55 protein-coding genes (2 of these 55 running past the window's edge) are annotated in these 57,671 nt (G+C 47.0%); 47 read left to right on the top strand and 8 right to left on the bottom strand.

Translation table 11 applies throughout. The features are described from left to right. A protein-coding gene (gene prmB, locus ACJJIQ_RS14000) for a 50S ribosomal protein L3 N(5)-glutamine methyltransferase (protein ID WP_445362230.1) crosses the window boundary here: on the top strand, positions 1-321 show its final stretch. The gene continues 603 nt to the left of window position 1, outside the view; only the last 321 of its 924 coding nucleotides appear in the window; the start codon falls outside the window, past its left edge; its stop codon occupies positions 319-321. A gap of 173 nt (positions 322-494) precedes the next feature. Then, positions 495-1,571: a chorismate synthase gene (gene aroC / locus ACJJIQ_RS13995; RefSeq protein WP_445362229.1), complete on the top strand. Its 1,077-nt coding sequence runs from the start codon at positions 495-497 to the stop codon at positions 1,569-1,571. Positions 1,572-1,629: 58 nt separating this feature from the next. Here the strand turns inward: aroC and ACJJIQ_RS13990 are convergent, their stop codons facing one another. Then, the gene (locus tag ACJJIQ_RS13990) at positions 1,630-2,709 is read right to left on the bottom strand and encodes an integron integrase (protein WP_445362228.1); all 1,080 of its coding nucleotides are present in this window, start codon (positions 2,707-2,709) and stop codon (positions 1,630-1,632) included. 340 nt (positions 2,710-3,049) lie between these two features. Between ACJJIQ_RS13990 and ACJJIQ_RS13985 the strand changes: the two genes are divergently transcribed. The 4 genes from ACJJIQ_RS13985 (at position 3,050) to ACJJIQ_RS13970 (ending at position 5,411) form a co-directional block, all read left to right on the top strand. Next, positions 3,050-3,538 (top strand): hypothetical protein, encoded by a 489-nt coding sequence (locus tag ACJJIQ_RS13985; RefSeq protein ID WP_445362227.1) that lies wholly within the window; start codon positions 3,050-3,052, stop codon positions 3,536-3,538. Between the two features lie 95 nt (positions 3,539-3,633). After that, complete coding sequence (locus tag ACJJIQ_RS13980; RefSeq protein WP_445362226.1) at positions 3,634-3,915, top strand: DUF7660 family protein; 282 nt, start codon at positions 3,634-3,636, stop codon at positions 3,913-3,915. Between the two features lie 82 nt (positions 3,916-3,997). Further along, positions 3,998-4,555: a DUF6891 domain-containing protein gene (locus ACJJIQ_RS13975; protein ID WP_445362225.1), complete on the top strand. Its 558-nt coding sequence runs from the start codon at positions 3,998-4,000 to the stop codon at positions 4,553-4,555. A gap of 460 nt (positions 4,556-5,015) precedes the next feature. Then, positions 5,016-5,411, top strand: a complete 396-nt coding sequence (locus ACJJIQ_RS13970; protein ID WP_445362224.1) for a hypothetical protein — start codon at positions 5,016-5,018, stop codon at positions 5,409-5,411. A 28-nt stretch (positions 5,412-5,439) separates the two neighbouring features. Here ACJJIQ_RS13970 and ACJJIQ_RS13965 read toward each other — a convergent pair whose 3' ends face one another. Further along, positions 5,440-6,369, bottom strand: coding sequence for an IS110 family RNA-guided transposase (locus ACJJIQ_RS13965; RefSeq protein WP_445362223.1), 930 nt, complete (start codon positions 6,367-6,369; stop codon positions 5,440-5,442). A 326-nt stretch (positions 6,370-6,695) separates the two neighbouring features. On the opposite strand from ACJJIQ_RS13965, the gene ACJJIQ_RS13960 reads away from it, so the two are divergent. From ACJJIQ_RS13960 to ACJJIQ_RS13875, 18 genes are all read left to right on the top strand, one after another. Continuing rightward, positions 6,696-7,241, top strand: coding sequence for a DUF4303 domain-containing protein (locus ACJJIQ_RS13960; protein ID WP_445362222.1), 546 nt, complete (start codon positions 6,696-6,698; stop codon positions 7,239-7,241). A gap of 133 nt (positions 7,242-7,374) precedes the next feature. Beyond that, on the top strand, positions 7,375-7,794 hold the full coding sequence (locus ACJJIQ_RS13955; protein WP_445362221.1) for a hypothetical protein: 420 nt from the start codon (positions 7,375-7,377) through the stop codon (positions 7,792-7,794). A 647-nt stretch (positions 7,795-8,441) separates the two neighbouring features. After that, positions 8,442-9,731 (top strand): group II intron reverse transcriptase/maturase, encoded by a 1,290-nt coding sequence (gene ltrA, locus ACJJIQ_RS13950; RefSeq protein WP_445362220.1) that lies wholly within the window; start codon positions 8,442-8,444, stop codon positions 9,729-9,731. Positions 9,732-10,224: 493 nt separating this feature from the next. Beyond that, the gene (locus ACJJIQ_RS13945; protein WP_444896860.1) at positions 10,225-10,644 is read left to right on the top strand and encodes a hypothetical protein; all 420 of its coding nucleotides are present in this window, start codon (positions 10,225-10,227) and stop codon (positions 10,642-10,644) included. A gap of 622 nt (positions 10,645-11,266) precedes the next feature. Then, a complete protein-coding gene (gene ltrA, locus ACJJIQ_RS13940; protein ID WP_445362219.1) occupies positions 11,267-12,559 on the top strand; it encodes a group II intron reverse transcriptase/maturase in 1,293 nt (430 codons plus the stop codon). 49 nt (positions 12,560-12,608) lie between these two features. Then, the gene (locus ACJJIQ_RS13935; protein ID WP_445362218.1) at positions 12,609-12,833 is read left to right on the top strand and encodes a hypothetical protein; all 225 of its coding nucleotides are present in this window, start codon (positions 12,609-12,611) and stop codon (positions 12,831-12,833) included. A gap of 667 nt (positions 12,834-13,500) precedes the next feature. Continuing rightward, positions 13,501-14,790 (top strand): group II intron reverse transcriptase/maturase, encoded by a 1,290-nt coding sequence (ltrA, locus tag ACJJIQ_RS13930; RefSeq protein WP_444925282.1) that lies wholly within the window; start codon positions 13,501-13,503, stop codon positions 14,788-14,790. A 548-nt stretch (positions 14,791-15,338) separates the two neighbouring features. Beyond that, positions 15,339-16,703: an IS4 family transposase gene (locus tag ACJJIQ_RS13925; protein ID WP_445362217.1), complete on the top strand. Its 1,365-nt coding sequence runs from the start codon at positions 15,339-15,341 to the stop codon at positions 16,701-16,703. A 45-nt stretch (positions 16,704-16,748) separates the two neighbouring features. After that, on the top strand, positions 16,749-17,264 hold the full coding sequence (locus ACJJIQ_RS13920; protein WP_445362216.1) for a hypothetical protein: 516 nt from the start codon (positions 16,749-16,751) through the stop codon (positions 17,262-17,264). Positions 17,265-17,282: 18 nt separating this feature from the next. After that, on the top strand, positions 17,283-17,768 hold the full coding sequence (locus tag ACJJIQ_RS13915; protein ID WP_445362215.1) for a DUF4274 domain-containing protein: 486 nt from the start codon (positions 17,283-17,285) through the stop codon (positions 17,766-17,768). A gap of 233 nt (positions 17,769-18,001) precedes the next feature. Beyond that, a complete protein-coding gene (locus ACJJIQ_RS13910) occupies positions 18,002-18,445 on the top strand; it encodes a hypothetical protein (RefSeq protein ID WP_445362214.1) in 444 nt (147 codons plus the stop codon). Between the two features lie 99 nt (positions 18,446-18,544). Next, a complete protein-coding gene (locus ACJJIQ_RS13905) occupies positions 18,545-18,952 on the top strand; it encodes a hypothetical protein (protein WP_444912480.1) in 408 nt (135 codons plus the stop codon). A 641-nt stretch (positions 18,953-19,593) separates the two neighbouring features. After that, positions 19,594-20,883 carry a group II intron reverse transcriptase/maturase gene (gene ltrA, locus ACJJIQ_RS13900; protein ID WP_444925282.1) on the top strand — a complete coding sequence of 430 codons (1,290 nt, stop codon included), beginning with the start codon at positions 19,594-19,596 and terminating at the stop codon, positions 20,881-20,883. 118 nt (positions 20,884-21,001) lie between these two features. Next, a complete protein-coding gene (locus ACJJIQ_RS13895; protein WP_445362213.1) occupies positions 21,002-21,331 on the top strand; it encodes a hypothetical protein in 330 nt (109 codons plus the stop codon). A 511-nt stretch (positions 21,332-21,842) separates the two neighbouring features. Further along, the gene (locus ACJJIQ_RS13890; RefSeq protein WP_445362212.1) at positions 21,843-23,207 is read left to right on the top strand and encodes an IS4 family transposase; all 1,365 of its coding nucleotides are present in this window, start codon (positions 21,843-21,845) and stop codon (positions 23,205-23,207) included. A gap of 55 nt (positions 23,208-23,262) precedes the next feature. Then, entirely contained in the window at positions 23,263-23,640 is a 378-nt protein-coding gene (locus ACJJIQ_RS13885; protein WP_445362211.1) for a hypothetical protein, read from the top strand. A gap of 491 nt (positions 23,641-24,131) precedes the next feature. Next, positions 24,132-24,389, top strand: a complete 258-nt coding sequence (locus ACJJIQ_RS13880; protein ID WP_444898103.1) for a hypothetical protein — start codon at positions 24,132-24,134, stop codon at positions 24,387-24,389. Positions 24,390-24,473: 84 nt separating this feature from the next. Beyond that, positions 24,474-24,893 carry a HEAT repeat domain-containing protein gene (locus tag ACJJIQ_RS13875; protein ID WP_445362210.1) on the top strand — a complete coding sequence of 140 codons (420 nt, stop codon included), beginning with the start codon at positions 24,474-24,476 and terminating at the stop codon, positions 24,891-24,893. A 49-nt stretch (positions 24,894-24,942) separates the two neighbouring features. Here the strand turns inward: ACJJIQ_RS13875 and ltrA (ACJJIQ_RS13870) are convergent, their stop codons facing one another. Then, positions 24,943-26,214: a group II intron reverse transcriptase/maturase gene (ltrA, locus tag ACJJIQ_RS13870; protein ID WP_445362209.1), complete on the bottom strand. Its 1,272-nt coding sequence runs from the start codon at positions 26,212-26,214 to the stop codon at positions 24,943-24,945. A gap of 1,145 nt (positions 26,215-27,359) precedes the next feature. Between ltrA (ACJJIQ_RS13870) and ltrA (ACJJIQ_RS13865) the strand changes: the two genes are divergently transcribed. From ltrA (ACJJIQ_RS13865) to ACJJIQ_RS13855, 3 genes are all read left to right on the top strand, one after another. Continuing rightward, complete coding sequence (ltrA, locus tag ACJJIQ_RS13865) at positions 27,360-28,652, top strand: group II intron reverse transcriptase/maturase (protein ID WP_445362208.1); 1,293 nt, start codon at positions 27,360-27,362, stop codon at positions 28,650-28,652. A gap of 216 nt (positions 28,653-28,868) precedes the next feature. Beyond that, complete coding sequence (locus ACJJIQ_RS13860; RefSeq protein WP_445362207.1) at positions 28,869-29,048, top strand: hypothetical protein; 180 nt, start codon at positions 28,869-28,871, stop codon at positions 29,046-29,048. Next, positions 29,041-29,286: a hypothetical protein gene (locus tag ACJJIQ_RS13855; RefSeq protein WP_445362206.1), complete on the top strand. Its 246-nt coding sequence runs from the start codon at positions 29,041-29,043 to the stop codon at positions 29,284-29,286. The genes ACJJIQ_RS13860 and ACJJIQ_RS13855 overlap by 8 nt, the downstream gene beginning before the upstream one ends. A 37-nt stretch (positions 29,287-29,323) precedes the next feature. Here ACJJIQ_RS13855 and ACJJIQ_RS13850 read toward each other — a convergent pair whose 3' ends face one another. Beyond that, entirely contained in the window at positions 29,324-30,265 is a 942-nt protein-coding gene (locus tag ACJJIQ_RS13850; protein ID WP_445362205.1) for an IS110 family RNA-guided transposase, read from the bottom strand. 843 nt (positions 30,266-31,108) lie between these two features. On the opposite strand from ACJJIQ_RS13850, the gene ltrA (ACJJIQ_RS13845) reads away from it, so the two are divergent. The 7 genes from ltrA (ACJJIQ_RS13845) to ACJJIQ_RS13815 all read left to right on the top strand — a co-directional run bounded on the left by ltrA (ACJJIQ_RS13845) (position 31,109) and on the right by ACJJIQ_RS13815 (position 37,898). Continuing rightward, entirely contained in the window at positions 31,109-32,401 is a 1,293-nt protein-coding gene (ltrA, locus tag ACJJIQ_RS13845) for a group II intron reverse transcriptase/maturase (protein ID WP_445362204.1), read from the top strand. Positions 32,402-32,450: 49 nt separating this feature from the next. Then, positions 32,451-32,927 (top strand): hypothetical protein, encoded by a 477-nt coding sequence (locus ACJJIQ_RS13840; protein ID WP_444928613.1) that lies wholly within the window; start codon positions 32,451-32,453, stop codon positions 32,925-32,927. Positions 32,928-33,046: 119 nt separating this feature from the next. Beyond that, positions 33,047-33,385: a hypothetical protein gene (locus ACJJIQ_RS13835; protein WP_445362203.1), complete on the top strand. Its 339-nt coding sequence runs from the start codon at positions 33,047-33,049 to the stop codon at positions 33,383-33,385. A gap of 150 nt (positions 33,386-33,535) precedes the next feature. Further along, positions 33,536-33,658 (top strand): transposase, encoded by a 123-nt coding sequence (locus ACJJIQ_RS13830; protein ID WP_445362202.1) that lies wholly within the window; start codon positions 33,536-33,538, stop codon positions 33,656-33,658. 662 nt (positions 33,659-34,320) lie between these two features. Further along, a complete protein-coding gene (locus tag ACJJIQ_RS13825) occupies positions 34,321-35,160 on the top strand; it encodes a GH12 family glycosyl hydrolase domain-containing protein (RefSeq protein ID WP_445362201.1) in 840 nt (279 codons plus the stop codon). A gap of 137 nt (positions 35,161-35,297) precedes the next feature. Beyond that, the gene (locus ACJJIQ_RS13820) at positions 35,298-35,822 is read left to right on the top strand and encodes a macro domain-containing protein (RefSeq protein ID WP_445364816.1); all 525 of its coding nucleotides are present in this window, start codon (positions 35,298-35,300) and stop codon (positions 35,820-35,822) included. A 135-nt stretch (positions 35,823-35,957) separates the two neighbouring features. Beyond that, positions 35,958-37,898, top strand: a complete 1,941-nt coding sequence (locus ACJJIQ_RS13815) for a hypothetical protein (RefSeq protein ID WP_445362200.1) — start codon at positions 35,958-35,960, stop codon at positions 37,896-37,898. 270 nt (positions 37,899-38,168) lie between these two features. Here the strand turns inward: ACJJIQ_RS13815 and ACJJIQ_RS13810 are convergent, their stop codons facing one another. Further along, complete coding sequence (locus ACJJIQ_RS13810) at positions 38,169-38,837, bottom strand: FecR family protein (RefSeq protein ID WP_444907585.1); 669 nt, start codon at positions 38,835-38,837, stop codon at positions 38,169-38,171. 555 nt (positions 38,838-39,392) lie between these two features. On the opposite strand from ACJJIQ_RS13810, the gene ACJJIQ_RS13805 reads away from it, so the two are divergent. Further along, positions 39,393-40,181, top strand: coding sequence for a TauD/TfdA family dioxygenase (locus ACJJIQ_RS13805; protein ID WP_282933761.1), 789 nt, complete (start codon positions 39,393-39,395; stop codon positions 40,179-40,181). 54 nt (positions 40,182-40,235) lie between these two features. After that, positions 40,236-40,955: a sulfite exporter TauE/SafE family protein gene (locus ACJJIQ_RS13800; RefSeq protein ID WP_445362199.1), complete on the top strand. Its 720-nt coding sequence runs from the start codon at positions 40,236-40,238 to the stop codon at positions 40,953-40,955. Between the two features lie 42 nt (positions 40,956-40,997). Here the strand turns inward: ACJJIQ_RS13800 and ACJJIQ_RS13795 are convergent, their stop codons facing one another. Continuing rightward, positions 40,998-41,603 (bottom strand): tRNA-uridine aminocarboxypropyltransferase, encoded by a 606-nt coding sequence (locus tag ACJJIQ_RS13795; protein WP_445362198.1) that lies wholly within the window; start codon positions 41,601-41,603, stop codon positions 40,998-41,000. 31 nt (positions 41,604-41,634) lie between these two features. On the opposite strand from ACJJIQ_RS13795, the gene ACJJIQ_RS13790 reads away from it, so the two are divergent. Then, the gene (locus ACJJIQ_RS13790; RefSeq protein ID WP_445362197.1) at positions 41,635-42,069 is read left to right on the top strand and encodes a GNAT family N-acetyltransferase; all 435 of its coding nucleotides are present in this window, start codon (positions 41,635-41,637) and stop codon (positions 42,067-42,069) included. Between the two features lie 161 nt (positions 42,070-42,230). On the opposite strand, the gene ACJJIQ_RS13785 is transcribed toward ACJJIQ_RS13790, so the two are convergent. Both ACJJIQ_RS13785 and ACJJIQ_RS13780 read right to left on the bottom strand, forming a co-directional pair. Then, positions 42,231-44,963: a discoidin domain-containing protein gene (locus ACJJIQ_RS13785; RefSeq protein WP_445362196.1), complete on the bottom strand. Its 2,733-nt coding sequence runs from the start codon at positions 44,961-44,963 to the stop codon at positions 42,231-42,233. 518 nt (positions 44,964-45,481) lie between these two features. After that, a complete protein-coding gene (locus ACJJIQ_RS13780) occupies positions 45,482-47,515 on the bottom strand; it encodes a glycoside hydrolase family 16 protein (RefSeq protein ID WP_445362195.1) in 2,034 nt (677 codons plus the stop codon). Between the two features lie 709 nt (positions 47,516-48,224). Here ACJJIQ_RS13780 and ACJJIQ_RS13775 point away from each other — a divergent pair. From ACJJIQ_RS13775 to ACJJIQ_RS13730, 10 genes are all read left to right on the top strand, one after another. Beyond that, on the top strand, positions 48,225-48,737 hold the full coding sequence (locus ACJJIQ_RS13775; protein WP_445361319.1) for a CinA family protein: 513 nt from the start codon (positions 48,225-48,227) through the stop codon (positions 48,735-48,737). A 174-nt stretch (positions 48,738-48,911) separates the two neighbouring features. After that, on the top strand, positions 48,912-49,946 hold the full coding sequence (gene recA / locus ACJJIQ_RS13770) for a recombinase RecA (RefSeq protein ID WP_108735301.1): 1,035 nt from the start codon (positions 48,912-48,914) through the stop codon (positions 49,944-49,946). Beyond that, positions 49,947-50,432: a regulatory protein RecX gene (locus ACJJIQ_RS13765; protein WP_413662886.1), complete on the top strand. Its 486-nt coding sequence runs from the start codon at positions 49,947-49,949 to the stop codon at positions 50,430-50,432. Positions 50,433-50,532: 100 nt separating this feature from the next. Then, positions 50,533-52,011 (top strand): glycerol kinase GlpK, encoded by a 1,479-nt coding sequence (glpK, locus tag ACJJIQ_RS13760; RefSeq protein ID WP_445362194.1) that lies wholly within the window; start codon positions 50,533-50,535, stop codon positions 52,009-52,011. A gap of 48 nt (positions 52,012-52,059) precedes the next feature. Further along, positions 52,060-53,070 carry a class I fructose-bisphosphate aldolase gene (locus tag ACJJIQ_RS13755; protein ID WP_445362193.1) on the top strand — a complete coding sequence of 337 codons (1,011 nt, stop codon included), beginning with the start codon at positions 52,060-52,062 and terminating at the stop codon, positions 53,068-53,070. A 39-nt stretch (positions 53,071-53,109) separates the two neighbouring features. Further along, positions 53,110-53,943, top strand: a complete 834-nt coding sequence (locus ACJJIQ_RS13750; RefSeq protein WP_445362192.1) for an alpha/beta hydrolase — start codon at positions 53,110-53,112, stop codon at positions 53,941-53,943. A 139-nt stretch (positions 53,944-54,082) separates the two neighbouring features. Then, positions 54,083-54,268 carry a Trm112 family protein gene (locus tag ACJJIQ_RS13745; RefSeq protein WP_108734085.1) on the top strand — a complete coding sequence of 62 codons (186 nt, stop codon included), beginning with the start codon at positions 54,083-54,085 and terminating at the stop codon, positions 54,266-54,268. A 4-nt stretch (positions 54,269-54,272) separates the two neighbouring features. Next, positions 54,273-54,620 carry a histidine triad nucleotide-binding protein gene (locus ACJJIQ_RS13740; RefSeq protein WP_413662882.1) on the top strand — a complete coding sequence of 116 codons (348 nt, stop codon included), beginning with the start codon at positions 54,273-54,275 and terminating at the stop codon, positions 54,618-54,620. A gap of 72 nt (positions 54,621-54,692) precedes the next feature. Beyond that, positions 54,693-57,302 (top strand): alanine--tRNA ligase, encoded by a 2,610-nt coding sequence (gene alaS / locus ACJJIQ_RS13735; protein WP_445362191.1) that lies wholly within the window; start codon positions 54,693-54,695, stop codon positions 57,300-57,302. 132 nt (positions 57,303-57,434) lie between these two features. Further along, positions 57,435-57,671, top strand: the 5' end (the start) of a protein-coding gene (locus ACJJIQ_RS13730) for an aspartate kinase (RefSeq protein ID WP_413662880.1). 996 nt of this gene lie beyond the right edge of the window; the window shows 237 of its 1,233 coding nt (coding positions 1-237); it begins with the start codon at positions 57,435-57,437; the stop codon falls past the right edge of the window.

Here is a 57,671-nt window from a genome sequence, read left to right as displayed (position 1 = left end):
TTGATCGTGTGCAACCCGCCCTATGTCGATGCCCGCGATCTGGCCGAAATGCCCAAGGAATACCACGCTGAGCCGGATATAGCCCTGGGCTCTGGCGATGACGGTCTCGATTTTACCCGCCGCTTGCTGCGCGAGGCTGCCAACCACTTACAGCCCGATGGCCTGTTGATCTGCGAAGTGGGCAATAGCTGGGAAGCCCTGGAAAAAGCCTTCCCGGAGGTGCCGTTTATGTGGCCCGAGTTTGAGGATGGTGGCCACGGTGTTTTTGCCATCAGCCGGGAAGAGCTACTCGCCTATCAACCCTACTTCGAAAAGGCATAATTCCTTTTGCCTCCCCGGCAATCTCGGTTGCCGGGTTATGGGTACAAGCCCGGTTCTGCGGACACTTGTGCTTTTTGCCCCAGTCTGCGCACTGGGGCGGGCAGATCATTTATAATGCGCGCCCCTATTGTGGGCCATCCTGTTTTACCACCTATTAGCTGGAAAAGTCGTCTATGTCGGGCAATACCTTTGGCAAGCTGTTTTGTGTCACCACCTTTGGCGAAAGTCACGGCCCCGCGCTCGGTTGTATCGTCGATGGATGCCCTCCGGGTCTGGAGATTAGTGAAGAAGAAATTCAGCGAGAGCTGGACCGCCGCAAGCCCGGCACTTCCCGCTATACCACCCAGCGCCGCGAACCCGACCAGGTAAAAATCCTTTCCGGTGTTTTCGAGGGAAAAACCACCGGCACGCCTATTGGTCTGTTGATTGAAAATACCGACCAGCGCTCCAAGGACTACAGCAATATCGCTGAACAGGTAAGGCCTGCCCACGCCGATTTCACCTATTGGCAAAAATACGGCATTCGCGACTACCGTGGGGGTGGCCGATCCTCCGCCCGTGAAACTGCCATGCGGGTTGCCGCTGGGGCCATCGCCAAAAAATGGCTGAAACAAAAGTACGGCATTGAAGTGCGCGGTTATCTCTCACAATTAGGCCCGATCAAAGTACAAAAACTGGATTGGGACCAGGTAGAACAAAACCCCTTCTTTAGCCCGGATGCCGATCGGGTCCCCGAAATGGAGACCTACATGCAGGAGCTGATCAAAGAGGGGAACTCCATCGGTGCGCGTATCTCAGTACACGCCAGCGGCGTCCCAGCCGGACTGGGTGAACCTATTTTTGATCGCCTGGATGCAGATCTGGCCCACGGCTTAATGAGTATTAACGCGGTAAAAGGCGTGGAAATTGGAGCTGGCTTTGACAGCGTGGAGCAGAAGGGCGCTGAGCACCGAGATGAAATCACTCCGGAAGAAGGGTTCCTGTCGAATAATGCCGGTGGTGTGTTGGGTGGTATTTCCAGTGGCCAGGATATCATTGCCCATATCGCCCTGAAGCCGACTTCAAGTCTGCGTATTCCCGGCCGCAGCGTTGACCGCTCCGGCAATCCCATTGAAGTCGTTACCAAAGGCCGCCACGACCCCTGTGTTGGTATTCGAGCAACGCCTATCGCTGAAGCCATGATGGCCCTGGTTCTGATCGATCACGCACTGCGCCACCGCGCGCAAAACGGCGATGTAACACCGGGATAATTCGATCGGCTTTTTTCTATTGGATACCGGCGAAAGCCGATATCCAATCTCTTCGCTACTAAGATGCAGCCAATAAGCCAAGCCCCTGGGCTTCCCCTGCCTTACTGCCAACAAAATAGTTAGCTCCAGCCTCCTCAATTTTATTAATGTTGCGCAGTCGATCTGAGGGGCTTAAAACGCCTTTATTTCCCCGATTTACGACATGGGTATAAATTTCAGTAGTACTAACATCCGAATGCCCTAGCAACTCCTGAATCGTACGCAAGTCATAACCCGCTTCGAGCAAGTGAGTCGCAAAGCTATGGCGAAATGCATGGCAACGCGCCGGTTTGTTGACTCCCGCTAGCTTGACAGCTATACGAACCTGGCGCGCTAAAGTTGTTGCGTGCATATGGTGCCTTCTGTTTTCACCGGAGCGAGGACATTGGCCGATGGTGCTGGAAGGGAAAAGGTATTGCCAAGCCAGTTGTCGGCTTGCACTTGGATACTTTCTTTCCAAAGCGTTAAGTAAATAAACCGAACCAAAACCAGCCAAAAGATCTTGTTGGTGTAATAGGGAAGCAGTCTCCACCTGCCTATGTAACTGCACAATTAACCCATTAGGTAATATCGTAGTGCGGTCCTTATCCCCCTTACCACCTCGAACAAAAATATTATTGCTGTCGAAGTCTATATCCTTTATGCGTAAAGAAAGCAGTTCGGCACTGCGAAGACCACTACCGTACATTAGTTCAACCTGTAATCTGTAGGTGCCTTCCAGACAACCCAAAATTGCTGATATTTCTCTACGGCTATAAACCACAGGCAAGTACTTCTGTTGTTTTGCCAGTTTAAAGTCCAGAGACTGAATATCCCTGCCTAAGAATCTCTTGTACAGATATATCAAAGCATTCAGGGCTATTCGCTGTGTATTTGCTGAGCAAAGACCTTGAACTGCAAGGTGAGAGAGAAATGTCTCAATCTCAACAGCTCCCATATCGTTAGGGTGCTTCTTTTTATTGAAATGAATGAAGCGTTTAATCCAATGGGTGTAAGTTTGCTCTGTTCGGTACGATAGTCCCTGCTTTCGAATATGAAATCGCAGATTGTCCATAAATCGTTCAGGCTTACCTGGGATTTTGTGGCGAATGTCGTCCATGATATTGCCCTTAGACTGTTTTTATATACAGTATTTGCTCTTTTGTCCTGCTGTCAATATCAGAATTCAAGAGAAGCTTCTCCTATTTCTGGAGGTGACGATCTATCTCTTTGATTTTTATAGGGTTGGTAATGTTATAAAGAGCAGAAAAAGCAGGTAGATATATAGCGCCTGCTATATATCTACCTGTTGAGAAATATGCCAAAGTTCTTAACTTTTTGATATTATTGGGTTTTTTAGGTTATCTTGAAAGAAGTGAGTAGAATTATATAGAAGGGTGATATAAAGACGCTTCTTTTGAATTAACTGTTAAATGCCTCAGAAACGGTAAGAGAGAGTCATGAAATGGAATGATCCACAATTTATTGAGGCTATCCGACTGATCCGTAAGTTTTTCCCTGAGTCGAAAGGTCATGTTTATCAGGGAAAGCCTTTAAGTATTGAGTCACTTGTCGCTTCAATGAGAATGGTAGATTATAAAATGGATTTCTCTGGAGACCCGTATGGCGTTCCGGAAGGCCCTGACCTCGGATTCAATAAATCTGGAGGTTTTGAGGGGGCTGACGACAAAATATACAGCAGGATACTAAGACACATTGAGCTGTCACCTACCGGTAGGGTAGTAATAGTTCCAGATGCAGTCGTTCAAAGTAAGGAGGATGCTCCACCTTTTGTTTGTCATTCAGATTCTGCTCCATCTAGGTTACGTGAAATTGATAACATCTTTAGTAATGGTAACGATAGCCTATTTATTTATGAATCAGGAGAGGCGTTTGCTGTTGATCACGACAATAGGTTGTTTTGGGCTAAGTCCAAAATCAACATTTAACAAACGCAGGCACGATCGCACACTTCGTGTGCTGGACCTCCGGTGCTTCGCACCTCCGGCCCGTGCTGCGGGGCGTTAAATGCCTAAAGGAAGATATGAGAGAACCCCACGAATTATTAGATGAAGTAAAAGATGAGAAGAGCTTTTTGCTTTTCGTAACATCACTGATTGCAGATCGTGAGCCTCATGAAGGAAAGCCAACTGATGAAGTCGGTTTCACAGAAGATTGGGCAAACAATTCTATAAGCGGGTTCTTAGAAGCAGCTGTGGCCTGGGCCGAAGATTCTGATTTTGGAATTAGCCAAGATTCGGAGTTAGAAACCAACAAATGGAAACAGTTTGCAGTGTTTTTGTATTGCGGGAAAGTTTATGAGTAAGAAGCAATTAACAAGTTGCTGCTGCGGATCGTCGCTTCGCTCCTCCCGCAGAGCAAAGCGTTAGGCCGCCAAGGAGAGTTTAGTGAACGAAGAAGAAAAATACATCCTAGATTCAATCAAAGGATGGGTATGGTCAGGCTTTTATAGCAAAGGCGATATTCGTGAAATGATATACGATATTCTCGAGGAAGGATGCGATGAAGAAATGTTGCTGGCTTCAATCGAGCCCGAGATTGAGAAAAAGCATTTAGCGGAAAAGGAATGGCCAGAGGTTACAGACTTCGATCGCCTTCATGGAGTATTCTATAAGCTACATGAAGAAGGAATTTGTGCTCTTCATAACGCGGGATACACAATGTCTGACGGATTTGAAGATGTTAGTGAGGCCGTTCATGAAGCTCCCAAAGGTCATTATCACAGCTTTTGCTTCTATCATGGACAAGATGTAGAAGGTGCAGTAAATGGTAGAGGTCTTATGATTGCATTTGGTGCTCTTGAAAATGACGATGGGAAAAGCATTCAAACCGGTAAAAGCGTAGCAGAGAGCTTAAGCAAAGCAGGCTTTAAGGTCGATTGGGACGGTACCATTAAAACGAGAATATTCTTGCCAGAGATACAATGGCAAAAGCGAGCAGCCTAACAAGGCGCTGCAACCGACCTCCGGCGGCTGAGCACGGCGTTAAGAGTCATAATCGAAAGATCGAGTTATGAGTGAGTTTATTAAAATAATGAATGTATTTCATGCTAAGAAATTTGCATGGCTTCCATTTACATTTCTCTGCCCAAGGCAAGGGAGTAGATTTGGTGTTGCGCGCTTTATTGGTACTGTCATTCTGAACACCTCGTTCTTTGCTTCACTTTTGGTATTTTTGTTGTATTCCAAATTTGGTAGTAGTGCTATAGATCACGTGGGGTTTACAATTATGTGGATATACGCCCTATTTGGTAGCTACTACTTATTTGTGTGCTTTTGTTGGAATCAGGAACATGGTGCCAATAACTCTTAACAATCACAGGCACGCTGCTTTGGCCCTTCGGGCCTCCGCGGGACAGCCTACGCTGCGCTTCGGCCGCCCGTGCTGTGGGCGTTAAGCGATCCCATGAAAGAAATTACGTTTGAAACTGATGTTTTCACTCTTACTGAAGAGAAGGATAACTTTATCAATCCTTGCTGCTTTGGCGAAGATGCTGCTGACTGGTTTAAACCTCAAATGGAATCAGCCGGCATTGAGGTTCTTGATACCTATCAGGAGGATTGGGGCTGGGAAATCAGCTGTTCTTTCAAAGGTAATAAATACTTTATAGGCCTTGGTGGCACACCAGAGACTGAGGGTAAGAATAATGGTGAGTGGCGTGTTATGGTCACAAAGCCTCGCTCTATTGTCCAGGTGCTTACGGGAAAAAATAAGCTTTCAGACGAAGAATCAATATTAGGTGTTTTGTCTGGAATCATTACAAAAGCGGGGTTTAGTAATGTGTCCACCTGTAGCGCTTAACAAGTGACTATGGTTGTTCGTCAAGTTATTAAGCCATACTTTCATCCCAGTAGGTGTTGTTTTTCACCATTGTATTCAGGATCGTAATCTGCTTTCTCATGCAGGCAACCAGAGCAACCTTTTTAGGTTTGCCAGCGTCGACTAATCGCTTATACATGGGCTTTAGTTTGGGATGATGTTGTATGGCCGACATGATGGAAACAAAAAGAACCGTGCGTACGCGATGCCTTCCACCTCGAATATATCGTTTGCCCTGGAAGTTGCCGCTATCACGGTTCATCGGGGCGATACCGACAAGTGCAGCGATTTCTTTACGGTTCAATTGTCCTAGCTCAGGAAGTTCACTCATTAACGTATAGGCCAATACATTTCCGACCCCTTTGGCACTCAACAATAGGTCACGCCTTTGCCGCCACTCAGACACACTGTTAACCAGTTTATCCAGTTGCTTGTCGATACCTTGTAGCTCTTTCTTGATGGTGTTTAGAATGGTCTGTATAGGTTTGTGTACTGATTTCGGCATTCTCTGAAGCCGATTCTTTTGCATTGTACTCATCTCTAAACACTGACTTCTTACCGCCAGTAAGTCACTGATCTCCCTAAGCTTTTCTGGTTTTAGCACCGACAGCCCTGGCTTCATGGCCTCACCAAAATGTGCAATATCCATTGCATCTAGCTTGTCAGTTTTGGCGAGGCGCCCTGCGGATTTAGCGAAGCTCCTTATCTGCGAAGGATTGCAAACAACAATAGGTAATCCGGCTTTGTCGGCGGCGCAAACAAACTCTAACTCGAGCCTTCCCGTAGACTCTATTAATACTCTTTGAGGTTTAAGAGGTTGTAGTTGTTTAATGGCATTTTTATCATTGGCAACACTAAAGAACTGGCCAGTAGGTCTCACATAAATATCGAGTTGTTTACTGCTGGTATCGATACCGACATTGATCTCTTGAGGTTCCATAAGATAAGCTATCTCCGCCTTGCTATTCGGGCTCGAGGCCCACATGACTATCCGAGTTATGCCTAGTGAGTGCTTATCACGTTCATACTTGTTATCGGTCTTTTACGAACCAGCCAAGCAGCGAACTGTGATAAACAAGGCCTTCGGTGGCCGCCGAAGGTGGGTCTCAATTTACCCGTTAACGAAAAGGATTTTCAACATCAGAATCGGGCAAGAACAACCATACAAGGGCCAGCACAATCGCCAAATGCGAAAAACGCATTTGGCTGGACTCGCGAAAAGCGTTCGCCTGTGTGGCCGGCGTTAGATTTGAAGAGATACGAAAGATGAATCCCGAAATTCGCAACTTGCTTCAAGGCCTATTGGATCTGTTAGAAGAATCAATAGTTACATCCATGGAGAGTATTGTTAAGGACAAGAATCCTTATGGATATGCTCTTTTGATTGGGGAGGATTTGGATTGTGCGAATGTGGTCGTAGTCACAAACAGTGAGGAAAATCTGAAAAAATATTCTGCTGAGGAGGATGTTGATGATTATCGATACATTCCTGACGAGTGGGATGATTGGCATTACGAAGATTTCAAGGATTTTAACGAGAAGCTAGATGAAGTCTATAGCCGCTTCGCTGAGACTCACATTGTGACAGACGATGAGTGTCTATATACGGAAGATGCTTTGGATTATATGAATGCTTTATATTCCCTATATATTCAAGCAATGGCAAATGTAAGGGAAAAAAATATTTTTCCGTCCATTTGGTATCGACTGGTTTGGATTTCGGATAGTGATCGAAATGTTATTGCAAATTCCTTCTATGAGTTAAATGATGGTAGGGCTTTGAAAGAAGCTTCATATTTATTTGAGCAATAGAAAATCTAACCAGGCGCTGCACCAGACCTATACTGCGGGTCTTTTTAATATGTATTCGCTTTGCTCATTGTTTCATATTAAAAAGTCCCACAGCATAGGCTGATGAGCTGGGCGTTAGCACCCTATACGTACTATGAGCATTACAGAAATAATCGAGAAAAGAGATTGTGGTGAGCTAAGAATCAATTTCTCACCAAATTGGAATTATCCTATTAAGTCAATTCTAAGTGGCTTTGGGCTTTTTCCGAATGAGGAGAACCTCATAGAGATATCAATTGATGTTGCCAGTGAGATCGTAGAAGCAATACTTTGGCGAGATCTCGCGTATAGTGGTGAAATCATGCCAAGAGAAGAGGCAAAGAAATATTCAGAGTATTTGGTTTATTCTATGGCACCGGCTGAATCTACTTTCTATACAAATGCAGAGTGGCATAAATACCATGGTGCAAGTTCCTTCGGTTTAAGCCCTTTCACTAGCTCTACATTTGATGGTGGCATTTTATGTGTAGGCAAGAATTCAGCAATGAGTATATGGGTTGAAGATGAGGACTAGTGCTAACAAATCAAAGCACGCGGACTTGGTAAAGCTGTCACCTTTTTTGTTCCAAAAAAGCCGCCAACTTCACCAAGCCGGTGTTTGAGGCGTTAGTGCGTCAAGCTAAGCTTGATGCTTCTTGCAGGGTGGAAGTCCCTGTCGGGTAAGGCCTAACCAGCCACCTGTATCGAGTGTTGCGCGTAGGGCGGAACAGAAGGGAAAGAAAATATAATTATCTTTTTTTTTTCAACTGTGAACAAACTATGTGAAGCGTACACAGAGAATTCTATAGGCCATAGGGATTATCGTGATCCTGAAGTGCTGGTATCGCTCCGATAATAAAGTGAGCTCCGATTGACGAGATGTGTAACGCCATCGAAGTCCAGGCAATGCAACCGTAATGGTAAGGTTGTTGCGGATCGGCGGGGTTATTAAGCCGTGGCATGTAGAAAGAGAAGTATTGAGAACTTGAGAGATCCGAGCAGGTTCCTGAAGGAGCAGGTAGAGACGTTAAGCCTAATGGCGAAACCAACGAAGACCACTCGGAAGTCGGATCAGCTCATAGTAGTCCGAGAGCGGGAAAGCCGCTTACATGGCGAAGGGGCTGACAGTAATATCGGTGTGCAACAGAAACATAGTCCAGACAAAGTAGGGCTGGAGACACTATGACAACCGCCTTGCACGCCATCGCATTTAAAGCACAGAGCCACCCCAGACACAGGTTTCAGAATTTATACGGACTGCTAAATTCCAACCTGCTGTATCAAAGCTGGGGCCAGCTCAATAAGCAGGCCCGCCCCGGTATCGACGGAGTAACTACCGAAGTTTACCGGCAAAGACTGCCGCAAAATATTCAATGCCTACATCAACGGCTGTGTGACAAACGCTACCGCACCCAGGCGATTAAGCGGGTATTGATTCCCAAAGGCAACGGCAAGCAGCGCCCACTGGGGCTGCCTACGGTGGAAGACAAACTGGTGCAGCAGAGCGTAGCGCAGCTACTGCAAAGTATCTGGGAGCAGGATTTTCTGCCCTTCAGCTACGGTTACCGTCCCAGGAAAAGCGCCCACCAAGCCGTACACAGTCTTGGCTTAAATCTGCAATTCAAAGGCTACGGCTACATCGTTGAAGCCGATATTAAAGGCTTCTTTGATCAGCTGGATCACGACTGGTTACTGCGGATGCTAGCCCTTCGTATCGACGACAAAGCCCTGCTGACACTGATTAAGCAGTGGCTGAAAGTACGCGTGCAAACTCCAGATGGTAAGTTCAGTAAAGCGGCAGCAGGCACCCCGCAAGGAGGTGTGGTCAGTCCGGTACTGGCGAACATCTATCTGCACTACGTCCTGGATTTGTGGTTCGAGAAGAAAGTTAAGCCGCGTATGCGTGGCAGAGCCATGCTAATCCGGTACGCCGATGATTATGTAGTGGCTTTCCAATTGAAAACGGATGTAGAGCGCTTTTACCGGGTACTACCGCAACGGCTGAACAAGTTTGGCCTGCAGTTAGCCCCCGAGAAAACGCACCTGAAGCGCTTTAGCCGCTTCCATCCGGGCCGAAAACGGCAGTTCCAGTTTCTGGGTTTTGAGTTCTACTGGAGCTTGGACGTCAACAAACGCCCCAGGCTCAGGCGCCGGACTGCCGCACAGAAACAGAAGGGCGCAATGGAAGCGCTCTACCACTGGATCAAAGCCAAGCGCAGTGAGCGTCTGAGAGAATGGCTGCCCACACTGAAGCGCAAGCTACAGGGGTTCCAGAACTACTTCGGTCTACCAGACAACAGTCGAAGCTTGTCCCGTTTGTACAGCTATGTTTTACACAGCATACACAAATGGCTCAACCGGCGGAGTCAGCGCAAGAGTTACAACTGGAATGGTCTAAAGGAAATGCTGGGATATTTTGGGCTAAAGCCACCGCGAGTATACAAACGCAGTATACTTGTGGACTGGTATTAGGGTTCGTGCTTTACACGAGCGAATATATTACTGAAGAGCCGGATGCGGTAGTTCCGCACGTCCGGATCTGCGTGGGGGCAGTTAGGGTAACCGGCTGTCCTACCACTACTTGTGGCTGTCATTTTTTAGGTAGTTTGAAGTTGCTGCAAGCACCAATCTCTTCCTGAGCACATTTCTCCAGAGAGTTTTCCTGCAGGTTGGCACCGCAGTTCCGTTCAAGTGTCTTCGTTTTAAGCCAACAAGTTCTGCAAGCTAGCAGCAGCATTGTGGAGTGCCAGTCAGTTAGTTAACTGGTGGGGAAAGTATGGTATTTTTCCCAGTAAATTTATTGGGCAGTGGCCAGCCAAAGGTGGCTGGCAAAGAGCAAGTAGGTTGTTCAGAGCGCGCCAGCTATAACCAGGCCAGGCAAGCTCGCCCAGCCGGAGGCTGGGCTGGACAGCCTACGCTCTGCTTCGGCTGCCCTTGCTGGCAACGTTAGCACCCTATACGTACTATGAGCATTACAGAAATAATCGAGAAAAGAGATTGTGGTGAGCTAAGAATCAATTTCTCACCAAATTGGAATTATCCTATTAAGTCAATTCTAAGTGGCTTTGGGCTTTTTCCGAATGAGGAGAACCTCATAGAGATATCAATTGATATTGCCAGTGAGATCGTAGAAGCAATACTTTGGCGAGATCTCGCGTATAGTGGTGAAATCATGCCAAGAGAAGAGGCAAAGAAATATTCAGAGTATTTGGTTTATTCTATGGCACCGGCTGAATCTACTTTCTATACAAATGCAGAGTGGCATAAATACCATGGTGCAAGTTCCTTCGGTTTAAGCCCTTTCACTAGCTCTACATTTGATGGTGGCATTTTATGTGTAGGCAAGAATTCAGCAATGAGTATATGGGTTGAAGATGAGGACTAGTGCTAACAAATCAAAGCACGCGGACTTGGTAAAGCTGTCACCTTTTTTGTTCCAAAAAAGCCGCCAACTTCACCAAGCCGGTGTTTGAGGCGTGTGTGCCAGGCATGGCATTTAACTAGAGAGGTGAAAGTCCTCTTACCAGGTATTCGTGGAGCCGAAGGTTAGCGAAAGGGCAAGGTTAATATCGCGAGGTATTGGCTGGAGGAAGCCCAACGCAAATTCACGGGGTGATGAACAAGAACTGGATATGAGGTGTGACGTAGGCGGAGCCAGTGGGCACGTGACCATAAAGCTCTCCATCCACAATTGGCTTACGTTTTATAAATCCAGCATCTACGTGAAGAAAGTTAAATGTCTTACCCTGGGAGGTCTATGGGTTGTTAATGGAGTAACTGAAAACTGAGAGATTGGTTTTGACCGATCCATAGAAGTCAGCAGAAGGCATAGTAGGTAGATTTCGTGCTACTGAAGGCCTGAACAATTCTGGACAGTATTATTAATGCAGAGCTTGATGACTGCATCTGACAAGTAACTTAGTTGCCAGAAAAAAAAACATTTTTTTTCTGGGTGAACATCAAACTGGAAACTTAATCATACATTGTCCAATTTCCCATCTCTTTTAATGCAGCGAATTCTAGATAGGAATAATCTGTTTCGAGCATTACAACAAGTTTCTCGTAACCAGGGTGCGCCAGGTCTCGATGGTATGACGGTAAAACAATTGCCGGAACATCTTAAGCAGACTTGGATTGCTACCCGACACAAGGTGTTAAGTAGTAGCTATCGTCCTCAACCGGTGAAACGCGTCTTTATACCAAAAGGCAATGGAGGCCTGCGTCCATTGGGTATACCCACTGTGCAAGATAGGTTGATCCAACAAGCTATCGCACAGATACTCAATGAGCAATGGGAGCCGAAGTTTCATGCTCTTAGTTTTGGTTTTAGACCAAATCGATCGGCACACCAGGCGATTAGACAGGTTCAAAACTTTGTCCGGCAAGGAAAGCGCTGGACGATCGATATGGACTTGAAATCCTTCTTTGATGAAGTGAATCATGACAAGCTCATGCTAACACTGAAGCAAAGTGGAATACCGGCTGATGTTCTGGGGTTGATAAACCGATACCTAAAAGCGCCAACGGTAGTCGATGGCAAGGTAATAGCTACAACAAAAGGCGTCCCGCAAGGTGGGCCGTTATCTCCGCTTCTAGCGAATATTGTGCTTAATGAACTGGACTGGGAGCTGCACAAGCGGCAACTCAGTTTTGTACGATATGCCGATGATTTTCAAATACTGGTGGGAAGTCGTCGGTCTGCAGAACGGATAAAAGCAAACCTTACGCACTTCATCAAATGTAAGCTGAAGCTCACAGTAAATACTGAGAAGAGTGCAGAGGATCATTTCTGGAAGCGGAGCTTTCTAGGATTTAGATTGCTGAAGAAAGATGCCCGGATAAAGGTATCAGAATCATCGATGAATAAATTGAAAGCCAAGATCAGAATGATCACCCGCCGAACACGAGGCCGCAAGTTTACTCAGATCATGGAAGAGTTAAATAAGTCCCTGCTTGGTTGGAAAGCGTACTTTGACATCAGTGAAGTACTGAGCCCTCTGAAAGATCTGGACAAGTGGATAAGGCGGAAGTTGCGATGTTATTTATGGAAACAATGGGGTCGAAGTGGTTACCGCCGATTAAGAAGGCTGGGAGTTGATCGCTTTTTAGCGTGGAACACGGCCAAATCAGCGCATGGTCCATGGAGGCTAAGCAAAAGCCCAGCCCTTTACAGAGCATTGCCAAATAGATACTTTAGGAACTTGGGGCTGCCGGAATTGGCAGATAGGAAGGGGAATAGAATTGAACCGCCATGGTACGTGACCCGTATGCCTGGTGGTGTGGGAGGAGAGGCATCGTGAGGTGCCTCCCTATCCCGATTAGGTGGCAATCTCTCATGAAGCGAGAATTATGAATAACGACAAAATTGAAGACGTACTTTCAGAGAATTTAGGTGAGGGCTACCATATCGTTCAAGATAATGGTCAGCTTTCACCATCAATAGAATGGGTCGATTGGGTTCAGCAATCGGATGATGAAAACGATATACGTGTTGAGGTTCACTTTTCAGATGATAGTGACCTTGTGTATGAAAAAGGTGTAAAGCTTCGTCAAATATGGCACGAGGACGTATGACTTTTAATTTGGAACCGAGCAAGCACCTAACAAGTTTAGGCAGCATCGCCCCTTCGGGGCTGGACCTCCGCTTCGGCGCTTCGCGCCTACACTGCGGCCGCTGCTAAAGGCGTTAGTGCGTCAAGCTAAGCTTGATGCTTCTTGCAGGGTGGAAGTCCCTGTCGGGTAAGGCCTAACCAGCCACCTGTATCGAGTGTTGCGCGTAGGGCGGAACAGAAGGGAAAGAAAATATAATTATCTTTTTTTTTTCAACTGTGAACAAACTATGTGAAGCGTACACAGAGAATTCTATAGGCCATAGGGATTATCGTGATCCTGAAGTGCTGGTATCGCTCCGATAATAAAGTGAGCTCCGATTGACGAGATGTGTAACGCCATCGAAGTCCAGGCAATGCAACCGTAATGGTAAGGTTGTTGCGGATCGGCGGGGTTATTAAGCCGTGGCATGTAGAAAGAGAAGTATTGAGAACTTGAGAGATCCGAGCAGGTTCCTGAAGGAGCAGGTAGAGACGTTAAGCCTAATGGCGAAACCAACGAAGACCACTCGGAAGTCGGATCAGCTCATAGTAGTCCGAGAGCGGGAAAGCCGCTTACATGGCGAAGGGGCTGACAGTAATATCGGTGTGCAACAGAAACATAGTCCGGACAAAGTAGGGCTGGAGACACTATGACAACCGCCTTGCACGCCATCGCATTTAAAGCACAGAGCCACCCCAGACACAGGTTTCAGAATTTATACGGACTGCTAAATTCCAACCTGCTGTATCAAAGCTGGGGCCAGCTCAATAAGCAGGCCCGCCCCGGTATCGACGGAGTAACTACCGAAGTTTACCGGCAAAGACTGCCGCAAAATATTCAATGCCTACATCAACGGCTGTGTGACAAACGCTACCGCACCCAGGCGATTAAGCGGGTATTGATTCCCAAAGGCAACGGCAAGCAGCGCCCACTGGGGCTGCCTACGGTGGAAGACAAACTGGTGCAGCAGAGCGTAGCGCAGCTACTGCAAAGTATCTGGGAGCAGGATTTTCTGCCCTTCAGCTACGGTTACCGTCCCAGGAAAAGCGCCCACCAAGCCGTACACAGTCTTGGCTTAAATCTGCAATTCAAAGGCTACGGCTACATCGTTGAAGCCGATATTAAAGGCTTCTTTGATCAGCTGGATCACGACTGGTTACTGCGGATGCTAGCCCTTCGTATCGACGACAAAGCCCTGCTGACACTGATTAAGCAGTGGCTGAAAGTACGCGTGCAAACTCCAGATGGTAAGTTCAGTAAAGCGGCAGCAGGCACCCCGCAAGGAGGTGTGGTCAGTCCGGTACTGGCGAACATCTATCTGCACTACGTCCTGGATTTGTGGTTCGAGAAGAAAGTTAAGCCGCGTATGCGTGGCAGAGCCATGCTAATCCGGTACGCCGATGATTATGTAGTGGCTTTCCAATTGAAAACGGATGCAGAGCGCTTTTACCGGGTACTACCGCAACGGCTGAACAAGTTTGGCCTGCAGTTAGCCCCCGAGAAAACGCACCTGAAGCGCTTTAGCCGCTTCCATCCGGGCCGAAAACGGCAGTTCCAGTTTCTGGGTTTTGAGTTCTACTGGAGCTTGGACGTCAACAAACGCCCCAGGCTCAGGCGCCGGACTGCCGCACAGAAACAGAAGGGCGCAATGGAAGCGCTCTACCACTGGATCAAAGCCAAGCGCAGTGAGCGTCTGAGAGAATGGCTGCCCACACTGAAGCGCAAGCTACAGGGGTTCCAGAACTACTTCGGTCTACCAGACAACAGTCGAAGCTTGTCCCGTTTGTACAGCTATGTTTTACACAGCATACACAAATGGCTCAACCGGCGGAGTCAGCGCAAGAGTTACAACTGGAATGGTCTAAAGGAAATGCTGGGATATTTTGGGCTAAAGCCACCGCGAGTATACAAACGCAGTATACTTGTGGACTGGTATTAGGGTTCGTGCTTTACACGAGCGAATATATTACTGAAGAGCCGGATGCGGTAGTTCCGCACGTCCGGATCTGCGTGGGGGCAGTTAGGGTAACCGGCTGTCCTACCACTACAGCACCAAGAATTTACGGATCAATAATGAAGCCTAATGAAAGATGGGAAAGAATTCGATCTAAAGGATCGTTTCATTTTGCTTTAACTAGAGGTGTGCTTGGGGGCGGTTGTTTTCTATTTGTTAACGGATTTCTATCGAGGCAGATAATCAATAATCAATCCATTCTCACTATGGATACATTATGGTCATTAATAGGTAGTTTGGCTTTTGGGTATCTTTTGGCTGGTGTAATCTGGTCTGTTAATGAGTCAAGGTACAATGGCCCCAGAACTTAACAAGCGGCTGCATTTCGTTCCGGCCTGCGGCCTCCACCGGACTTGCTTCGCTCGCCGATGAGCCGGGCGCTAAGTTTTATACACAAGTTTTTTAAGTTTTATTATGTAAATCAATAAGTTACAGTTTAGCCTGGTAAGAACTACAGATTTGGCTGGATTATTATGCAGGACTGGGTCATGGACGAAGTAAGAAATCAGGTTATGGGTGATACACGCTTGAATAAGCGCTTGTCTAATATTCTCAGTAATTTAAGTTCAGACCCAAACAATAGCATTCCTTGTGCAAACAAAACTTGGGCAGAAACGTTTGCAGCTTATCGCTTTATAGAAAATGATAAAGTCAACTTTGACTCTATTATGAGCGGTCATAAATCGGCAACTCTTGAGAGAATCAAAGCGCAGCCTGTTGTTCTTATCCCACAAGATACTACCTTTCTAAATTTTGCCACTGACCTAGAAAGTAAAGAGATGGGAACACTTAGGCGTAAAGAGACCAACCAACAACTCTTGCACACCTCCATCGCGATAACACCATCCAGAGTTAATTTGGGTGTTGTTGAAGGTAGTATGTGGCAGAGAGATAAGGAATCAAGTTCTAATTCCCGCTATACCAAGTCGATAAAGGATAAGGAGAGTCGACGCTGGCTAGACCATTACGAAACGGCTTGTCAGATACAAGAGCACTGCCCTGAAAGCACAATTGTGAGTATTGCTGATAGAGAGGGTGATATTCATGAGTGGTTTCAGCTGGCTGAAGAGCAAAGTGAACAGCGGCGGGCGAGCTATATCGTTCGAGCTAAGGCCAATCGCACTTTAGAGCTCGATGGAGAAGAAACGGTTTTACTTTGGGATCATATGAACGAGCAGAAATCTATTGGTCTATACACGGTAGATATTCCCAAACGGAATGGGGAACCTGGAAGAAAAGCCAAAGTCAGCGTATCCACTACCGAGATACGGCTACTTGGAAAAGGAAAATCTAAACGACCACTTTCTCTCTATGCTGTATTGGCTAAAGAATTAAACCCACCAGAGGGTGAAAAAGGCATTGAGTGGATGCTGTTAACTGATCTTCCAGTTGAAGACTATAAGCAGGCGAGAGTCGTCATTGAGTGGTATCGAAGCCGGTGGGAAATTGAAACCTATTTTCGGGTGGTAAAAGGCGGATGCCAGATAGAAAGTAATCGTTTTAGAACAGAGCAGCGAATGTTGAACTGTATTGCGATCTATATGATTATTGGATGGCGACTACATTCGATAACTACACAAGCAAAAAGTCTTCCTGATGAACCATGTACGAGTGCTTACTCTGAAAAAGAATGGCGCATGGTATGGATGATGCAAGATAAAAGTTCCCCGCCGAATATACCTCCGAGCATAAGAGATATAACGCGTATGCTGGCAGGTCTAGGAGGATTTCTAGGGCGTAAAGGCGATGGCGAGCCAGGGGTTAAAACTGTTTGGCAAGGATATGCAAAGTTGCTCCATTATGTTGAAGCAGCAGAGGTTTTAAATGGACTTAAATAATGTGTATAAAACACAGGCCGGGCGTTATATTCTGCTGAACCTATTATGAGTGAATTAACAAAAAAACTGGAAACTCTAAGCCAGCGTAGAAAAACAAAGGAAGCAATTCTCGAGCTTCCGGCCGATATACGTTCCAGTATCACTCTTGAAAATATAGTGTATATCGATCAAATCAGGGAAAGCCACGAGCTAGCATTATTTCCTAAGTATGGTAAAGAAACTATGGAGGCTCCTCAAGGTTACTCGAAATACATTTATCGAGATTGCGATACCTTAAAAGATTTAGTAGCACTAATTAATTCGGAGTTTGTCCCGTTTAGCAAATCAATTTTGGTTCAATCAACTAGAAATTCAGCTTATTGGGAGCTACCGTTAGATTGCCAACAGCAATTTTTTGAGCACTATATAGATGTTCTCAAAAACAATTTTTGGGGGCTACTGGTTTTTCAAAGTGATTTTGCACAAGGGTTAGTTATCGACAATTATTGCGGTTACCTACCTGAAGATAGAGCTACCAATAATGACGAGGTAGTATATGAATATGTATTTTGGCAAAAATGAATATAACCAGGCAAAGCAGTGGATCGCCAGCAAGCTGGCTCCACACTGTTTGCGGCGTTATATGCAATCATGATTAGCGATATCGAGCGAAAACAAATAGATCAAATTCAATATGAGGAAGATATTGATAAGGTCATTTCTATTGCGAAATCATCGCGAAGCCCGTACTTTCTCCAGCAATATGCTATGGCTTACAATTGGAATGATGGCTTGGCATTGCCCACGGTTATCGCAAATAACGAGCATTGTGATTTAGGAACAGCTCTTACTCTATTTTGGCTCGCTGAAGGAATGAGCTATTTCCTAAAAGAGATTGAGCGAAACGAATTCAATAATGAATGGGCAGATTTTTGTGAAATGATTGTCCGAAACTTAAATAATAACGTTTATGCTTGTGGCCCGGTGAGCTTCAAGCCAAATATAAGTAGACTCACTTTGCACAAATACCAAAAGGCAGGTGTTCCATCGGTACTTTTTAGTGAGGTTCAAGGTGCGGGCATATAACAAGCGCGTGCATTTGACCTCCGCTTCGCTGCGGCAAATGACGCGGGCGTTAGCTCTCTTCATGGAAGAATAGTTGTATGGTCGAGACAATAGTTCTCTTAGCGTTATTAGTAATTTTTTCTCTACCTATTTATTTTCTACTTTTTCTTATCTATAGGGATAGGAACCCTTCTAGAAAATTTATCTTGTTTATTGCGGGGGTACTTTTTTTGTACGGCGGCTCGGTTGGGTATATGTATGAAAATATTGAGCCTCTATGGGAGAAGGCTGTTTCTGATATAAATACTTCTCTAGTGAACCTCAAAGATGAATCTGAAAGAATAAATTCCGTTCTAATTAATAAGGAATATGATTCAGAAGAAGAGCGTAAAGTTTACGAAATTAGGAAGGTAGAGCTGGATAAACAAATTTCGAAAGAAGAAGAAAAAAGTAGCTTGGCGGAATGGTTTTTTCCACTTCAGTCCTTACTTGAAATTTCCGTTACATTGTTTGCGATAAATATAGCGTCAAACTACGTTGCCAATGCAACAATTAATAAAGATTCAACTAGGAATTTTTATGAGATTCCTAACGATATCAATAGGAAGATTGAAAGTTTAGAGAGCGCTGTTGATCGGCAAAGTACGGTAATACTTATACTCGTAGTCTTCGTGGGAGCGCTGCTGCTATGGAGCTAACAATTTGCCGCAGCCGACGTCTTACTTTATGCACAAAATGTGCATAAAGTAATCCGCCGCTGAGCAAGGCGTTAGGCGTCCAAGAGGATTGAGTCCCTAATGGAAATTAGCGATATTAGAAAAACGTTTGAAGAGTTCGTTGGTACAGAAAGATATTTGAACTTTTTGGCTACTATCTGTTGCTCCAACAAAGAAAATAGTCGCCTTAAATTCAAACAAGAACTTGAATGGGAAAAATTCGTTAGTGAGTATGGGCTAGGCTACAAAACATACCAAGAAATATGGTCGTTGTTTCAATACTGCCATTTGCATCAAGTAGAGCTTGAGCAGGATCATGCTGAAATCATCTATGGTACAAGAAGATCTCCTACAAAAGCTGAGCGAAGAACTATTAATGAAAACTACCCTTATGCTAATGTTGTGGCTTATGGGCCTTGCTGGGTTGAAGATGCAAAGACAAAAGAGGTTCTTTACTGCAGCAAGTGCAGAGAAATCTATGGTAGCTAAGATAGGTTGTTCGCCTAACAAGCGGCTGCATTTCGTTCCGGCCTTCGACCTCCACCGGACTCGCTGCGCTCGCCGATGAGCCGGGCGTTAGTGCGTCAAGCTAAGCTTGATGCTTCTTGCAGGGTGGAAGTCCCTGTCGGGTAAGGCCTAACCAGCCACCTGTATCGAGTGTTGCGCGTAGGGCGGAACAGAAGGGAAAGAAAATATAATTATCTTTTTTTTTCAACTGTGAACAAACTATGTGAAGCGTACACAGAGAATTCTATAGGCCATAGGGATTATCGTGATCCTGAAGTGCTGGTATCGCTCCGATAATAAAGTGAGCTCCGATTGACGAGATGTGTAACGCCATCGAAGTCCAGGCAATGCAACCGTAATGGTAAGGTTGTTGCGGATCGGCGGGGTTATTAAGCCGTGGCATGTAGAAAGAGAAGTATTGAGAACTTGAGAGATCCGAGCAGGTTCCTGAAGGAGCAGGTAGAGACGTTAAGCCTAATGGCGAAACCAACGAAGACCACTCGGAAGTCGGATCAGCTCATAGTAGTCCGAGAGCGGGAAAGCCGCTTACATGGCGAAGGGGCTGACAGTAATATCGGTGTGCAACAGAAACATAGTCCAGACAAAGTAGGGCTGGAGACACTATGACAACCGCCTTGCACGCCATCGCATTTAAAGCACAGAGCCACCCCAGACACAGGTTTCAGAATTTATACGGACTGCTAAATTCCAACCTGCTGTATCAAAGCTGGGGCCAGCTCAATAAGCAGGCCCGCCCCGGTATCGACGGAGTAACTACCGAAGTTTACCGGCAAAGACTGCCGCAAAATATTCAATGCCTACATCAACGGCTGTGTGACAAACGCTACCGCACCCAGGCGATTAAGCGGGTATTGATTCCCAAAGGCAACGGCAAGCAGCGCCCACTGGGGCTGCCTACGGTGGAAGACAAACTGGTGCAGCAGAGCGTAGCGCAGCTACTGCAAAGTATCTGGGAGCAGGATTTTCTGCCCTTCAGCTACGGTTACCGTCCCAGGAAAAGCGCCCACCAAGCCGTACACAGTCTTGGCTTAAATCTGCAATTCAAAGGCTACGGCTACATCGTTGAAGCCGATATTAAAGGCTTCTTTGATCAGCTGGATCACGACTGGTTACTGCGGATGCTAGCCCTTCGTATCGACGACAAAGCCCTGCTGACACTGATTAAGCAGTGGCTGAAAGTACGCGTGCAAACTCCAGATGGTAAGTTCAGTAAAGCGGCAGCAGGCACCCCGCAAGGAGGTGTGGTCAGTCCGGTACTGGCGAACATCTATCTGCACTACGTCCTGGATTTGTGGTTCGAGAAGAAAGTTAAGCCGCGTATGCGTGGCAGAGCCATGCTAATCCGGTACGCCGATGATTATGTAGTGGCTTTCCAATTGAAAACGGATGCAGAGCGCTTTTACCGGGTACTACCGCAACGGCTGAACAAGTTTGGCCTGCAGTTAGCCCCCGAGAAAACGCACCTGAAGCGCTTTAGCCGCTTCCATCCGGGCCGAAAACGGCAGTTCCAGTTTCTGGGTTTTGAGTTCTACTGGAGCTTGGACGTCAACAAACGCCCCAGGCTCAGGCGCCGGACTGCCGCACAGAAACAGAAGGGCGCAATGGAAGCGCTCTACCACTGGATCAAAGCCAAGCGCAGTGAGCGTCTGAGAGAATGGCTGCCCACACTGAAGCGCAAGCTACAGGGGTTCCAGAACTACTTCGGTCTACCAGACAACAGTCGAAGCTTGTCCCGTTTGTACAGCTATGTTTTACACAGCATACACAAATGGCTCAACCGGCGGAGTCAGCGCAAGAGTTACAACTGGAATGGTCTAAAGGAAATGCTGGGATATTTTGGGCTAAAGCCACCGCGAGTATACAAACGCAGTATACTTGTGGACTGGTATTAGGGTTCGTGCTTTACACGAGCGAATATATTACTGAAGAGCCGGATGCGGTAGTTCCGCACGTCCGGATCTGCGTGGGGGCAGTTAGGGTAACCGGCTGTCCTACCACTACTGTGGCCACATGAATTACTACATACTTTCAAAAGATTTTTACATAGATCAATCGAGGCTGGAGCATGCTGATTTAGGTGTGGGCATGGTTCATGGACGTTTTATACAAGGTCCTGACTATCAAAAAGTAAAAAGTGTTTTTAAGCTATTCGCCAGCGAGCAATATGATGAGTATTATCAAAAGAGAGATGATCTGGAGTTGATGCTTCAAGATGAGTCAGGTAATAAAATTTCCACTGACTTTATTCATATTGAAGATTATTCTCCAGAATTTGAAGAGATTAGTGTAGAGGTCAAGTTAGTAAACGGCCAGTCATGGGCAGGTATTGAAAACACATAACTAGGCCAAGCAGGCTCGCCCAGCTGATAGCTGGGCTGGACGGCCTACGCGCTGCTTCGGCCGCCCCTGTTGGCAACGTTATGTGTTTTAAGAAGGGACTGAGCTTTGCCAAAATATCAAATCCCCAGGTCAGCCGGAGAATTTGAGATTCTTGAATCTAAATCTGGTAATTCAATGATATGGAATCGGAAAAAAGGTAAAGGAAAGGTTATGATTCCATGCAGAGATCGTAATCATGCTGAAGAAATATTAGGGAAGTTAAAGGATCTCAAAAATGGAGGTGAACTATGGATTTAAAGCTTGAATTAGACGGTTCGGCGGGTACACATAACCAGTTGCTGTAGTACGTTCCGGCCACAAAAGACGTGGTCTCCACCGGACAGCCTGCACTGTGTTTCGGCTGCCGCTAAGCAAGGCGCTAAGTTTTATACACAAGTTTTTTAAGTTTTATTATGTAAATCAATAAGTTACAGTTTAGCCTGGTAAGAACTACAGATTTGGCTGGATTATTATGCAGGACTGGGTCATGGACGAAGTAAGAAATCAGGTTATGGGTGATACACGCTTGAATAAGCGCTTGTCTAATATTCTCAGTAATTTAAGTTCAGACCCAAACAATAGCATTCCTTGTGCAAACAAAACTTGGGCAGAAACGTTTGCAGCTTATCGCTTTATAGAAAATGATAAAGTCAACTTTGACTCTATTATGAGCGGTCATAAATCGGCAACTCTTGAGAGAATCAAAGCGCAGCCTGTTGTTCTTATCCCACAAGATACTACCTTTCTAAATTTTGCCACTGACCTAGAAAGTAAAGAGATGGGAACACTTAGGCGTAAAGAGACCAACCAACATCTCTTGCACACCTCCATCGCGATAACACCATCCAGAGTTAATTTGGGTGTTGTTGAAGGTAGTATGTGGCAGAGAGATAAGGAATCAAGTTCTAATTCCCGCTATACCAAGTCGATAAAGGATAAGGAGAGTCGACGCTGGCTAGACCATTACGAAACGGCTTGTCAGATACAAGAGCACTGCCCTGAAAGCACAATTGTGAGTATTGCTGATAGAGAGGGTGATATTCATGAGTGGTTTCAGCTGGCTGAAGAGCAAAGTGAACAGCGGCGGGCGAGCTATATCGTTCGAGCTAAGGCCAATCGCACTTTAGAGCTCGATGGAGAAGAAACGGTTTTACTTTGGGATCATATGAACGAGCAGAAATCTATTGGTCTATACACGGTAGATATTCCCAAACGGAATGGGGAACCTGGAAGAAAAGCCAAAGTCAGCGTATCCACTACCGAGATACGGCTACTTGGAAAAGGAAAATCTAAACGACCACTTTCTCTCTATGCTGTATTGGCTAAAGAATTAAACCCACCAGAGGGTGAAAAAGGCATTGAGTGGATGCTGTTAACTGATCTTCCAGTTGAAGACTATAAGCAGGCGAGAGTCGTCATTGAGTGGTATCGAAGCCGGTGGGAAATTGAAACCTATTTTCGGGTGGTAAAAGGCGGATGCCAGATAGAAAGTAATCGTTTTAGAACAGAGCAGCGAATGTTGAACTGTATTGCGATCTATATGATTATTGGATGGCGACTACATTCGATAACTACACAAGCAAAAAGTCTTCCTGATGAACCATGTACGAGTGCTTACTCTGAAAAAGAATGGCGCATGGTATGGATGATGCAAGATAAAAGTTCCCCGCCGAATATACCTCCGAGCATAAGAGATATAACGCGTATGCTGGCAGGTCTAGGAGGATTTCTAGGGCGTAAAGGCGATGGCGAGCCAGGGGTTAAAACTGTTTGGCAAGGATATGCAAAGTTGCTCCATTATGTTGAAGCAGCAGAGGTTTTAAATGGACTTAAATAATGTGTATAAAACACAGGCAAGGCGTTAGTTGCTCAGGGAGATTACAACCATCATCTTGTCAGACAACGAAAAGTGGCTATTGATTGAGTTGACTGATTTCGGTAAAACTCTACCAGAGTTAATATCAGAAATTTATTCTGATGCTACGGAAGATAGCCTCATTGAAAAATATGAGCTGGCAATTGGCCTTGTAAATTCATTGGTGTCAAAGGGCCTGATTTCACTCTGTCAGATTGATAAAGCTTCCAAAGAGCCATACTCTGTTGAGTCTGTAAAGACATTAACCAATGATGATTTGGAAAGCTTCATTAATGATCCATGGAACTGGAGTAGCTCATTTTCAAGAGACAATAAATGGCAGTATGAGCTGGCTCCAACTAACCGAGGGGAGGCCGTGCTAGATGAGATTTTCGGAGTCCAAAAAAGCAACTAACGAGGTGCTGCAGCTGACGGCTTACTTTATGTACCTTTTGCGCGGTCGCTACGCTCCCATTTTCGCGCAAAACGCGCATAAAGTAAGCCGCCGCTGAGCACGGCGTTATTGTGGCTGTCATTTTTTAGGTAGTTTGAAGTTGCTGCAAGCACCAATCTCTTCCTGAGCACATTTCTCCAGAGAGTTTTCCTGCAGGTTGGCACCGCAGTTCCGTTCAAGTGTCTTCGTTTTAAGCCAACAAGTTCTGCAAGCTAGCAGCAGCATTGTGGAGTGCCAGTCAGTTAGTTAACTGGTGGGGAAAGTATGGTATTTTTCCCAGTAAATTTATTGGGCAGTGGCCAGCCAAAGGTGGCTGGCAAAGAGCAAGTAGGTTGTTCAGAGCGCGCCAGCTATAACCAGGCCAGGCAAGCTCGCCCAGCCGGAGGCTGGGCTGGACAGCCTACGCTCTGCTTCGGCTGCCCTTGCTGGCAACGTTAAATACAGGGAATTAAATGAAGAAAGGAAACAAGACTACAGGAATACAATTGCTGATCTTATTGGGCTTGTTTGTTGCTTCTATCGTTTGGTGGAGGCTTTGGTTTTACCAAGGCTTTGTTGGTCCCATTCCTTTCTTACATTGGTTTATCCACGTGGATGGTGAGGCCTCGTATGACTTAACCTATTGTGAAATGTTTATTCAACTCATACTGGTTTGGTTATCATCTAATGTGTTTTACTATGTTAAAAAACGTTATGGTAAAAGCATTTAACCAGCTCAGGCACGCGACCCACTTTTCGTTCCGCCTTTCGGCTCCACAAAAAGCGCTCGCATGCTAAAGACGTTAGGGCACCTCATGATTGAGTCTGCAGAAGAATTTAAAAGGCTTAGAGAAAGCGAAGTAATAGATGAATATACTCGCGCCGCTCATGACCAGGCTCCCACGAAAATATGGGAGGATGTTCTCGAGAAATATCCAAAACTGGCATTCTGGGTAGCGCAGAACAAAACTGTACCAGTCGAAATACTAGAAAATCTGGCAGCACACAATGACCCAAAAGTCCGAGGCATGGTTGCTCGTAAAAGGAAAATCCCAGAATCGCTCATGCTGCAACTAGCAAAAGATGAAGATGAATCCGTAAGGAATGCGCTGGCGAACAACGGTAAAATTACTGAAGCGGTATTGAGGGTTCTAATAAATGATTCCTGGCAAGTTGTCAGGGAAAGGGCTTCGGAGAAACTTCGAGCCCTAAATCGGGTAGCCGGTAGTTTTTAGCTACCGGCCCCCACACCACCCATCATGCGGGTCCGCAATGGGCGGTTCCCTATCCGTAATGAATCTCTACCCAACGATCTCGCATTGAAATCAAACCCATCTCTTCGAAGAACTCATTATTGAGCGCAATATGAATACCCTCAGTTTTTGCGCTTCGCCAGTAACTTTTACCGGACGAGCCGCAGGTAACTGCCAGCGATTCACTCACACCCATACGCAGTAAATTTCGAACTTTCGTTCTCACTCTGCGCCAATTCTTCCAATAGCTCATTCTTAATCGCCGCCGTATCCAGCAGTCTAGATCTATACATTTTTGATAGCCTTGCGCTATTCCAAAATAGTTGATCCAACCACGGAGGTATACGGTAAGTTCTTTCAGTTTCTTTTCCATAGAGATACCACGAGATCGCCCTGTAATCTGGCGGACGCAGTATTTAAATTGGAGCAGGGACTTATCATGCCAGACAAGCTTTGCCCCCCGAAAAGAGAAACCTAGGAACTTACAACGGCTGACAGGAACCACTTGGCTTTTAGTATCGTTAACTTTGAGCTTAAGCTTGCGCTCAACAAAGCGTTTAATACTCACCATAACCCGCTCACCCGCGCGTTTAGAGGAAACCACAATCACAAAATCGTCCGCATAACGGACGAAATTGTGTCGGCGTTTTTCCAGCTCTTTGTCGAGCAAATCGAGTACAATGTTGGACAGCAGCGGCGATAAAGGGCCACCTTGTGGTACCCCCTCATAACACGCTTTCCAGCATCCATCTTCTACTCTTCCTGCACGCAAGTAGCTTGCGATCAGTTTGAGTAAGCGCTTATCGCTGATTCTTTGGCCAAGTAAACTCATGAGGAAATCATGATTTACCCGATCGAAGAATTTAGATAAATCGACATCCACTGCTATTCGTTTCCCTCCCTCGATATACTTTCGCAGCTTTTTTACCGCATGATGCTGCGATCGCTTTGGGCGGAACCCATAGCTGAACTCCGAAAAGGTTTTATCGAAACTGGGACCGATGATTTGGGCGATAGCCTGCTGAATAACACGATCAAAGATCGTAGGTATCCCGAGACCACGCTGGCCACCATCTGGCTTGTGAATGTAGACGCGCCTGACGGGAAGCGGCCGGTAATGACCCTGTCGAATGGTCTCGATGAGGTCGTCGCCAACTGCCTTAAAGTGCTGCACAAAATTATCGACAGTAATCCCGTCAATGCCTGCGGCACCTTTGTTGCTTCGCACATGTTTCCATGCAGCATTAAGATTTTCTTTGCTGAGGATGACTTCAAGCAGATTTTCATTTGAGTTGAGTGTCATGGCAGTGCGCTACGTCAATTTTATATCCGGCTGGCAACATATCAGTAGGCTAGCCCTGTCTTTTAACTCATGGATTTTGGGTTCAGGCCTTCACCGTATCCAAGGTATTAATCTTGGTATTAGGCTACTATGCCGTCGGCTGACTTCTGTTTAATCACCTTGATCATTACTGACCAAGGCGCCGCTGTGTTCCACCATTTTTGTCTACCCCACGATGGTGGCTAGCGGGCTGGGCCTACTTATGAGTCAGCGGCCACGCTGACAGCTTCACAGCAGCAAGCTAAACAGATCTCCCCAGATAAGAACGTGAACTTTCACTACACAACTGCATCATTTACTCTACCCGTTAGACCACATGGCTTTGGTATCCTTGGCTACCTCGCCTCCAGGCTAAGCCTTATATGATGTTTCTGTTCGTCAGCTCGTAGTTTTGCTAGCGGCTTCCTCCCCACAAGACCTCACGGTATTGCAGTTGCCATTCGCTAGTAGTTGGCATTTAATGAAGTCCATTAAACGGTGATCTTTCTACAGGGGACTTTCACCCCATTAGTTCACGCCCATGCTGGGCGTACCAAGCAAAGGCAGCGGACGCTAAGAGCGCCGCTGCTTTGAGCGTGTGTGCCAGGCATGGCATTTAACTAGAGAGGTGAAAGTCCTCTTACCAGGTATTCGTGGAGCCGAAGGTTAGCGAAAGGGCAAGGTTAATATCGCGAGGTATTGGCTGGAGGAAGCCCAACGCAAATTCACGGGGTGATGAACAAGAACTGGATATGAGGCGTGACGCAGGTGGAGCCAGTGGGCACGTGACCATAAAGCTCTCCATCCACAATTGGCCTACGTTTTTATAAATCCAGCATCTACGTGAAGAAAGTTAAATGTCTTACCCTGGGAGGTCTATGGGTTGTTAATGGAGTAACTGAAAACTGAGAGATTGGTTTTGACCGATCCATAGAAGTCAGCAGAGGGCATAGTAGGTAGATTTCGTGCTACTGAAGGCCTGAACAATTCTGGACAGTATTATTAATGCAGAGCTTGATGACTGCATCTGACAAGTAACTGAGTTGCCAGGAAAAAAATATTTTTTTTCTGGGTGAACATCAAACTGGAAACTTAATCATACATTGTCCAATTTCCCATCTCTTTTAATGCAGCGAATTCTAGATAGGAATAATCTGTTTCGAGCATTACAACAAGTTTCTCGTAACCAGGGTGCGCCAGGTCTCGATGGTATGACGGTAAAACAGTTGCCGGAACATCTTAAGCAGACTTGGATTGCTACCCGACAAAAGGTGTTAAGTAGTATCTATCGTCCTCAACCGGTGAAACGCGTCTTTATACCAAAAGGCAATGGAGGCCTGCGTCCATTGGGTATACCCACTGTGCAAGATAGGTTGATCCAACAAGCTATCGCACAGATACTCAGTGAGCAATGGGAGCCGAAGTTTCATGCTCTTAGTTTTGGTTTTAGACCAAATCGATCGGCACACCAGGCGATTAGACAGGTCCAAAACTTTGTCCGGCAAGGAAAGCGCTGGACGATCGATATGGACTTGAAATCCTTCTTTGATGAAGTGAATCATGACAGGCTCATGCTAACACTGAAGCAAAGCGGAATACCGGCTGATGTGCTGGGGTTGATAAACCGATACCTAAAAGCGCCAACGGTAGTCGATGGCAAGGTAATAGCTACAACAAAAGGCGTCCCGCAAGGTGGGCCGTTATCTCCGCTTCTAGCGAATATTGTGCTTAATGAACTGGACTGGGAGCTGCACAAGCGGCAACTCAGTTTTGTACGATATGCCGATGATTTTCAAATACTGGTGGGAAGTCATCGGTCTGCAGAGCGGATAAAAGTAAGCCTTACGCACTTCATCAAATGTAAGCTGAAGCTCACAGTAAATACTGAGAAGAGTGCAGAGGATCATTTCTGGAAGCGGAGCTTTCTAGGATTTAGATTGCTGAAGAAAGATGCCCGGATAAAGGTATCAGAATCATCGATGAATAAATTGAAAGCCAAGATCAGAATGATCACCCGCCGAACACGAGGCCGCAAGTTTACTCAGATCATGGAAGAGTTAAATAAGTCCCTGCTTGGTTGGAAAGCGTACTTTGACATCAGTGAAGTACTGAGCCCTCTGAAAGATCTGGACAAGTGGATAAGGCGGAAGTTGCGATGTTATTTATGGAAACAATGGGGTCGAAGTGGTTACCGCCGATTAAGAAGGCTGGGAGTTGATCGCTTTTTAGCGTGGAACACGGCCAAATCAGCGCATGGTCCATGGAGGCTAAGCAAAAGCCCAGCCCTTTACAGAGCATTGCCAAATAGATACTTTAGGAACTTGGGGCTGCCGGAATTGGCAGATAGGAAGGGGAATAGAATTGAACCGCCATGGTACGTGACCCGTATGCCTGGTGGTGTGGGAGGAGAGGCATCGTGAGGTGCCTCCCTATCCCGATTATTGTGGCGGTCATTTTTTAGATGGTTTGTAGTTGCTGCAAGTAACAATCTCTACCTGAACACGCTTCGCCAGAGAGTTCTCCTTCAAACTGGTACCGCAGTTTCGTTCAAGTGCCTTCGTTTAAAGCCAACAAGTTCTGCAAGCCAGCTGCACCATTGTGGAGTACCAATCTGCTAGCTAACTGGTGGGGAAAGTATGGTATTTTTCCCTGTAAATTTATCTGGCAGTGGCCAGCCAAAGTTGGCTGGCAGAGAGCAAGTAGGTCGTTTAGAGCGCGCCAGCTATAACCAGGCCAGGCAAGATCGCCCAGCCGGTGGCTGGGCTGGACAGCCTACGCTTTGCTTCGGCTGCCCTTGCTGGCAACGTTATGAGTAAAGCGAGTATGGAAACTATTATTCAAGATTCGGACATATATCAAGAGATTGCATCTGGTAGAGATGATGTTGAAATTTGGGATGATAACCACATCGAAGATGGCTGGGCTTATTGGAATATAGTATCAAATAGCTCTGGGGTAGTGCGAAAGCTTGCTTATCTTCGAATCAAAAATAATCAGATTCAAAAAAGAACTTATGATGAAGAAGATGATGATCTCTGGGTTCTTGTACAGTGAAACTCATAACAAGTGACTATGGTTACTCGTCAAGTTTTTAAGCCATACTTTCATCCCAGTAGGTGTTGTTTTTCACCATTGTATTCAGGATCGTAATCTGCTTTCTCATGCAGGCAACCAGAGCAACCTTTTTAGGTTTGCCAGCGTTGACTAATCGCTTATACATGGGCTTTAGTTTGGGATGATGTTGTATGGCCGACATGATGGAAACAAAAAGAACCGTGCGTACGCGATGCCTTCCACCTCGAATATATCGTTTGCCCTGGAAGTTGCCGCTATCACGGTTCATCGGGGCGATACCGACAAGTGCAGCGATTTCTTTACGGTTCAATTGTCCTAGCTCAGGAAGTTCACTCATTAACGTATAGGCCAATACATTTCCGACCCCTTTGGCACTCAACAATAGGTCACGCCTTTGCCGCCACTCAGACACACTGTTAACCAGTTTATCCAGTTGCTTGTCGATACCTTGTAGCTCTTTCTTGATGGTGTTTAGAATGGTCTGTATAGGTTTGTGTACTGATTTCGGCATTCTCTGAAGCCGATTCTTTTGCATTGTACTCATCTCTAAACACTGACTTCTTACCGCCAGTAAGTCACTGATCTCCCTAAGCTTTTCTGGTTTTAGCACCGACAGCCCTGGCTTCATGGCCTCACCAAAATGTGCAATATCCATTGCATCTAGCTTGTCAGTTTTGGCGAGGCGCCCTGCGGATTTAGCGAAGCTCCTTATCTGCGAAGGATTGCAAACAACAATAGGTAATCCGGCTTTGTCGGCGGCGCAAACAAACTCTAACTCGAGCCTTCCCGTAGACTCTATTAATACTCTTTGAGGTTTAAGAGGTTGTAGTTGTTTAATGGCATTTTTAATGCCATTTTTATCATTGGCAACACTAAAGAACTGGCCAGTAGGTCTCACATAAATATCGAGTTGTTTACTGCTGGTATCGATACCGACATTGATCTCTTGAGGTTCCATAAGATAAGCTATCTCCGCCTTGCTATTCGGGCTCGAGGCCCACATGACTATCCGAGTTATGCCTAGTGAGTGCTTATCACGTTCATACTTGTTATCGGTCTTTTACGAACCAGCCAAGCAGCGAACTGTGATAAACAAGGCCTTCGGTGGCCGCCGAAGGTGGGTCTCAATTTACCCGTTAACGAAAAGGATTTTCAACATCAGAATCGGGCAAGAACAACCATACAAGAATCGGGCAAGAACAACCATACAAGCAAAGGCAGCATCGCCCTGCGGGCTGGACGCGCTAACGCGCGCCGCTGCTTTGGGCGTGTGTGCCAGGCATGGCATTTAACTAGAGAGGTGAAAGTCCTCTTACCAGGTATTCGTGGAGCCGAAGGTTAGCGAAAGGGCAAGGTTAATATCGCGAGGTATTGGCTGGAGGAAGCCCAACGCAAATTCACGGGGTGATGAACAAGAACTGGATATGAGGTGTGACGCAGGTGGAGCCAGTGGGCACGTGACCATAAAGCTCTCCATCCACAATTGGCCTACGTTTTTATAAATCCAGCATCTACGTGAAGAAAGTTAAATGTCTTACCCTGGGAGGTCTATGGGTTGTTAATGGAGTAACTGAAAACTGAGAGATTGGTTTTGACCGATCCATAGAAGTCAGCAGAGGGCATAGTAGGTAGATTTCGTGCTACTGAAGGCCTGAACAATTCTGGACAGTATTATTAATGCAGAGCTTGATGACTGCATCTGACAAGTAACTGAGTTGCCAGGAAAAAAAATATTTTTTTTTCTGGGTGAACATCAAACTGGAAACTTAATCATACATTGTCCAATTTCCCATCTCTTTTAATGCAGCGAATTCTAGATAGGAATAATCTGTTTCGAGCATTACAACAAGTTTCTCGTAACCAGGGTGCGCCAGGTCTCGATGGTATGACGGTAAAACAGTTGCCGGAACATCTTAAGCAGACTTGGATTGCTACCCGACAAAAGGTGTTAAGTAGTATCTATCGTCCTCAACCGGTGAAACGCGTCTTTATACCAAAAGGCAATGGAGGCCTGCGTCCATTGGGTATACCCACTGTGCAAGATAGGTTGATCCAACAAGCTATCGCACAGATACTCAGTGAGCAATGGGAGCCGAAGTTTCATGCTCTTAGTTTTGGTTTTAGACCAAATCGATCGGCACACCAGGCGATTAGACAGGTCCAAAACTTTGTCCGGCAAGGAAAGCGCTGGACGATCGATATGGACTTGAAATCCTTCTTTGATGAAGTGAATCATGACAGGCTCATGCTAACACTGAAGCAAAGCGGAATACCGGCTGATGTGCTGGGGTTGATAAACCGATACCTAAAAGCGCCAACGGTAGTCGATGGCAAGGTAATAGCTACAACAAAAGGCGTCCCGCAAGGTGGGCCGTTATCTCCGCTTCTAGCGAATATTGTGCTTAATGAACTGGACTGGGAGCTGCACAAGCGGCAACTCAGTTTTGTACGATATGCCGATGATTTTCAAATACTGGTGGGAAGTCATCGGTCTGCAGAGCGGATAAAAGTAAGCCTTACGCACTTCATCAAATGTAAGCTGAAGCTCACAGTAAATACTGAGAAGAGTGCAGAGGATCACTTCTGGAAGCGGAGCTTTCTAGGATTTAGATTGCTGAAGAAGGATGCCCGGATAAAGGTATCAGAATCATCGATTAATAAATTGAAGGCAAAGATCAGAATGATCACCCGCCGAACACGAGGCCGCAAGTTTACTCAGATCATAGAAGAGTTAAAGAAGACCCTGCTTGGTTGGAAAGCGTACTTTGACATCAGTGAAGTACTGAGCCCTCTGAAAGATCTGGACAAGTGGATAAGGCGGAAGTTGCGATGTTATTTATGGAAGCAATGGGGACGTAGTGGTTACCGCAGATTAAGAAGGCTGGGTGTTGATCGCTTTTTAGCGTGGAACACGGCCAAATCAGCACATGGACCATGGAGGCTAAGCAAAAGTCCTGCCCTTTACAGAGCATTGCCAAATAGATACTTTAGGAGCTTGGGGCTGCCGGAATTGGCAGATAGGAAGGGGAATAGAATTGAACCGCCATGGTACGTGATCCGTATGCCTGGTGGTGTGGGAGGAGAGGCATCGTGAGGTGCCTCCCTATCCCGATTAGGTGACATGTTCATATAAGGGAGATCGCATGAATAAAGAAGAATTAACAAGTATCTTCAAAAAACTGGGGGCTGATTATCCGGAGTCATGGGCAGACAGTCAAATCGATGAAAATATACCTCAACTAGCAAGATTCATGTTTCTTAAGGGAGCATGGAATGGTGTTGTTCCAGACAATGAAGAATGGATCGATAATGTAATGGGACAATACGATGAAGATGATGATTCTCCATACAGTGGTATGGGGCATTCAATCAAGAAAATGATTGATTGTGGTGTGCCTCGTGAAGCGATCACTGAATTATCAAGATGTATTGCAGCAGAAATGATCTTTCATATTGGTTACATGCTAGATGACCCAGAAAGTATACCTGGAAATGAATATGTCGATTGGGCATTAGTTCAATTAGATGAGCAAGGTAATCCCCAAAATCAAATTTCTGGGTTACACGAGAGTGTTTTAGAAACAGATCCCACTGGGAGAGAAATGTGTCCCAGAGAGTAGCACCTAACAAGCGCGTGCAATCTGACCTCCGGCCACTGTCACCTTTTTTGCCAAAACCCGCAAAAAAGGCGCCAGTAGCCTCCGGCAGTTGACGCGGGCGTTAATGGGCAGGTAACTGAATGAATATCCGAATGGCATTATTTTTATCCGCCTTTCTGCCTGAAGTAGCTTCATCCTGTGGTAATAATACTGAGCAAGCTTATGCAGGTGCAGGATTGAAAATATTTCCTGAGGTCGTAACTGAGGCCATTGATGAAAAAGAGGTTGCGCGAAAAATAAGGGAAGGTGAGGGTTACTACATTCAGCTTGTTTGTGATTCTGGAGAAGTCCTTAAGCTTACAAAGTATATAGGGAAAGAGAAATTTTTTGAAATCGAGTACCTTTATGAGGATAAAGTTTTAATTGGTAAGCGAACAACAAAAAGCAATGGCGAAGTTTTTGAGTATTTTGCTGAGTAGGCTATTAACAAGCAACGGCAATACGCACGCTTTGCGTGCCGGACTCAGCACTTCGTGCTTCGCCGTTGCGCCAGGCGTTAGGTGTAAGACTTACCCACGTTTAGTAGACACCCTGTATAGTTAGGTTTAGGCCTAACACGGAGGTGTATCATGGGTAAGAAAAGACCTCAGGCGTATATGGAGGAGTTCCGCAAAGAAGCAGTTAAGAGAGCGGAAAAGCCTGGAGCAACAACGGCTTCTGTGGCGCGAGAGCTAGGCGTCAGCGCACAGTAGATCTACAACTGGCGTCATCAATTTAATCGACTGTCTGATAAGCAGTTCAATAGTTTAGACGGTGTCGACTATTCAAAACAGGTACGCGCTGAAGTTCGCAAGCGCAAGAAGGAGCTGCATGAAGCTCGTCAAGAGGTTGAGTTTCTTTAAAAGGTAGCTGCATACTTTGCGAACCACCAAGAGTAAAGTACGCACTGATACAAGAGCATTTAGGGGCATTCCCGGTTAGCTTTATGTGTCGGTGTTTAAAAGTTTCAAGATCGGGTTATTATCGATGGCGGGGGCGGTTGCCACCTTCTGTGCTTTGCTATTCGGGTTATGCCTAGTTAGTGTCTATCACATTCATACTTGTTTACGGTCTTTATAAGCCGGCTCAGCAGCGAAATTTGGCATACAAGGCCTTCGGTGGCCGCCGAAGATACGGCTCAATTTATCCATGAGTGGAACGGGTTTTCAAAATTAGAGTTAGGCAAGGATAAATATATAAACGTATATTGTTTTCCTCTATTGCAGCTGGACAATATACGTTATGTACCAGTTGCCGCAAATATGAATGTTGGAGCTAATATTGGAAGATAAATATCTTATTTTTTACCAATAATAAAGAATTGAGTGGTTTAAGAGTTAAAATGCTATTTTGTAAATTACTGGGAAGTGAAGTTTTGAGATTTTTATTGTATTTTTTTATTATTTTGACTACTTCTTGTGCTACTAAAGTTAGTAATGGTTCGGGATGGGTAAAGCCAGAAACTACAACTATCAGCTGTGAAGACTTTCACAATGTACCTACCAAGCTGGGTATCTTGACTAATAACGTCTGGAATAAATATGCTGCAGAAGATGACCCTTGGTCCCAATGCTTGGAGAAACGACTGGTAGAGGGGGAGTTACAATTTGGTTGGTCATGGTCTTGGCCTTTGAGTCGACGGGTAATTTACTCCCAGCCACAAATAAAAATAGGATCTTCCCCCTGGGCGCCGGAACCTAAGTTTGATGATACATTCCCCTTAAAGATATCCAGTCTGGCGAATCTTGATATTTCACATCATACAGAAAGTAAGTCGAGTGGGGATTATAATACGGCTACGACGATGTGGTTAACTTCTGAAGCTTATAGAGGGCGTAAACCAAATCGTTCGGTAATAGCGGCTGAAATTATGATCTGGACATATTTTACTGACGGACATTTCAACCCTGCGGGGATAAAACATAGTGAGGTATCGATTAATGATTCAGTATGGGAGGTTTGGTACCATAAGAATTGGAAGGATATGTCGGGAGTAAATGATAATAATTGGGTGTATGTATCATTTAGGGCCAAGCACCCTTCCATGATTGCCTCTATTCCTGGTTTGGAATTACTGAATTACGCAGTTCGAAATAGTTTAATCCCCAAGGGTCTATTTATTGCCGATATAGAACTTGGGAATGAAGTTATGAGTGGCTCCGGAATTACATGGGTAAAGGATTTTACAGTTGATTATCAGGTGAGAGAATTGTGAATTTGTAGATACTGTTGATTATATATTGCTACAAGTTCCTTTTCTTTTGAAGGCCGAGATACCTATGCTGCCAGATTAAATCTATTTAATTGATAAACCCAAGGAGCTTGTGGAAGCTTGGAGTGAAGTATTTGAAGATGTTGAAATTGTATGCGTTTTCGAGGGTGTTTTTTTTCAAGCCAGCTGACGCAATGGTTAGTCCTGCCAATAGCTTCGGAATTGTGGATGGAGGGTTGGATCTGTCAATTAAGGATAGGCTCGGTTTTCAAGTAGAGGAACGGGTGCAAGAACGGATTAAATCTGACTTTCATGGTGAACTCCCGATGGGATCAGCTGTATTAGTACCTACCTCCAATGAAAATTGGCCATATTCAATATCAGCTCCAACTATGCGCGTGCCGGAAGATGTTTCCAATACGCTAAATGCATATTACGCTTTTCGAGCAATCTTAAACTCTGTGCAGCTATTTAACCGACCAAGCTCCCCGGAGAGAATTAACTCGATTCTATGTCCTGGCCTGGGAACAGGTATAGGTAACTTATCGGCTAGGCGTTGTGCAGGCCATATGCGAGCAGCCTATAACTCCTTATCCAAGCCTTCAAGAATACCCAGTTATACAGAAATACATGCAACACATAGAGGGATGCAATTAGCTTGCTAGTGCATTGCAAGCATCTTTATAGAAAGTGAGTGAAAAATAGTCAGGAAAGCCTTAAGCTGCATTGAGTTGAGAAGTACATCTTCTTTTAGCAGATTAAGGCTTTAGGCATAAGTACCAGTACTAAGGGGATACTCTATGGCGTTTGATTACGGCTCGATTGATTTGGGCCTGAAGAACCCTTTCAAGAAAGAAGGCCGGGTTACCGCAATTAGGGGGGGAGTTCAGTTTCTTGTAGCCCTAATCTTGCTGTTTATCGCTGCTGGCCAGGTGAAGTCGGACCCCGTAAGTGGTTGGGTGCTTGTCGTGGTGGGGGCAATCCTACTGGTCAGCGGTATCAGAGCTCTATCAGGTGGAATTTTGGCCTTATTACGCTTCTTTGTTGGTCGAAATCATCCGGTATCATTAGCTTTTAACCACTCGAAATCTGAAACGAGTACGGCATCAGAAGAGAAAAATGAAGTGGCTTATACCGCTTCCGGCTTAGAAGAGATGTTAGTTGGCCGTAAGAATCCAACCTTTCTAGAGCCTAAGGGCTTCTTGGCTCGGGTATTACACAGTATCTTCCCTAAATTGCTTTATATGCCATACCCCATTCGAAATATGGCTCAGGCACAGTTTGGCGCATGGGTAAGTACATTAACTGTCTTGCTCTCTTATGTCATTGTCGCTTTTATTTGTCTCAGTGGTTTTGCTGGTGATATGGGAGAAAAGCTATTCCCGATGTACTCTGCCATCGCTTTACTTTATACATTGATTGTATGGCACTCTGCGAGTAAAGGTATTTCACGGGAAGCCCAGAAAAGTGTAGCGAGCCTTACGGGGGGAAGTATTGCAAAAACGATATTATTCTCGATTGTGGTGCCTCTGTTGCTAGGATTGGGGTTAAGTTTAGGCGTTGAGGCTTTTAAGGGGGAAGGTACTACTTCCCTAGATGAAATAATCAGTGTGTCCGGTGTATTGACTGAGGCTTTACCGAGCTTTAGCCCGTTCTTGTATATTCTTGGGGTTATATTTGTAGGCGCTGCTTGTAGTTTCGCTGTTGTCTATATGCTGCGCTTTAGAAGCGAAATTGCAAACCCGGTCACTGAGGTTTCTGAATTAAGGGATAACTGGCAGGAATCGGTCCACCCGAAAGAAATCTTTATAAACTTGGATAACCTTGTGATGGCGAATCGTCGTTATAAGGAAGTGCCCAATCGTATTTACAGAGAGCTTGATCCAAAACTTGAAGAGCAAGTGGATGGTAAAGGTTCATTCAATGGGGAAATGATCCAGGAAGTACAACCTACCGTTCGCCCTGTTGATTTGGGTGATAAATTCAAGCTGATTCGCGATATTAGTCTTTTCGCAGGTAATGCGCTCTATATCATTGTTACTGCGCTAGCTATTTGGCTTGCATATTCTTTGATTGATGTTATTCACTTCTTTCAGCCGGAATCTCTTACAGCCATTAAACAGGAGTTTGGCGCCTTAGACGAGGAAGCTGGCCGCTTAGCTCTGCTAGAACAGTATATTTCAGCAGGCGGCGCTCTCTGTATGACGCTAATTCACCTGCTATTGATAGGATTTATTCTTAATACATTTGCTCGCTTGTTGGTCAATGCGGCACATATCTTCTTTGCTGAGATGCAGTTTGAATCACTATTGGTGTATTTTAAATGCGAAGGGACATTCACTGAATCTAAGATCTCAACGGGCACTGGAATACATGACAGTACTCGTTCTGAAAATGTACTAGTCAGAAGTTCGATTACGCCTTGGGTGATAGTAACCAGGGTTGTCTCAAGTACATTTGCGGCTTCTGGCATGAGAAACTTGGAGTATCCAAGGCATATACTTGAAATGCATAAGTCTGAACGCGACTTATCTGAAATCAGGGATGACGTAATTAGTTTCTTGAAAGATAGAGAGTCTATTGCCTCCATTACAAGCAGTAGAGACTTGGAAAACACTTCGAATATTCATGCTATTAATCAGCAAAGTCGTGCTCTGCCAATGACAGAACAGGGACAATTAGCTCAAGATGAAAATGCGGCTGGTTATTTGAGGCAAGAAGATAAGGACACGGTTGAGTAGGATTTACTGTCTTTTCTTTGGTTCTACTGTCACTTACTTTGAGTCAAAGTGATAAAAAAAGCTGGCAAGGTTCGGAGTCTCTGGACCAGAAAGAGAATTCCTGGTACCCCTTGCCAGCTGAGGGTACTAGGCTAGCAAACTACGTATTTTTAGTAATACTGAGCCCCTAAGATTGACTGTATTTGCTGGTAGAATTACAGAAAAGTACTGTTTTATCTTTATTGTTAGGTACACAAGACCACTTTTGTTGGTATTTAACAAGCTAGGTTATTATTCTGGAAGCAGCTCTAGCACTGTGTGAGACTCTTCTTTTGTGATTTTCAGGTTATAAGATTTGCTCAGACAGAGCACGGTATCTTCTATATGATTCAGGTCATAAACTCCACTAACAAGTAGTCTACTAGTGTTCTGGTCTCTCGTCACAAGTGGTGTATTTGTAAAGCGATTTAGCGATATTAGAAGTTCTGTTAATCTGATGTTATCAGCCTTTGTAAATCCACTTCCCCAATCCTTATAGCTGGAAACCTCAAAATCTTTGATTGCACCGGTGTTGTGCTCAGTTACTTTGAGCATCTCCCCTTTCTTTATTTCGGCGCGATTTTTATTTTGTTTTATTGGGCTGACGGTGATATTCCCTTCTAGAACAGTGACTTCTGTTACTCCATATCGCTGGTCAATATTGAAGGTGGCTTTATGTGTACGGATCAATGCTTGTCGTGATTCTACTATAAATGGCCAGGTTACCTCTTTACAAATGCCTATTTGGGCCGCCCCATTTAATAGACGTATGCGTCTGCGTGTCTCTGAATAATTGACGAGTACTTTAGTTGTGGCGCTCAACTTTATATGGCTGCCATCGGGGAGGGTTTGTTTAGATATTTCCTTGGGAGCTGTTTGGTAACGGCATTTAAATGGCTCCCGTGTCTTTAAATCTTCCATACTTTTCCCCTCGGCTTGGCTCGAAAGCAGAATTGGTCCTTATAGGTGGGACCTTAGTCCGTTTTATATATTTTATTGTGAGCGCCTGACTTTTTATTATTCCACCTGATTGGGGAATTGATAGGGCATGCTTGTCTCCGATACTGGCTCTTATCTTGCGACGCTTTCTTTTCTTTTTTAAGGGGGATTTGTTGTGGTTTTATTAAATGGTCATGACTAGAGAGCTATTTCGCTGTGTTTTACCGTACTACGATAAATTTTATCTGCTTGGAGGTAGGTTATCTTGGCCTGAACCCGCGATTGTTGCTGTTTTGTGAAAACAGGGGGCTTATTAGGGGGCCTGGGTTACTTTGTGATAGGCGATTCAGAGAGTTTCCACGGGGACACTTACTATTTCGATGTAAAAGAGCTTTAAACGCCATCAGGGACTAAAGTTGGAGACGTATGAGTTTGGTACATGTGTGATATTTGGCATAAAGATTGCTCCTTTTATCTTGTGGGTAGAAGTTCATATTGTGGGAATCGTAAAGGAATTGTTCATCAAGGGAGCTGAAAATGTCGTCACTCTATTTTTCATCGCATGCCATGCCACTTAGAGTCCCAAGTTACTGCTGCTTTGAACTTGGGTCCTGTTCGGACATAGAGTATGAAAGTTATAAGATAGCCTTGTTTAAAAAAGGGATTGCGCTTATCCATCTCAAATTTTCTGATGATTCTGCTGAAGTGATGGAGGATATTGTCAATACCATTGGGTTGGTACATGAGCATGATTCTATGGGGCGAACGGTTTGGGATGTGAGAATTGGTGGTGAGACAGGCGATGAGGCATTGGCTATATCTCATAGTGATAGAGAATTCTTTTTGCACAATGACGGTGCTTTTGAATCGGAGATGCCTGGCTACTTTGGTCTCTTCGTTGTGCACGCTGATATGCATGGAGGCGGAGAAAATATTCTTGTCTGTGCCGACAGGATAATCGAGAGCCTCTCCGATAAAACTTTCCAGGTACTTTCAAGTAGTAAGTTTAAACTGCGTGTTCCTGAAGAGTTTCGCAAGTCGTCTGAGTTTATAGAGGCATCCTTAATTGATGAGAGCCATGGTTTCAGATACAGGTATGATATTATCGAGCGTGAGTATTGCTCTTCAGATGAGCTTGATGCTTTACGCGAGCTGGAGCTAAAAATATCGTTGCCACATAATATGTTTAAGGTTAGGTTGAATAATAATCAGATATTGTTATTGGATAATCGACGATACCTTCACGCAAGAACTGGAATAAAGGATAGGAAAAGGCACCTTAAACGAATACGTTTTAATATGCCTGCTATATCGAGGGTTGCTTAACGGGTGGTCATAGAGACAGTTATAGTTGGGTTGTTGCTTATTCTGGTAGCAGGTATGGCTCACGGAGCATTGGGATTTGGTTTCCCAATGCTTGCGACGCCTATTCTGGCACTTGCTTATGATTTGAAAACGGCGGTGGTGTTAACCATCTTGCCGTCGCTTTTGGTAATTATATCCAGTCTTTATAAGTGCCGAGATTATAGGATTAATTTTTCTAAATATAGTTTAGTAATATTATTGGTGTCTCTTGGAAGCCTTGCCGGAACATGGCTGTTAACCTGGGCAAATCCGGATATTCTCAAGTTGTTACTGGCGGTATCAATCTTGATTTATCTGTTTTCCAATCGTTTAAGGGGTTATCTGTCCAAATTCTCCAGTCGGCCAGTATTTTTTCCTATCATTATGGGCGGCTTGGCTGGGGTGATTGGTGGCGCGACTAATGCGATTGCGCCTCTACTGATGATTTACTTATTGGAAGTTACCAAGTCTTCAAAGGAAGTAATCCTTATTTCCAATATTTGTTTCTTGATTGGCAAGCTGATACAGCTTTCTGTGCTTTCAGTTTACTTGAGTTTTGATGATTTGGAGTTGATGTCGCTATCTGCAATTACCGTATTTGCATATTTTGGACTAATTATCGGATTTAATCTTCAATCGAAGATTGATGAAGAGCGATATCGATTGATTATTCGATATGCCTTATCAATTTTTATGTGTGTGCTGACCTATCAGGGGATTTCTAATTTGATATTTCCTGATGGAGTAATTGTTTAGGTTCTCTGCTTGAGGCCTTACTGACTGTGATAGCCAAACGCCCTAAGCTGGCTCTACTGAATAGCTCTGCTGTTGCAGGCTAATCATCTTTTCAAATGGTTGCAGAAGCTTGGAATACTCATTTTTATCTTCAAGTTGAGTCATAGCCAAGGCAATACTTTCAATGGTTGACAGACCATCCGCAACGGTGGTTTTCCGAATAGTGTAGTTGGATTTCAAGTCCCCACTGAGATTGACTCTTGGAAGCTGTTGTAGCTTGGGGTTCAGGTGAAGAATCTTTTTAGATTTTTTCCAAGTCGCATCAATAACAATTAGCTGTTCAATCGTTTCCAGCTGATTCTGGTGGCTAGGGGTATTATTCTCTTCAGCTAATTGGGGTGTTTGGGGTAGCCATGATAGTGACGGATAGAGTAGAGCGCTGGGTGTATCGAGTAGCCTGTCCAGCTGTTGATTAGGAAGGGTTTCAGAAATAAGCATTTCACTGTTATTTAAACACAGGTGCGCCATACGCCCGGTATTGAACGGGTGCTTCTCTTCTTGTGGGTGCTGTATGATCACCACCTTTACGGTATTGGCCAGGCTCACCAACGCACTGCAGTAGCAGACATTGGGCGGGCGCAGGCAGGTGCTACAGGTCTCTCTGGGCATTTTTCTACTTCAGGGGTACAGGGGCAGGTTTATGGCGAAAACGCAGCCTTCTAATAGTGTTCAGTGGCTGGCAGATATAGAGATTCCGCTAGCGAACAAATTTTATCGCATGTATGGATTTCGTGGCAAAGCCAAACGCCATGAGGACTGCGGGATAGTACGCGGCGAACGGGGGGAGGTGATTGCCTGCGGTTATTTGCGGCGCTATGAGAACTTTAAGCTCCTGGCCGGAGTTGCTGTTGCACCAGATCATCAAGGGCAGGGTGTTGCAAGGCAGCTGTTGATGCTCCTTGCTGAACGTTTTGATAGTGACACCTATACATTTCCCTACGACCACCTGGAGCCTTTTTACTCCTCTTTGGGGTTTGAGAGGGTTGAAGTGAATGAGTTAAGTGGCCCTGTTGGGGATTTATTCCATAGTTACGTAAAGCAGGGGCGCTCGATTCTGGCGATGGTCTACCGTTAGCCTTGGGAAGATTATTATTTTGGGTTGGATTTGAATTAGAAAGAATTACTGTGCAAAGGTGTGGAGCACCTTTAGCTTTGGAATTTTAGTTCCTTCGTGGACAGTTTATAGGTAGGGCAGCACTGTAAAAGTGCTGCCCGAGTTGCTACTACCAGCAGCTATTAGTAAGTGCTAATTTCCCAAATGGAGTAGCCGTACACGGTATTGCGTTCGGTGCAGTCAACCTTCAGGTAACGGTAGTTTCCCTCTACGGTAATTGAGTCGGTGCGTTCACCGGTTCCCATTCCCGAATATGACTCAACAGTTGTCCAGTTGCTGCCATCGGTACTGCCGAGCAGAGTGTAGGCAGCCGCATTGGCAGTTTCCCAGTCGATATTGAGGGTGCCAATGGACTGTACAGAGCCCAAGTCATAAGTCAGGCTGACATTGTCCACACCGTGGGCGCTCTCCCAGCGGGTATTGCTATCTCCGTCGATTGCCAGTTCAGCACTTTGCAGTTCAGAGGTTGCAGAGATACTTGAAGCCTGACCGTCGCCACCAGTTAAGCCCAGCTCCCAGATGGAGTAGCCATAGCTTGTGCTGCGCTCAGTGAAGTACAGGCGCACATATCGATAGCTTCCACTTAGAGAGTGCTCATCGGTTCTCTCTCCGGCGCTACCACCACTAAAGTTGGCCAGTGTGGTCCAGGAAATAGTGTCGTTACTGCCTTGTACCGCATAGGTCGCAGCGTTGGCGGTTTCCCAGTCGATTGTCAGGGTGTTCAGAGCTTCTGCCTCACCCAGGTCCAGTAGTACCCATACTGAGTCACCGCCATGGGCGCTTTCCCAGCGGGTGCTGCTGTTGCCATCAACTGCATTTGCGATGGGCTGGATTTCGTTGCTGGCGGTGACGGTAGCCTGTGCAATCAGGTCCTGGCTGCCAGCTTCACCGCTATCGCCAGAGTCTTCGCCGTCGCCCTCGTCATCTCCATTATCGGAGTCGTCACCGGAGTCATCGTTGCCGCCAATACCACCGGAGAAGTAGATATTGTCGATCTCGATATCGCTGATTTCTCCATCCACGCCTAGAAGCTCGAATAGTTGAACCACGTTAGACATGTCTACTTCGTCACTGAAGTCGCTTACGGGGATAGAGATCTGGTGCCACTGGCCATCCCGTGCGAAACCGTAGGGGTCGGCGCCATTGGCAAAGTCAATCCACTTTTGTTCTACATCGTCAATGCTGCCGCTCTTCATGCCGATCTTAAAGGTCGTGGTGGAGCTGCTTTTCAAAGCAAAATTGAGCGTGGCGGTATCGTTGTCGAAGGCTGACATGTCGTAGTAAAAGTCAGCAGTGAAAGCCATACCAAACCAGCCAGCACCTGCGGAGGTGTAGGACAGGGATTCAGAGCCTTCGTAGGGGGAAGGAGAAGTCTCGATCAGGGTTTCGCCCCAGATATACAGATTGCCATCAGTGCCCAGTTCGAAACTGGAGTCGGCCTCGGTGTTTTCACTGTATAGGGAGAAGGTGCCGCTTGGCGTGGTTTTTTCGACGCTCTCACTAAAGTAAATATCGTCAATGGACAGGGTAAAGGCTTCTGACGGTCCATCGCCGCGCACCATAAATGCCTGGCTAATGGTGTTGTAGTCCACCCCAAATTTGCTCAGGGGGATACTCACCTCGTGCCATTGCCCATCCCGTTCCAGGCCAAAAGTATCGCCTTCTACGCTCAGGTCCACCCAGGACTCACCACCGCTGGTACTGTTGATACCGATGCCGATAGTCTCTTCGCTAGTGGTTTTCATGCGGAAGTTCAGGTGACCATTTTGATAGTTCATCAAATTCAGGTCGTAGTGCATCCATACACCCATGCCATACCATTCGCCGGTATCGATTTGGAACTCCAGGGCATCACTCTCGTCGACGCTGGATTGGCTTTCCATATTGTTCCAGACGTAGAGCTCAATATCAGTTCCAAACGTCAGGGATTCGGAAATATCGCTGCTGTCCCCGAACACGCCCAGGTTGCCGCTTTTTGCGGTATCGGTAGCCAGGGAGAGCTCGGTGCTGTAGCTGCTGTCATCGTTGTCGTAGATACGTACGTAGTCAACATACATTTTCGCGGGCATTGGGGCAGTGATCTCGCTGTTGTCATAGATCTGCGGGAAGATGCCACCTACTGCCAGGTTGAGAATTAAAAAGTTATGCTGGCGAAATTCATCGAATGCGGAATCACTGGTATCCGTCAAAGCTGCGATTTGGTTGGATTCGTCATCCACCCACATAACGATGCTATCGGGCGTCCAGGTCATACCGAAGATATGGTAATCCTCGGTGAGGTCGGAGCTGGAACCGAAGTCCTCAACCAGGTTTTGCGATACACCATAATCTGCTTGCCCGGTGTAGTCGTCGGACTCGTGCCACCAGTGGAAGGCTCCGGAAATTTCAGAATTTACGACGCCGGCTTCTAGCGCTTCGGCCATACCCGCTTCGAGAATATCCAGTTCGCCACAGGCAGGCCAGCCGGCTTGACCGTAGTCGCTACCCAGTTGCCAGAATGCTGGCCATAATCCCGCATCCAAATCCGGCAATTTAATTCGAGCTTCAATGGTTCCGTATTTGTAGGACAGACGCCCGAGAGACTTTAGGCGAGCAGAAGTAAAACTGCCGTCACTTTCCTGTACGGCCTGAATAATCAGGTTACCGTCTTCGACATAAGCGTTGTCGCTATCATCGGTATAATTTTGTAACTCGTTGTTACCCCAGCCGGAGTTGCCAACATCGTAGGTCCAGACGGAGGTGTCGATAGTGTCTCCGTCAAAATTATCTTCCCAGACCAAAGTTTTTGCATTGGCTATTGAGGACACAAAGGTGCCGACAATAGCTGCGGCTATCGCTGATTTTTTAATAATCATAATTTTCTTTCGTTGTTAATTATTTATAAGAATAAAACGCCTGATAGGAATGGTGTGGCTCAGTCAAATGTTGCTTGTGGATTTAATGAATGCAGATTACTTAAATTGTAATTGCCTGAAATTCACGCGAAAAACAGGTGCTGGTCACGGGCAAAGCCTAGCAAAACGATTGTTCCACAGGAAAGCGAATCTGGCCCCCTTGTCGTAGTTGTAGTCCTGTTTGTCGCATACGCTTGAAAATTTATTTTCTTGTAATTTTTTTACAAGAAAATAAATTCCTTTTTGTGTTTTTGTTTGCAAATGTTTTGTGCGGGAATTCTGTTTTTGATCTTTCTGTGTTGGGCAAAAGTGCAAGCAAATTTAATCTGGATTTATTGTTGTTGTGCTTCCCCTCACACAGGATCATATCTTTAAAAGATAATATCTGCCGGCAGACAGGGCGGGTTTTGATGCTGGTGAAAAAATTGGGTGGCGTAAAAAAGAAAAGGGCGCTGCTATTTAGCGGCGCCCTTGTATTTTTAATGTCTACGGGGTCCCTGTGCGCATCGTGCAGGTGGGGTGCAGTTTCCATGGCGATGCTTGTGCCTTTTATGATGAGGGTGGCACTTATGGGAGTGTGGGCGACAGTTGTCATTACTATCGCTGTCTGAGCTTCCGCCGGAGAAATAGATATCGTCAATTTCAATATCGCTGATATCTCCATCGACGCCCAGTAGTTCAAATAACTGAATAACATTTGACATATCTACCTCGCTACTGAAATCAGTAACGGGGATTGATATTTGGTGCCACTCGCCATCCCGCGCGAATTCATAAGGATCGGAGCCGCTGGCAAATTCAATCCACTGCTGGCCAATATCGCTGACGCTACCGCTCTTCATGCCAATCTTAAAGGTGGTTTCTGAGCTGGTTTTCAGGGCGAAATTCAGCGTTGCAGTATCATTATCGAAGGCGGATAGATCGTAGTAGCTGTCGGCAGTAAATGCCATTCCAAACCAGCCGGCCCCGGAGGAGTAATAGGAGAGGGATTCTTCACCTTCGAATGGGGTTTGAGTGGCCTCCAGCAGGGTATCGCCCCAAATATACAGGTTGCCATCAGTTCCCAGTGTGAAAGTTGAATTGGCCTCTGTAGTTTCGGTGTAGAGAGAAAAGACACCGGTCGGGGCTGTTTTCTCAACACTTTCGCTAAAGTAGATATCGTCAATGGACAGAACAAAATCTTCAGAGGCGGCATCACCTCGAATCATAAACGCCTGACTGATAGTGTTGAAGTCCACTCCCAGTTTGCTCAGGGGGATACTGACCTGATGCCATTCGCCATCGCGCTCCAGGCCGTAGGTATCATCACCATCCACCAGATCTACCCAGGCATCTCCGCCACCAGTACTGGAAATACCAATGCCGATAGTCTGGCTGCTGGTGGTTTTCATTTTGAAATTGAGATGACCGTTTTCGTAGTTCATTAGGTTTAGGTCATAGTGCATCCAGAAGCCCATGCCGAACCATTCACCAGCGGTAATATCAAACTCCAGGGCTTCATCACCCTCGGCAGCTTCGGCGCTGACAGTAGCTGACATGCTGTTTTGGTTCCAGACATACAGCTCGGTATCGGTGCCAAGCTCCAGGGATTCGGAGAGGTTGCTGCCCTCGGAAAATACGCCGATATCACCTGTTTTGGCGGTGTCTTCAGCCAGGGAGATTTCTGTGCTGTAGCTGCTGTCGTCGTTATCGTAGATGCGAACATAGTCCACATACATTTTGGCGGGCATCGGTGCGGTGATTTCACTGTTAGCGTAAATCTCTGGGAAGACGCCACCTACCGCTAAGTTCAGGATCAGGAAGTGGTGTTGACGGAACTCGTCAAATGCGGGGTCTTCACTGCCGATGCTAATAATTTCATTGGCTTCGTCGTCGACCCACATGACGATGCTATCCGGTGTCCAGGTCATACCGAAAATATGGTAGTCCTCAGTGAGGTCAGTGCTGGAGCCGAAGTCATCAATAAGGTTTTTCGATTGACCGTAGTCCGCCTGGCCTGTGTAGTCATCGGATTCATGCCACCAATGGAAAGCGCCGGAAACTTCTGAGTTGACCGTGCCTGCACTGAGAGCGTCGGCCATGCCCGCCTCGAGAATATCCAGTTCGCCGCAAGCGGGCCAGCCCACTTGGCCGTAGTCGCCACCCAGCTGCCAGAAGGCAGGCCACAATCCGGCATCCAGGTCAGGTAATTTAATGCGGGCTTCAATGGTGCCATATTTATAAGTCATACGACCCAGGGATTTCAGGCGGGCGGAAGTAAAACTGCCGTCGTCGTTTTGCAGTGCTTGAATAATAAGGTTGCCATCTTCAACATAGGCATTGGCGCTATCATCGGTGTAGGTTTGAAGCTCATTGTTACCCCAGCCTGAGTTGCCCACATCGTAAGTCCAAACGGACTTATCAATACTGTCGCCGTCGAAATTATCTTCCCAGACCAAAGTTTTTGAATTGGCAAGTGAGGACACACAGGCGCCTACAATAGCAGCCGCGATCGCTGATTTTTTTAAATTCATGATTTTGTCTTTCTTTAATTATCTATGGGGGTGCCAACTTCATTGTATTTTTATAATGGCGGTGATCTGCCACGATGATTAATGCTTGTTGGGCTTGGGGATTTATCTGCTTTTTTATTGTGATATTTATATATTCAGTACAGCAGTAACAGACTAACAAAAAGCCGATTGTTGCATAGGGAAAGCCCGGGCCCTTTATCGTGAGACTGGTCCAACTTATCGCATATACAAAATTTTTCTGCTTTAAAATTAGAATCAGCCAGTGCGTATTAATGTGTTTTTACATTGTTTACGCTTTTATTTTTAAATTTGCTGTTGCTTATTGGACTGCCCGCTTGAAATTATTTGCTGATTTAAGACCCCTTTTAAAATTTAAATTCTAATTTGAAGGTGGGCCGGCGGCGGAAATTAGAATTGGTAACCTGGCTCCCATAGGTAGTTTTATTTTCTAGAGTGCTGCCGCCGCTTGCGAGCGCTTCGACAGCGTGAGATTTATCTTTTGGTGTCGGCGCCGGTGTGCAGCCGGCGTGGATTGAGTTTTTAAAGGGGTTGCGGCTTCACCACTGAGGGGCGGTTGTATATTCGGTATGGGGCAGCTTACTTAAAATGGAATTTGTAAGCTTGCTGCAGGTCGGCACCGAGAATAAGAGCCCACTTCTGTGCTGTAATATTTGGTTGTGGCCCAGGAGCGGTTGAATAGGAAGAAACGGTGGAATACAGAGAGATAACTGAGCTTGCCAGAGAGTTGGGCGGGGAGCTGGAAAAGAGAGATTGGCGTGTGACGTCGGCAGAATCTTGCACCGGTGGTGCGATTGCGGCGGCTATTACCTCTATAGCGGGTGCTTCGAATTGGTTTGATGGATCGATCGTGAGCTATGCGAATCGTATCAAGAACGGTGTTCTGGGTGTCGACAGCAATGATCTCAAGCAGTTTGGGGCAGTGAGTGAGCCGGTCGCTCGACAGATGGCTTGTGGGGTTCTGGCGATGATGGATGCCAATCTCGCCGTTGCGGTCAGTGGTATCGCGGGGCCTGATGGTGGCACTGCCGAGAAGCCGGTAGGTACAGTTTGGATCGCCTGGGCCCATGCGGAGGGGCAAGAGCCAGTGCAGATTGATGCGAAGTGTTTTCTGTTCAGTGGTAACCGGGCAGAGGTGCAATCGCAGACGGTCGTTGAGGCGCTGAAGGGAATGTTAAAGGTTGTCCGTGAGCACCCGGTTTGAACCTGTCCGCCGGGTCAATCTTTGTTCGTTTGCTCCAGCTTCAGACTTCTTTTTGAAGCGAGGCTCGCTCAGCCTGAAGCTGGTACTCAGTATAAGGAATTACTGGTTGCCTATACAGTAATCCTTCGTTAAGCTTGCCACCACTCAATTCAGCTCAGAAATACGGGAATGGTCATGGATTCCAATAAAGACAAGGCATTAAAAGCGGCGCTATCTCAGATTGAACGTCAGTTCGGTAAAGGCACTGTGATGCGTATGGGAGACAAGGAGCGCGAGCGTATTCCTGCGATCTCCACCGGCTCCCTCGGCTTGGATGTGGCCCTGGGTATAGGCGGCTTGCCGCGTGGCCGTATCGTTGAAATTTATGGACCAGAATCCTCCGGTAAAACCACCCTCACCTTGCAGGTGATTGCCGAGGCCCAGCGCAATGGTGGTACTTGTGCTTTCGTGGATGCTGAGCACGCCCTCGACCCTATCTATGCTGAAAAACTGGGTGTCAACGTCGATGAGTTGATCGTATCCCAGCCGGATACCGGTGAGCAGGCGCTGGAAGTTGCCGATATGCTAGTGCGCTCCGGTGCCGTTGATGTGCTGGTAGTGGACTCCGTTGCGGCCCTGACCCCGCGCGCTGAGATCGAAGGTGAGATGGGTGATTCCCACGTGGGCTTGCAGGCTCGTTTGATGTCCCAGGCTCTGCGTAAGCTCACTGGTAATATCAAGAACACCAACACCCTGGCGATCTTCATTAACCAGATTCGCATGAAGATCGGTGTTATGTTCGGCAGCCCTGAAACCACCACTGGTGGTAATGCCCTCAAGTTCTACTCTTCTGTGCGCTTGGATATCCGTCGTATCGGTTCCGTTAAGGATGGCGATGAGGTGGTGGGCAACGAAACCCGAGTGAAAGTGGTTAAGAACAAGGTAGCTCCTCCGTTTAAGCAGACCGAGTTCCAGATCATGTATGGCGAAGGCATTAACATGATTGGTGAAATCGTCGATTACGGCGTGAAGATGGGGCTGGTGGATAAAGCTGGGGCTTGGTACAGCTACAAGGGCGACAAGATTGGCCAGGGCAAGGCGAACGCTACCAAGTTCCTGCGCGATAACCCCGACATTCGCAACGAGATTGAAGGTCAGTTGCGTGCGCAGCTGCTCGGTGATTTAGTGCCTGCGACCCCTGAAGAGGCTGCGGAATTACCGGAAGAGTAAATGCCGTACTCAAAAGCGGATTTTTCCGTTGATCCAGCTCAAGCGCTTTTCAGCGCGGCGCTTGAGCTGTTGACCCGCCGCGAGCACTCCCGCCATGAATTGAGGCAAAAGCTCGCGGCAAAATTCCCCAGCGCCGATTTCGACACGCTTTTTGAGCGCCTACACGAGCTCAACTATCAATCCGATCAACGCTTTGCCGAAGTTTTTGCCCGCTCCCGTGTCCAGCGCGGTCAGGGGCCGATGCGTATTCGCCAGGAGCTACAGCAGCGCGGCGTGCGCGGTGAACTAATTGCCCAGGCGCTGGATCAGTTGGAAGTGGATTGGTTTGAGTTAGCTGCGGAAATGCTGCAGAGAAAATATCGGGCCCCTATGAGCGCAGAGCTTCCACGGGATCAGTGGATGAAGGAGCGAGCGCGACGCCAGCGATACCTGGCTTACAGGGGCTTCCCCACAGATGCGATTAGCTGGGCGCTGGACGGCAATTAATCGGGCTTATACTCTGACTACTACCTGAATGACTGGTCGATAGGTTTCGGCCGTATTTTCAGGTACAGAAAGAGACTAAAAGAATAAGCGCGAGAACCCTATGATCCTGTCAATTGACCAGGGCACCACTGGTACCACAGCTTTTATCTTCGATAGTAAGGGCCACCTGATTGGTCGCAGTTACTCGGAAATTCCCAATCGTTATCCCCAGCCAGGCTGGGTTGAGCAGGATGCGGAAGAGATTTGGTCGGTAACTCTCCGGGTCTGTGCCGCAGCACTCCAGCGCGCTGGTGTTCGCGCGTCGGATATCACTGCAGTGGGAATTACTAACCAGCGCGAGACCACGATCGTCTGGGATAGGTATACCGGTGAGCCGGTTTTTCCTGCGATTGTGTGGCAGTGCCGGCGCTCGGCAGAGGTATGCCGGGAGTTAGGGGAACTCGGCAGGTCTGATTGGTTGCGAGAGCGCAGTGGCCTATTGCTGGATGCTTACTTTTCCGCAAGTAAGTTGACTTGGCTGTTCCGCCGTAACCCGGATTTACTAACCCGAGCTCAAAATGGCGACCTGTGTTTCGGCACCGTAGATAGCTGGTTGATCTGGAAAATGAGCGGTGGCAAAGCCCATCTCACCGATCACACCAATGCCAGTCGTACTCTCCTGTACAACATAAAAGATAAAGCCTGGGATAGTGAGCTGCTGGATTTTTTCCAGTGCCCTGAATCCATTCTTCCCAGAATTCTACCGTCGGCTGGCGACTTTACCGATACAGACCCCCACGCCTTTCTCGGCACATCGGCTCCGATTTGTGGTGTTGCCGGGGATCAGCAGGCAGCACTGTTTGGCCAGGGTTGTACCGAGCCCGGTAGTATAAAAAACACCTACGGAACTGGCTGCTTTATGCTGGCTTTTGCCGGCGAGGATCGCCCGGAGCTACCCCGGGGGTTGCTGGCTACAGTGGCCTGTGATGCCCAGGGTAATCCGGCCTATGCCGTAGAGGGTTCAGTTTTCACAGCGGGCTCCGCTATACAGTGGTTGCGGGACGAGATGGGAATGATCCAGCAGGCGGTGGATACCGAAATCATCGCCCAGAGTATTCCTCATACCCGCGGCGTTTATCTTGTGCCTGCATTTAGTGGGCTGGGTGCGCCGCACTGGGACCCATCGGCACGGGGGACTATTTGCGGCTTGAGTCGGGGGGCTGGTCGAGCTGAGGTGGTGCGTGCCACTTTGGAATCTATAGCTTACCAGAGTGATGAGCTGGCCCGCTTGATGGAGCAGGCCCTGGGCTTGCCGATTATCCATATGCGTGTGGATGGGGGTGCTTGCGCGAATAATTTCCTAATGCAATTCCAGGCGGACATTTCCTCTTTGCGTGTTGAACGGCCCCAGCAGATTGAATCGACGGCTATTGGTGCTGCGTTGCTGGCTGGTATTGGCAGTGGGATCTGGCGACCAAGGGAATTACCGGAGTGTTTGCAGGAAATTGAACGGGACTTTATGCCGGCAATGACTCAGGCGGAGAGGGAGCAGTTGTTGGCTGGTTGGCGGAGGGCGGTAAAGGCCTGTAAAGCTTTTTAGGCTGGACCGCCTATCCTCTTAGCGTAATAACCTAAGGGAGGGGTAGAGATGTCACATATCGATATGCTGGAGGAAACTGTAGCAACTTTGGTCGATGGTCAAAGAGGCATCCTGGCTGCCGATGAGAGTGGCGGCACTATTGCAAAGCGCTTTGCCACGATTGGAGTGGATTCCACTGAGAAAAACCGGCGCGACTACCGTGCTGCGCTGCTGTCCTGTAAGGGGTTGGGTGAATGTATTAGTGGCGTTATTTTGTTCGAGGAAACTCTGAGGCAAAAAGATACTGAGGGCCAGCCCTTGCCCCAAGTCGCTGCGTTACAAGGGATAGTGCCGGGCATAAAGGTGGATAAGGGCAAGGGCCCTCTGCCTGGAGCGCCTGGGGATATGATCACCTACGGGCTGGACGGGTTGTCTGAGCGCTTGCAGCAATATAAAAAGCAAGGAGCTCGCTTCGCCAAGTGGCGCGAAGTCTATCCTATTGGCCATCACAACCCCACGCGCCTGGGGCTTACCGCAAATGCTGAGATGTTGGCCCGCTATGCAGCGGTATGCCAGGCCGAAGGGGTGGTTCCTATTGTCGAGCCAGAGGTTCTGATGGACGGTGAGCACGATATAGAGCGCAGTGCGGCGGTAAATGAGCGGGTTTGGCACTCTGTGTTCCACGCACTCCACCAGCACGGGGTAATACTGGAGCTGATGTTGCTCAAGCCCAGTATGGTAACCCCTGGTGCGGAGGCGGAAACGGCTGACCCTGAGCAGGTGGCCGAATATACCCTGCGCAGCTTGCGGCGAACGGTCCCCGCAGCAGTGCCGGGAATTAACTTTCTTTCCGGGGGGCAGGGACCAGAAGAGGCCACGGCCAATCTCAATGCAATGAATCAGCAAGGTGGTGGCCCCTGGCAGTTGAGCTTTTCCTATGGGCGCGCACTACAAGAGCCAGCACTCGCTGCTTGGCAGGGGCGCCCGGAGAATGTTGAAGCAGCCCAGGAAGCGCTGCTTAAACGGTCCCGCATGAATCATTTGGCCATGCTGGGCAGGTACCGTGAAACCCTGGAATAGCGATTAGCTAGCAAAATAATAATCAATAAGGAGATTGCAATGGAGTTTGTCACCAGGGGAGTGACGCTGTATTACCGGCGCTGGTGGGTAGAAGAAGCTGTGGGTGTAGTAGTTATATCTCACGGGTTGGGAGAGCACAGTGGGCGTTACAGTGAGCTGGCGGAGGACCTCAATCGAGCAGGGTACAGTGTCTATGCCCTAGATCATTATGGCCATGGATTGTCGGATGGGAAGCGCGGGGATATTGAGGATTTTGCACTTTATAGTGAGGATCTAAATGAATTTATCTCCTTGGTAAAAAGTGGAAACCCCGGGCTTGGGATGCATCTTCTTGGCCACAGTATGGGAGCTGTTATCGCCTGTGGCTGTGCTATTCGATATAAGTCTGTCGACAGTTTAAATCTTTCCGCACCGGGCTTTCGCGGCAAAAGTGAGCCAAAAGGCCTTCTGTTATGGCTCGCGCTATTTTTGGCTCGCTGGTTTCCGGGGTTGGCTCTTTCCAGCCAGATAAATAGTCAGTGGATATCTCGTAGTCCGGATGTGGTCAAGCGGTATGTCAGTGATGAACTTGTGCATCACAGCATCTCTCTGCGCTGGTTTAAGACTTTTTTGCAGGAGCGGGAGTTTTTATCTGGCCGGTTGGATGGGATATCCATGCCTTGCCTTCTGTTATTGCCGGAATCAGACCATATTGTCGATGTGGAACTCAGCCGCAAGTGGTTTGGACAGGTGGGGTCAAAAAACAAGCAGTTGCACTGTTTCTCAAGGTCTTACCACGAGGTATTTAATGAAATAGAGGAGGGGCGTTTAGCCCGGGAGCTGCTACTTAGCCATCTCAATTCTGTTTCAGTAGAGACTGCTTCTGTCATATAAGGGTAAAAAAGCGCAAGGCCAGCAGGTGGCGCAGCAGAAGCTATGGCGAATACCGTGTAAAAGCGTATGAAGCATTGTATGATACGCGGTCATTTTTGCCCATCGGAAGTATTACCGAGGGAAAATAGTGGGGTGGAACATGGATAAAAAGTTGCTGAGCCTGTTGGTATGTCCGGTGAGTAAAGCACCGCTTGAATACCGAGAGGACACACAGGAGCTGGTCTGCAAGGCCAGCGGTCTAGCCTATCCGGTGCGGGACGGTATACCGGTAATGCTGGAATCTGAAGCGCGGCAGCTGACAGCCGAGGAAAAGCTGGAAAAGTAAACCAATGGGTGAACCCAGCGTTTTCAGTCAAATTATCTCGGGAGATATCCCTGCTGAGATGATCTACGAGGACGACCAATGTGTCGTTATTGAGGATCGCGCGCCACAAGCGCCGACCCATCTCCTCATTATCCCACGCAAACCCCTAGTGAATTTATCCGCTGCTCAGGCTGAGGATAAATCCCTGCTCGGCCACCTTATGTGGCTGGCGGCAGAACTGGGGCGCAAGCTGGGGCTCGAGGGCTATCGGCTGGTAGTTAATAACGGTCGAAGCGCAGGTCAAACCGTATTTCACCTGCATGTTCACCTGCTTGCCCAAAAAAGAATGCCCGAACAAGGGCTGGCACAGTAGTGGAACAGAAGTGACACCGTGTCACTGACGCCAATCAAATAAAACTCAACTAACGAAGTGGAATTACGCCGGATGAAAAGCGCACAGATTCGCGACGCCTTTCTGAATTATTTTGCTGAGCAGGGCCATGCTATTGTGCCCTCCAGCTCCCTCGTTCCGGGCAATGACCCGACGCTGTTATTCACCAATGCCGGCATGGTGCAGTTTAAGGACACCTTCCTGGGGCAGGAAAAGCGTTCCTACAATCGCGCCACCAGTTCACAGCGCTGTGTGCGTGCAGGAGGCAAGCATAACGACCTCGAAAATGTCGGTTACACCGCACGGCACCACACGTTTTTTGAAATGCTCGGTAATTTTAGCTTCGGCGACTACTTCAAGCGCGAAGCGATTCGCTTTGCCTGGGAATTCCTGACCAAAGTATTGAACTTGCCGGAGGAGCGTCTTTGGGTAACCGTACATATCAGCGATGATGAAGCCGCTGATATTTGGTTGAAGGAAATGGGGGTGAGTGCCGAGCGCTTCTCCCGTCTCGACGAGGATAACTTCTGGCAGATGGGTGACACTGGTCCCTGCGGTCCAAGTTCTGAGATTTTCTACGATCACGGTGCCGATGTGCCCGGCGGTCCTCCCGGTTCCGATAATGACGACCTCGATCGCTATATCGAGATCTGGAACCTGGTATTTATGCAGTATGAGCGCACCGCTGATGGTGAACTGCACCCACTGCCCAAACCCTCAGTGGATACCGGCATGGGGCTGGAGCGTATTGCCGCCGTAATGCAGGGAGTACACTCCAATTATGAAATTGACTTGTTCCAAGCGCTGCTGAAAGCGGCGGGAGAAGTGGTTGGCTGCAGCGACCTGGAAGAGAAATCCCTGCGAGTGATCGCCGACCATATCCGCTCATGTTCATTCTTGATTGCCGATGGCGTAATGCCTTCCAACGAAGGCCGTGGATTTGTACTTCGCCGCATTATTCGCCGCGCAGTGCGCCATGGCCACAAGCTTGGGCACAAAGATATTTTCTTCTACAAGCTGGTAGAAGCGCTCGCCGAGCAGATGGGTGACGCATACCCGGAGCTGCGTGAAAAGCAGCAGGTGATTGAGAATGCGCTGCGCAAAGAGGAAGAGCAGTTTGCGAAGACTCTGGATAAGGGAATGGCGCTGCTAGAAGACGCCCTGGCTTCCCTCGAAGGCAGTGAGATCCCCGGTGAGTTGGTATTTACTCTGCATGATACTTACGGCTTCCCGACAGACTTAACCCAGGATATTGCCCGTGAGCGCGGTCTATCCCTGGATATGGATGGATATGAAGCTGCTATGGAAGCCCAGCGCCAGAGAGCTCGCGCTGCCGGTAAATTTAAACAGGACTATACCGATGTCCTCGAACTGGAAGGGGCTACAGAGTTTCTCGGTTACAACGCGACCGAGGCAACAGGCAAAGTGTTGGCCATCGTTAAAGGTGGTGAGCAGGTTGAACGCCTGGAAGAAGGTGAAGAGGGTGCAATTGTTCTGGATCGGACACCCTTCTACGCAGAGTCTGGTGGTCAGGTAGGTGATAGTGGCTATTTGAGTTCCAGTGATGCCCGCTTTGAAGTGCGTGATTGCACCAAGCAGAGCGCGCACCATTTGCATACTGGTAAGGTGTTGAAGGGGGGCATCGCTGTGGGCGAAACCCTTGAGGCAGTCGTATCTGCAGATGTTCGTCAATCCACCGCCCTGAATCACTCTGCAACCCATCTATTACATGCCGCCTTGCGCAAAGTGCTGGGCGAGCATGTTACCCAGAAGGGCTCCCTGGTGGACTCGGAGCGCCTGCGCTTTGACTTCTCCCACCCCGAAGCTGTAACGGCAAAGCAGCTGCACGCGATTGAATCCCTGGTTAATAGTCAAATTCGCGCAAATACCCCAGTTGAAACTCACGAAACCGATATTGAGTCTGCAAAAGCGATGGGCGCTATGGCTCTGTTTGGCGAAAAGTACGGCGATACTGTGCGTGTACTTTCCATGGGCAAAACCGATGACAAGGCTTTTTCCGTTGAGTTGTGTGGCGGTACTCACGTGAAGCGCACCGGTGATATTGGTTTGATTCGCATTGTTGGGGAAAGCGGTATTGCTTCCGGCCAGCGCCGAATCGAAGCGGTTACTGGCGCTCACGCAATGTCTCTGTTTGATCAGGCGCAGCAGCGTCTGGAACATGTAGCGACTCTGCTTAAGGCGCGTCCGGACTCCTTGGCTGACAAAGTTGAACAATTGCTGCTTAACAATCGAAAACTGGAAAAAGAGATTGCCCAGTTAAAAACCAAGTTGGCCAGCGGTGCTGGCGGAGACCTTTCCGCTCAGGCCATTGAGTTGGCGGGCTTTAAGTTGCTGGCAACCTCTATTGACGGAGCTGACCCCAAATCATTGAGAGATTTGGCGGATCAAATGAAGAACAAGCTGGGCAGTGGCGTGGTGCTGCTGGCGGCTCCGGGCGATGAAAAGGTGGCTTTGGTTGCCGCAGTTACCCAAGACCTGACAGATCGGCTTTCTGCTGGTGACCTTATGCGCTTTGCTGCCGGGAAGCTGGGCGGCAAGGGTGGCGGTCGAAAAGACATGGCCCAGGGTGGTGGAACCGATGTGTCCGCGCTCCCTAATATGCTGAAAGAAGTGCCAAATTGGATAGAGCAATCCTTAAACTAGTTAAGTTTTGTCAAATTAGTGGTCTGAATTCGTAGTTGAGTTGATTTCGCAGAGGTTTGGTGATTAAGTGCGCGCCTGCACGAGTTGGGCAGGAAGCGTACTTATTGTGGAGCTAAGGAAACACAGTAAGTTATGAGTTTGTTCGTGCAGAAGTATGGCGGGACTTCAGTTGGCTCAATTGAGCGAATTGAAGCTGTGGCCGATAAAGTCGCCGCGTTTCGCGCTCAGGGACATGACATGGTTGTCGTTTTGTCTGCCATGAGTGGTGAAACTAATCGCCTGATTGATCTCGCTTATCAAATCCAGGAAAAACCAGATCCCAGAGAATTGGATGTTCTGGTTTCCACAGGAGAGCAGGTCACAATTGCC

The organism is Microbulbifer maximicatervae (SeqCode), from assembly GCF_052468295.1.
This window is presented reverse-complemented; position numbering and strand designations above follow the sequence as displayed.

What these genes read in the sequence shown, in the direction of transcription:
- aroC (WP_445362229.1), top strand. Translation starts at nt 495, where the DNA reads ATGTCGGGCAATACCTTTGGCAAGCTGTTTTGTGTCACCACCTTTGGC.
- ACJJIQ_RS13990 (WP_445362228.1), bottom strand. Translation starts at nt 2,709, where the DNA reads ATGGACGACATTCGCCACAAAATCCCAGGTAAGCCTGAACGATTTATG.
- ACJJIQ_RS13985 (WP_445362227.1), top strand. Translation starts at nt 3,050, where the DNA reads ATGAAATGGAATGATCCACAATTTATTGAGGCTATCCGACTGATCCGT.
- ACJJIQ_RS13980 (WP_445362226.1), top strand. Translation starts at nt 3,634, where the DNA reads ATGAGAGAACCCCACGAATTATTAGATGAAGTAAAAGATGAGAAGAGC.
- ACJJIQ_RS13970 (WP_445362224.1), top strand. Translation starts at nt 5,016, where the DNA reads ATGAAAGAAATTACGTTTGAAACTGATGTTTTCACTCTTACTGAAGAG.
- ACJJIQ_RS13965 (WP_445362223.1), bottom strand. Translation starts at nt 6,369, where the DNA reads ATGGAACCTCAAGAGATCAATGTCGGTATCGATACCAGCAGTAAACAA.
- ACJJIQ_RS13960 (WP_445362222.1), top strand. Translation starts at nt 6,696, where the DNA reads ATGAATCCCGAAATTCGCAACTTGCTTCAAGGCCTATTGGATCTGTTA.
- ACJJIQ_RS13955 (WP_445362221.1), top strand. Translation starts at nt 7,375, where the DNA reads ATGAGCATTACAGAAATAATCGAGAAAAGAGATTGTGGTGAGCTAAGA.
- ltrA (WP_445362220.1), top strand. Translation starts at nt 8,442, where the DNA reads ATGACAACCGCCTTGCACGCCATCGCATTTAAAGCACAGAGCCACCCC.
- ACJJIQ_RS13945 (WP_444896860.1), top strand. Translation starts at nt 10,225, where the DNA reads ATGAGCATTACAGAAATAATCGAGAAAAGAGATTGTGGTGAGCTAAGA.
- ltrA (WP_445362219.1), top strand. Translation starts at nt 11,267, where the DNA reads ATGCAGCGAATTCTAGATAGGAATAATCTGTTTCGAGCATTACAACAA.
- ACJJIQ_RS13935 (WP_445362218.1), top strand. Translation starts at nt 12,609, where the DNA reads ATGAATAACGACAAAATTGAAGACGTACTTTCAGAGAATTTAGGTGAG.
- ltrA (WP_444925282.1), top strand. Translation starts at nt 13,501, where the DNA reads ATGACAACCGCCTTGCACGCCATCGCATTTAAAGCACAGAGCCACCCC.
- ACJJIQ_RS13925 (WP_445362217.1), top strand. Translation starts at nt 15,339, where the DNA reads ATGCAGGACTGGGTCATGGACGAAGTAAGAAATCAGGTTATGGGTGAT.
- ACJJIQ_RS13920 (WP_445362216.1), top strand. Translation starts at nt 16,749, where the DNA reads ATGAGTGAATTAACAAAAAAACTGGAAACTCTAAGCCAGCGTAGAAAA.
- ACJJIQ_RS13910 (WP_445362214.1), top strand. Translation starts at nt 18,002, where the DNA reads ATGTATGAAAATATTGAGCCTCTATGGGAGAAGGCTGTTTCTGATATA.
- ACJJIQ_RS13905 (WP_444912480.1), top strand. Translation starts at nt 18,545, where the DNA reads ATGGAAATTAGCGATATTAGAAAAACGTTTGAAGAGTTCGTTGGTACA.
- ltrA (WP_444925282.1), top strand. Translation starts at nt 19,594, where the DNA reads ATGACAACCGCCTTGCACGCCATCGCATTTAAAGCACAGAGCCACCCC.
- ACJJIQ_RS13895 (WP_445362213.1), top strand. Translation starts at nt 21,002, where the DNA reads ATGAATTACTACATACTTTCAAAAGATTTTTACATAGATCAATCGAGG.
- ACJJIQ_RS13890 (WP_445362212.1), top strand. Translation starts at nt 21,843, where the DNA reads ATGCAGGACTGGGTCATGGACGAAGTAAGAAATCAGGTTATGGGTGAT.
- ACJJIQ_RS13880 (WP_444898103.1), top strand. Translation starts at nt 24,132, where the DNA reads ATGAAGAAAGGAAACAAGACTACAGGAATACAATTGCTGATCTTATTG.
- ACJJIQ_RS13875 (WP_445362210.1), top strand. Translation starts at nt 24,474, where the DNA reads ATGATTGAGTCTGCAGAAGAATTTAAAAGGCTTAGAGAAAGCGAAGTA.
- ltrA (WP_445362209.1), bottom strand. Translation starts at nt 26,214, where the DNA reads ATGACACTCAACTCAAATGAAAATCTGCTTGAAGTCATCCTCAGCAAA.
- ltrA (WP_445362208.1), top strand. Translation starts at nt 27,360, where the DNA reads ATGCAGCGAATTCTAGATAGGAATAATCTGTTTCGAGCATTACAACAA.
- ACJJIQ_RS13860 (WP_445362207.1), top strand. Translation starts at nt 28,869, where the DNA reads ATGGTATTTTTCCCTGTAAATTTATCTGGCAGTGGCCAGCCAAAGTTG.
- ACJJIQ_RS13855 (WP_445362206.1), top strand. Translation starts at nt 29,041, where the DNA reads ATGAGTAAAGCGAGTATGGAAACTATTATTCAAGATTCGGACATATAT.
- ACJJIQ_RS13850 (WP_445362205.1), bottom strand. Translation starts at nt 30,265, where the DNA reads ATGGAACCTCAAGAGATCAATGTCGGTATCGATACCAGCAGTAAACAA.
- ltrA (WP_445362204.1), top strand. Translation starts at nt 31,109, where the DNA reads ATGCAGCGAATTCTAGATAGGAATAATCTGTTTCGAGCATTACAACAA.
- ACJJIQ_RS13840 (WP_444928613.1), top strand. Translation starts at nt 32,451, where the DNA reads ATGAATAAAGAAGAATTAACAAGTATCTTCAAAAAACTGGGGGCTGAT.
- ACJJIQ_RS13835 (WP_445362203.1), top strand. Translation starts at nt 33,047, where the DNA reads ATGAATATCCGAATGGCATTATTTTTATCCGCCTTTCTGCCTGAAGTA.
- ACJJIQ_RS13830 (WP_445362202.1), top strand. Translation starts at nt 33,536, where the DNA reads ATGGGTAAGAAAAGACCTCAGGCGTATATGGAGGAGTTCCGCAAAGAA.
- ACJJIQ_RS13820 (WP_445364816.1), top strand. Translation starts at nt 35,298, where the DNA reads ATGTTGAAATTGTATGCGTTTTCGAGGGTGTTTTTTTTCAAGCCAGCT.
- ACJJIQ_RS13815 (WP_445362200.1), top strand. Translation starts at nt 35,958, where the DNA reads ATGGCGTTTGATTACGGCTCGATTGATTTGGGCCTGAAGAACCCTTTC.
- ACJJIQ_RS13810 (WP_444907585.1), bottom strand. Translation starts at nt 38,837, where the DNA reads ATGGAAGATTTAAAGACACGGGAGCCATTTAAATGCCGTTACCAAACA.
- ACJJIQ_RS13805 (WP_282933761.1), top strand. Translation starts at nt 39,393, where the DNA reads ATGTCGTCACTCTATTTTTCATCGCATGCCATGCCACTTAGAGTCCCA.
- ACJJIQ_RS13800 (WP_445362199.1), top strand. Translation starts at nt 40,236, where the DNA reads ATGGCTCACGGAGCATTGGGATTTGGTTTCCCAATGCTTGCGACGCCT.
- ACJJIQ_RS13795 (WP_445362198.1), bottom strand. Translation starts at nt 41,603, where the DNA reads ATGCCCAGAGAGACCTGTAGCACCTGCCTGCGCCCGCCCAATGTCTGC.
- ACJJIQ_RS13790 (WP_445362197.1), top strand. Translation starts at nt 41,635, where the DNA reads ATGGCGAAAACGCAGCCTTCTAATAGTGTTCAGTGGCTGGCAGATATA.
- ACJJIQ_RS13785 (WP_445362196.1), bottom strand. Translation starts at nt 44,963, where the DNA reads ATGATTATTAAAAAATCAGCGATAGCCGCAGCTATTGTCGGCACCTTT.
- ACJJIQ_RS13780 (WP_445362195.1), bottom strand. Translation starts at nt 47,515, where the DNA reads ATGAATTTAAAAAAATCAGCGATCGCGGCTGCTATTGTAGGCGCCTGT.
- recA (WP_108735301.1), top strand. Translation starts at nt 48,912, where the DNA reads ATGGATTCCAATAAAGACAAGGCATTAAAAGCGGCGCTATCTCAGATT.
- ACJJIQ_RS13765 (WP_413662886.1), top strand. Translation starts at nt 49,947, where the DNA reads ATGCCGTACTCAAAAGCGGATTTTTCCGTTGATCCAGCTCAAGCGCTT.
- glpK (WP_445362194.1), top strand. Translation starts at nt 50,533, where the DNA reads ATGATCCTGTCAATTGACCAGGGCACCACTGGTACCACAGCTTTTATC.
- ACJJIQ_RS13755 (WP_445362193.1), top strand. Translation starts at nt 52,060, where the DNA reads ATGTCACATATCGATATGCTGGAGGAAACTGTAGCAACTTTGGTCGAT.
- ACJJIQ_RS13750 (WP_445362192.1), top strand. Translation starts at nt 53,110, where the DNA reads ATGGAGTTTGTCACCAGGGGAGTGACGCTGTATTACCGGCGCTGGTGG.
- ACJJIQ_RS13745 (WP_108734085.1), top strand. Translation starts at nt 54,083, where the DNA reads ATGGATAAAAAGTTGCTGAGCCTGTTGGTATGTCCGGTGAGTAAAGCA.
- ACJJIQ_RS13740 (WP_413662882.1), top strand. Translation starts at nt 54,273, where the DNA reads ATGGGTGAACCCAGCGTTTTCAGTCAAATTATCTCGGGAGATATCCCT.
- alaS (WP_445362191.1), top strand. Translation starts at nt 54,693, where the DNA reads ATGAAAAGCGCACAGATTCGCGACGCCTTTCTGAATTATTTTGCTGAG.